The 57129-nt window shown below is 50.9% G+C and carries 54 protein-coding genes (2 of these 54 cut by a window edge); 29 read left to right on the top strand and 25 right to left on the bottom strand.

From position 1 onward, the window contains the following. A protein-coding gene (glcE, locus tag BM231_RS05990; protein ID WP_093517594.1) for a glycolate oxidase subunit GlcE crosses the window boundary here: on the bottom strand, positions 1–271 show its beginning. It extends 929 nt beyond the left edge of the window; 271 of the gene's 1200 nt are visible here — the first part of the coding sequence; its start codon is at positions 269–271; the stop codon falls past the left edge of the window. Positions 272–313: 42 nt separating this feature from the next. Then, a complete protein-coding gene (locus BM231_RS05995; protein WP_093517603.1) occupies positions 314–1810 on the bottom strand; it encodes an FAD-linked oxidase C-terminal domain-containing protein in 1497 nt (498 codons plus the stop codon). A 340-nt stretch (positions 1811–2150) separates the two neighbouring features. Here BM231_RS05995 and BM231_RS06000 point away from each other — a divergent pair, with 340 nt between their 5' ends. Continuing rightward, positions 2151–2549, top strand: a complete 399-nt coding sequence (locus tag BM231_RS06000) for a c-type cytochrome (protein WP_093517605.1) — start codon at positions 2151–2153, stop codon at positions 2547–2549. A 66-nt stretch (positions 2550–2615) separates the two neighbouring features. Here BM231_RS06000 and BM231_RS06005 read toward each other — a convergent pair whose 3' ends face one another. The 3 genes from BM231_RS06005 to BM231_RS06015 all read right to left on the bottom strand — a co-directional run bounded on the left by BM231_RS06005 (position 2616) and on the right by BM231_RS06015 (position 4885). After that, complete coding sequence (locus BM231_RS06005) at positions 2616–3059, bottom strand: GNAT family N-acetyltransferase (RefSeq protein WP_208860119.1); 444 nt, start codon at positions 3057–3059, stop codon at positions 2616–2618. 189 nt (positions 3060–3248) lie between these two features. Then, a complete protein-coding gene (nfsB, locus tag BM231_RS06010) occupies positions 3249–3905 on the bottom strand; it encodes an oxygen-insensitive NAD(P)H nitroreductase (RefSeq protein WP_093517609.1) in 657 nt (218 codons plus the stop codon). Positions 3906–4108: 203 nt separating this feature from the next. Continuing rightward, positions 4109–4885 (bottom strand): glycoside hydrolase family 16 protein, encoded by a 777-nt coding sequence (locus BM231_RS06015; protein ID WP_093517611.1) that lies wholly within the window; start codon positions 4883–4885, stop codon positions 4109–4111. A 215-nt stretch (positions 4886–5100) separates the two neighbouring features. On the opposite strand from BM231_RS06015, the gene BM231_RS06020 reads away from it, so the two are divergent. Continuing rightward, on the top strand, positions 5101–5916 hold the full coding sequence (locus tag BM231_RS06020) for a heterodisulfide reductase-related iron-sulfur binding cluster (RefSeq protein ID WP_093517613.1): 816 nt from the start codon (positions 5101–5103) through the stop codon (positions 5914–5916). Positions 5917–6195: 279 nt separating this feature from the next. After that, on the top strand, positions 6196–7266 hold the full coding sequence (fbaA, locus tag BM231_RS06025; protein WP_063287135.1) for a class II fructose-bisphosphate aldolase: 1071 nt from the start codon (positions 6196–6198) through the stop codon (positions 7264–7266). A 167-nt stretch (positions 7267–7433) separates the two neighbouring features. Here the strand turns inward: fbaA and BM231_RS06030 are convergent, their stop codons facing one another. The 3 genes from BM231_RS06030 to BM231_RS06040 form a co-directional block, all read right to left on the bottom strand. Continuing rightward, a complete protein-coding gene (locus BM231_RS06030) occupies positions 7434–8981 on the bottom strand; it encodes a hypothetical protein (RefSeq protein WP_093517615.1) in 1548 nt (515 codons plus the stop codon). A gap of 183 nt (positions 8982–9164) precedes the next feature. Beyond that, positions 9165–10145, bottom strand: coding sequence for a DUF2332 domain-containing protein (locus BM231_RS06035; protein ID WP_093517617.1), 981 nt, complete (start codon positions 10143–10145; stop codon positions 9165–9167). 135 nt (positions 10146–10280) lie between these two features. After that, a complete protein-coding gene (locus BM231_RS06040) occupies positions 10281–11210 on the bottom strand; it encodes a tyrosine-protein phosphatase (RefSeq protein WP_208860120.1) in 930 nt (309 codons plus the stop codon). Between the two features lie 101 nt (positions 11211–11311). Here BM231_RS06040 and BM231_RS06045 point away from each other — a divergent pair, with 101 nt between their 5' ends. Further along, the gene (locus BM231_RS06045) at positions 11312–12205 is read left to right on the top strand and encodes a LysR family transcriptional regulator (protein WP_093517621.1); all 894 of its coding nucleotides are present in this window, start codon (positions 11312–11314) and stop codon (positions 12203–12205) included. Positions 12206–12219: 14 nt separating this feature from the next. On the opposite strand, the gene BM231_RS06050 is transcribed toward BM231_RS06045, so the two are convergent. Continuing rightward, positions 12220–13125, bottom strand: coding sequence for a LysR family transcriptional regulator (locus tag BM231_RS06050; RefSeq protein WP_093517623.1), 906 nt, complete (start codon positions 13123–13125; stop codon positions 12220–12222). A 95-nt stretch (positions 13126–13220) separates the two neighbouring features. On the opposite strand from BM231_RS06050, the gene BM231_RS06055 reads away from it, so the two are divergent. From BM231_RS06055 to BM231_RS06085, 7 genes are all read left to right on the top strand, one after another. Then, positions 13221–13886, top strand: a complete 666-nt coding sequence (locus BM231_RS06055) for a DsbA family protein (protein WP_093517625.1) — start codon at positions 13221–13223, stop codon at positions 13884–13886. A 15-nt stretch (positions 13887–13901) separates the two neighbouring features. Then, positions 13902–14804 carry an MBL fold metallo-hydrolase gene (locus tag BM231_RS06060; RefSeq protein ID WP_093517627.1) on the top strand — a complete coding sequence of 301 codons (903 nt, stop codon included), beginning with the start codon at positions 13902–13904 and terminating at the stop codon, positions 14802–14804. 348 nt (positions 14805–15152) lie between these two features. Continuing rightward, on the top strand, positions 15153–15587 hold the full coding sequence (locus tag BM231_RS06065) for a MarR family winged helix-turn-helix transcriptional regulator (RefSeq protein WP_208860121.1): 435 nt from the start codon (positions 15153–15155) through the stop codon (positions 15585–15587). A 35-nt stretch (positions 15588–15622) separates the two neighbouring features. Next, positions 15623–16294, top strand: a complete 672-nt coding sequence (locus tag BM231_RS06070) for a glutathione S-transferase family protein (protein WP_093517629.1) — start codon at positions 15623–15625, stop codon at positions 16292–16294. Between the two features lie 14 nt (positions 16295–16308). Then, the gene (locus tag BM231_RS06075) at positions 16309–17220 is read left to right on the top strand and encodes a glutathione S-transferase family protein (RefSeq protein ID WP_093517631.1); all 912 of its coding nucleotides are present in this window, start codon (positions 16309–16311) and stop codon (positions 17218–17220) included. Positions 17221–17228: 8 nt separating this feature from the next. After that, positions 17229–18014 (top strand): glutathione S-transferase family protein, encoded by a 786-nt coding sequence (locus BM231_RS06080; RefSeq protein ID WP_093517633.1) that lies wholly within the window; start codon positions 17229–17231, stop codon positions 18012–18014. An 87-nt stretch (positions 18015–18101) separates the two neighbouring features. Beyond that, a complete protein-coding gene (locus BM231_RS06085) occupies positions 18102–18389 on the top strand; it encodes a DUF1330 domain-containing protein (RefSeq protein WP_063309814.1) in 288 nt (95 codons plus the stop codon). A 12-nt stretch (positions 18390–18401) separates the two neighbouring features. Here BM231_RS06085 and BM231_RS06090 read toward each other — a convergent pair whose 3' ends face one another. From BM231_RS06090 to BM231_RS06100, 3 genes are all read right to left on the bottom strand, one after another. After that, positions 18402–19100: a type 1 glutamine amidotransferase gene (locus tag BM231_RS06090; RefSeq protein ID WP_093517635.1), complete on the bottom strand. Its 699-nt coding sequence runs from the start codon at positions 19098–19100 to the stop codon at positions 18402–18404. Between the two features lie 110 nt (positions 19101–19210). Continuing rightward, positions 19211–20035 carry an amino acid ABC transporter permease gene (locus BM231_RS06095; protein WP_063302493.1) on the bottom strand — a complete coding sequence of 275 codons (825 nt, stop codon included), beginning with the start codon at positions 20033–20035 and terminating at the stop codon, positions 19211–19213. A gap of 114 nt (positions 20036–20149) precedes the next feature. After that, on the bottom strand, positions 20150–20947 hold the full coding sequence (locus BM231_RS06100) for a transporter substrate-binding domain-containing protein (RefSeq protein WP_193758271.1): 798 nt from the start codon (positions 20945–20947) through the stop codon (positions 20150–20152). A gap of 258 nt (positions 20948–21205) precedes the next feature. Between BM231_RS06100 and BM231_RS06105 the strand changes: the two genes are divergently transcribed. From BM231_RS06105 to BM231_RS06115, 3 genes are all read left to right on the top strand, one after another. After that, positions 21206–22390 (top strand): Na/Pi symporter, encoded by a 1185-nt coding sequence (locus tag BM231_RS06105; protein WP_244527145.1) that lies wholly within the window; start codon positions 21206–21208, stop codon positions 22388–22390. An 86-nt stretch (positions 22391–22476) separates the two neighbouring features. Further along, positions 22477–23100, top strand: coding sequence for a hypothetical protein (locus BM231_RS06110; protein WP_093517639.1), 624 nt, complete (start codon positions 22477–22479; stop codon positions 23098–23100). Positions 23101–23225: 125 nt separating this feature from the next. Further along, entirely contained in the window at positions 23226–24164 is a 939-nt protein-coding gene (locus BM231_RS06115; RefSeq protein WP_093517641.1) for a DMT family transporter, read from the top strand. Between the two features lie 50 nt (positions 24165–24214). On the opposite strand, the gene BM231_RS06120 is transcribed toward BM231_RS06115, so the two are convergent. Further along, positions 24215–25114, bottom strand: a complete 900-nt coding sequence (locus BM231_RS06120) for a LysR substrate-binding domain-containing protein (protein ID WP_057463767.1) — start codon at positions 25112–25114, stop codon at positions 24215–24217. 194 nt (positions 25115–25308) lie between these two features. Here BM231_RS06120 and BM231_RS06125 point away from each other — a divergent pair, with 194 nt between their 5' ends. Next, a complete protein-coding gene (locus BM231_RS06125) occupies positions 25309–25632 on the top strand; it encodes a DUF1127 domain-containing protein (protein ID WP_063309807.1) in 324 nt (107 codons plus the stop codon). A 136-nt stretch (positions 25633–25768) separates the two neighbouring features. On the opposite strand, the gene BM231_RS06130 is transcribed toward BM231_RS06125, so the two are convergent. From BM231_RS06130 to BM231_RS06145, 4 genes are all read right to left on the bottom strand, one after another. Next, positions 25769–26647 (bottom strand): LysR family transcriptional regulator, encoded by an 879-nt coding sequence (locus BM231_RS06130; RefSeq protein ID WP_093517643.1) that lies wholly within the window; start codon positions 26645–26647, stop codon positions 25769–25771. A gap of 429 nt (positions 26648–27076) precedes the next feature. Continuing rightward, positions 27077–27715: a hypothetical protein gene (locus BM231_RS06135; RefSeq protein ID WP_208860123.1), complete on the bottom strand. Its 639-nt coding sequence runs from the start codon at positions 27713–27715 to the stop codon at positions 27077–27079. Positions 27716–28041: 326 nt separating this feature from the next. Further along, entirely contained in the window at positions 28042–29877 is a 1836-nt protein-coding gene (locus BM231_RS06140) for an adenylate/guanylate cyclase domain-containing protein (protein WP_093517647.1), read from the bottom strand. A 23-nt stretch (positions 29878–29900) separates the two neighbouring features. After that, positions 29901–30629: a 16S rRNA (uracil(1498)-N(3))-methyltransferase gene (locus BM231_RS06145; RefSeq protein ID WP_093517883.1), complete on the bottom strand. Its 729-nt coding sequence runs from the start codon at positions 30627–30629 to the stop codon at positions 29901–29903. Between the two features lie 196 nt (positions 30630–30825). On the opposite strand from BM231_RS06145, the gene xseA reads away from it, so the two are divergent. Further along, positions 30826–32361, top strand: coding sequence for an exodeoxyribonuclease VII large subunit (gene xseA / locus BM231_RS06150; protein ID WP_093517649.1), 1536 nt, complete (start codon positions 30826–30828; stop codon positions 32359–32361). A 366-nt stretch (positions 32362–32727) separates the two neighbouring features. Here xseA and BM231_RS06155 read toward each other — a convergent pair whose 3' ends face one another. The 4 genes from BM231_RS06155 to BM231_RS06170 form a co-directional block, all read right to left on the bottom strand. After that, complete coding sequence (locus tag BM231_RS06155) at positions 32728–33615, bottom strand: GNAT family N-acetyltransferase (protein WP_093517651.1); 888 nt, start codon at positions 33613–33615, stop codon at positions 32728–32730. Between the two features lie 95 nt (positions 33616–33710). Continuing rightward, entirely contained in the window at positions 33711–35078 is a 1368-nt protein-coding gene (locus BM231_RS06160; protein ID WP_093517653.1) for a TRAP transporter large permease, read from the bottom strand. Next, on the bottom strand, positions 35075–35746 hold the full coding sequence (locus BM231_RS06165; RefSeq protein ID WP_093517655.1) for a TRAP transporter small permease subunit: 672 nt from the start codon (positions 35744–35746) through the stop codon (positions 35075–35077). The genes BM231_RS06160 and BM231_RS06165 overlap by 4 nt, the downstream gene beginning before the upstream one ends. A gap of 139 nt (positions 35747–35885) precedes the next feature. After that, positions 35886–36905, bottom strand: coding sequence for a C4-dicarboxylate TRAP transporter substrate-binding protein (locus BM231_RS06170; protein ID WP_093517657.1), 1020 nt, complete (start codon positions 36903–36905; stop codon positions 35886–35888). A 450-nt stretch (positions 36906–37355) separates the two neighbouring features. Between BM231_RS06170 and BM231_RS06175 the strand changes: the two genes are divergently transcribed. Next, positions 37356–38186, top strand: coding sequence for a universal stress protein (locus tag BM231_RS06175; protein ID WP_093517658.1), 831 nt, complete (start codon positions 37356–37358; stop codon positions 38184–38186). A 197-nt stretch (positions 38187–38383) separates the two neighbouring features. Then, positions 38384–41101 carry a bifunctional acetate--CoA ligase family protein/GNAT family N-acetyltransferase gene (locus tag BM231_RS06180; RefSeq protein WP_093517660.1) on the top strand — a complete coding sequence of 906 codons (2718 nt, stop codon included), beginning with the start codon at positions 38384–38386 and terminating at the stop codon, positions 41099–41101. Positions 41102–41125: 24 nt separating this feature from the next. On the opposite strand, the gene BM231_RS06185 is transcribed toward BM231_RS06180, so the two are convergent. After that, positions 41126–42799 (bottom strand): thiamine pyrophosphate-binding protein, encoded by a 1674-nt coding sequence (locus BM231_RS06185; RefSeq protein WP_093517661.1) that lies wholly within the window; start codon positions 42797–42799, stop codon positions 41126–41128. 299 nt (positions 42800–43098) lie between these two features. Here BM231_RS06185 and BM231_RS06190 point away from each other — a divergent pair, with 299 nt between their 5' ends. The 10 genes from BM231_RS06190 to BM231_RS06230 all read left to right on the top strand — a co-directional run bounded on the left by BM231_RS06190 (position 43099) and on the right by BM231_RS06230 (position 52806). Then, positions 43099–44667, top strand: a complete 1569-nt coding sequence (locus tag BM231_RS06190) for a bifunctional aminoglycoside phosphotransferase/ATP-binding protein (protein ID WP_208860124.1) — start codon at positions 43099–43101, stop codon at positions 44665–44667. Between the two features lie 142 nt (positions 44668–44809). After that, positions 44810–45130 (top strand): FeoA family protein, encoded by a 321-nt coding sequence (locus BM231_RS06195; protein WP_063295402.1) that lies wholly within the window; start codon positions 44810–44812, stop codon positions 45128–45130. Beyond that, complete coding sequence (gene feoB / locus BM231_RS06200) at positions 45127–47469, top strand: ferrous iron transport protein B (RefSeq protein WP_093517665.1); 2343 nt, start codon at positions 45127–45129, stop codon at positions 47467–47469. Before BM231_RS06195 ends, feoB begins: the two co-directional genes overlap by 4 nt. Before the next feature lies 1 nt (position 47470). Beyond that, positions 47471–47704 (top strand): FeoC-like transcriptional regulator, encoded by a 234-nt coding sequence (locus tag BM231_RS06205; RefSeq protein ID WP_093517667.1) that lies wholly within the window; start codon positions 47471–47473, stop codon positions 47702–47704. A 189-nt stretch (positions 47705–47893) separates the two neighbouring features. Further along, positions 47894–48274: a DUF805 domain-containing protein gene (locus tag BM231_RS06210; protein WP_093517669.1), complete on the top strand. Its 381-nt coding sequence runs from the start codon at positions 47894–47896 to the stop codon at positions 48272–48274. 94 nt (positions 48275–48368) lie between these two features. Then, positions 48369–48740, top strand: a complete 372-nt coding sequence (locus BM231_RS06215) for a DUF805 domain-containing protein (RefSeq protein ID WP_063295399.1) — start codon at positions 48369–48371, stop codon at positions 48738–48740. 251 nt (positions 48741–48991) lie between these two features. Next, positions 48992–50401, top strand: coding sequence for a cytochrome ubiquinol oxidase subunit I (locus BM231_RS06220; RefSeq protein WP_093517671.1), 1410 nt, complete (start codon positions 48992–48994; stop codon positions 50399–50401). Beyond that, on the top strand, positions 50391–51398 hold the full coding sequence (cydB, locus tag BM231_RS06225) for a cytochrome d ubiquinol oxidase subunit II (protein WP_093517673.1): 1008 nt from the start codon (positions 50391–50393) through the stop codon (positions 51396–51398). The genes BM231_RS06220 and cydB overlap by 11 nt, the downstream gene beginning before the upstream one ends. Next, positions 51398–51529, top strand: a complete 132-nt coding sequence (locus BM231_RS26805; RefSeq protein WP_099049684.1) for a DUF2474 family protein — start codon at positions 51398–51400, stop codon at positions 51527–51529. Before cydB ends, BM231_RS26805 begins: the two co-directional genes overlap by 1 nt. Positions 51530–51987: 458 nt before the next feature. Further along, entirely contained in the window at positions 51988–52806 is an 819-nt protein-coding gene (locus BM231_RS06230) for a phosphodiesterase (protein WP_093517685.1), read from the top strand. Here the strand turns inward: BM231_RS06230 and BM231_RS06235 are convergent. The 3 genes from BM231_RS06235 to BM231_RS06245 all read right to left on the bottom strand — a co-directional run bounded on the left by BM231_RS06235 (position 52803) and on the right by BM231_RS06245 (position 55839). Beyond that, positions 52803–53498 (bottom strand): cysteine hydrolase family protein, encoded by a 696-nt coding sequence (locus BM231_RS06235; RefSeq protein ID WP_093517687.1) that lies wholly within the window; start codon positions 53496–53498, stop codon positions 52803–52805. The two genes, BM231_RS06230 and BM231_RS06235, sit on opposite strands and share 4 nt — an antisense overlap. A gap of 150 nt (positions 53499–53648) precedes the next feature. Further along, entirely contained in the window at positions 53649–54455 is an 807-nt protein-coding gene (gene panB / locus BM231_RS06240; protein ID WP_093517689.1) for a 3-methyl-2-oxobutanoate hydroxymethyltransferase, read from the bottom strand. A 319-nt stretch (positions 54456–54774) separates the two neighbouring features. Then, positions 54775–55839, bottom strand: a complete 1065-nt coding sequence (locus BM231_RS06245) for an AraC family transcriptional regulator (protein WP_093517691.1) — start codon at positions 55837–55839, stop codon at positions 54775–54777. A gap of 147 nt (positions 55840–55986) precedes the next feature. Here BM231_RS06245 and BM231_RS06250 point away from each other — a divergent pair, with 147 nt between their 5' ends. After that, positions 55987–57129: the 5' portion of a flavin-containing monooxygenase gene (locus BM231_RS06250; protein WP_093517693.1), read on the top strand. The gene runs 240 nt beyond the window's last position; only the first 1143 of its 1383 coding nucleotides appear in the window; it begins with the start codon at positions 55987–55989; its stop codon lies off the right edge, out of view.

The following is a 57129-nucleotide window of genomic DNA, read 5'->3' on the forward strand; positions in this document are numbered from 1 at the left end:
CAAAAGGAAGTTCCTGATTATGCTCCTTCAAGAGGGTCTGAACGTCCGTCAGCGGTGTGCCCGCTTTGACTGTGAGCACCAGCTCTGCCGGTTCATAGTCGATCACGCCAGTAATGCCGTCAATGCGCAGCGTATGCGCGGACTGTACTGCCCTGCCCCAGTTGCGTTTGGAGCCGCTGCCGATTACTTCCAGCGGAGTTCGCTCGGCGGCGGCCCATTTGACGACCGCCTCCAGCTCATCAGCTGTTGTTGGGTGGAAACCCTCTCCCATGGTTTCGTCCTGTTCTCTTATCTTTAGTCATCCACTTACGCTTTAGAAGCGTGGAATATCCGGGAATGGCAACTGGCCTTGATGTACGTGCATGAAGCCAAGCTCCGCACAGCGATGAAGGACCGGGAACATCTTGCCCGGATTGAGAAGCTGCTTTTCATCAAACGCGCACTTCACACGTTGCTGCTGTTTCAGGTCATCCTCAGAGTACATTTCCGGCATGAGATCGCGTTTCTCAATACCGACGCCATGTTCTCCTGTGAGGACACCGCCCACTTTTACGCAGAGGCGCAGGATATCTGCGCCAAAGGCTTCTGCTGCTGCCAGCTCGCCGGGAATATTAGCGTCATAAAGAATGAGTGGATGCAAGTTTCCATCACCTGCGTGGAACACGTTAGCGACACGTAATCCGTGTTTCTCACTCAGCTCCTGCATCTCCTGCAGGACTTGTGGCAGAGCTGCGCGTGGAATGGTGCCGTCCATGCACAAATAATCCGGCGAAATACGGCCCACTGCCGGGAAAGCTGCCTTGCGCCCTGCCCAGAATGTATTGCGCTCCTCTTCTGATTGAGAGACGCGCAGGTAAGATGAGCCGTTCTTTTCTGCGATTGCACTGACACGCTTGAGCAAGTCATCAACTTCTGCTTCAGGGCCGTCCAGTTCCACGATCATGAGGGCATCGACATCCAGCGGATATCCGGCATGTACGAAGTCCTCGGCAGCATCAATGGCGAGCTTGTCCATTAGCTCCATGCCACCGGGGATGATGCCCGCTCCGATGATTTCAGCAACACATTTGCCGGCTGTTTCTGAGGTTGGGAAGCCAATCAGGGCAGCGCGTGCTGTTTCCGGTTTTTGTAGAACGCGGACAGTGACTTCAGTGACAACGGCAAGCAATCCTTCGGACCCTGTAAGCAGGGCCAGCAAGTCGTAGGCCTCAGAATCCAGATGTTTGCCGCCGAGGCGGATCACCTCTCCAGTGATGAGAACGATCTCCAGCCCCAACAGGTTGTTGGTGGTCAAACCGTATTTGAGGGAGTGCACTCCGCCTGAATTTTCTGCGATGTTGCCACCAATGGAACAGGCTATCTGGGAGGATGGATCTGGGGCATAATAGAAACCATCCTGCTGTACAGCCGTCGTAATCCCCAGGTTCGTCACACCCGGCTGGGTCACAACTGCCCGGTTTTCCAGATCTATTTCCAAAATCCGATTAAATTTCATCATGGACAGCAAAACGCCGTCTTCCAGCGGTAATGCGCCGCCAGACAGGGAGGTACCGGCGCCACGAGGCACCACCTTTACATCGTTGTCATAGCAGTACTTGAGCACTCGCGAGACCTGATCCACTGTCTCAGGCAGAACCACCACAAGCGGCAGTTGGCGATATGCGGTCAAGGCATCCGTCTCGTAGGGACGCATCTCGACTTCATCGCAGATAACACCTTCTCCACGCACGATTTTTTGCAAATCAGCGACGATTTTGGAGCGTTTTTTTAGTGTTTCTTGTGATGGTTTTGGCATCGCGATTGCTGCCATCAGGCCTCCCTCCTGAGTTGTGATTTGAAACTATATTTCCAAGCCGCCAACCCAACCGTTCTTACTGAATACAATGGCTGAGACTCTCACAATTTATGCAAAGATAAAAGCCGCATTAAGTCTATTGTCGCCCACGAAACAACGGCTTCAGTTTTTGGTGAGTTTGACTCAAAGCAAGTTATTTTCAGTCGTTTATGCTTATGATCAATTCCGTCCGCGACAATATGCCGTAACAATATATACGAAGGTAACGTCGAATCTATGGGAACTGCCCCATGAGTTAGACTATGTTGTTCTCTATTCGCGGTTATCTCTTAGGATATAGTGGGAAGGATAAAATATGAAGCAGTTTGGCGTCGTTGCAGCGCTTGCATTGCTGTTGAGTTCCGGTGCGGCATTCGCTGAAGGCGATGTTGCTAAGGGCGCAAAAGTTTTCAAAAAATGTAAGGCTTGTCATGCTGTTGGTGAAAAAGCCAAGAACAAGGTAGGACCTAAACTCAACGGCATCATCGATGCTGGTTGGGGTGAAGTTGAAGGCTACAAGTATTCCAAACCTCTTCTGGCAGGTAAAGAAGAAGGTAAAGCTTGGGACGCAGCTACCCTGGACGCATACCTTACAAAACCGAAGAAAGTTATCCCGAAAGGTAAGATGGCTTTCGCTGGTCTTAAGAAAGAAAAGCAGCGTCAGGACGTTATCGCGTACCTCGCTCAGTTCAATAAAGACGGCTCCAAGAAATAATTGGATTCCAGAGATTCTAAAGATCGGGGGTCGCAGTTCTGCGGCCCTTTTTTATTTGGCCTACCCTCATCCTTCTGCCTTACGCACCATCTTGTTTGCGAGGATTGGGATGCCGTTATAGTCGGTCATGAACTCGTTGGTAATGACAAAACCAAATTGCTCATAGAGCCGCTTTGCGGGGTAGTTGGATTTGGCGACATAGAGAGTTGCTTCGCCCTCAGCCCTATCCAGCATGTGTTGCATGAGCGTTCTGCCAATGCCCTTGCCTCTGCCTTTCGGGTGGACGAACAATGATCTCAGATCAGCTCCATCCTGAGCTGCATAAGCCAACATTTTCTCTTCTTCATAAACTGAGATTTGTGACGTGATGAGACTCGTATACCGCTTAGGGTCCTGTTCAAGCGGGAGTAACTCAAACTGCTTATCTTCATAGGCAAACTCATCAAGTTTGGACTTTGCGTAAATATCTAGCACAGCTGGAAGGTCCGCTTCCTGATACGGTCTGATCATCATTCAACTCTTTCTAAGTATATATGTTTTTCGGTTCCCTTATAATTTGATGGCAGGCAATTGAGGTGACTTTGTGCGCCTGCTTTTGATTGTAGTGTAGTACAGTCCAATTGCAGAATAAAACTCGGTCATTTCATGCAAAAAGGGATGCATGAAGCACCCCTTTTTTGGCGTTAAGTACAAAGCTGATTAAGCCAGTTCTGTGAAGATTTCACCTTCTGGGAGGCGGGATTTTGGGAGGGCGGCGTTGAAGTCGCTTTCGTGACGATGGCCGAGGGCAATCAAAGCAACGGCGCGGTAGCCTTTTTCGGTGAGGCCGAACTCTTCGTCCAGTGCTTGTGCATCTACGCCTTCAATCGGCACTGCATCAATGCCCAGCGCACCTGCACCCAGAAGGATGGTTCCCATGTTGAGGTAGACCTGTTTTTCCATCCAATGGTCAGCGTCTTTCAACTGGTCACGATGAATGCCAACAAAGGTGGCACGGCCTGCTTTAACTGTCTCTTTTACAGCTGGGTCAGCGAAGCGTTTGTCTTGTTCTTCCGCTTCCAGTAGACGGTCCAGATATTCATCAGAGATGTCTGTTCTTACGCAGAAAACGATGACGTGGGAGGAGTTGAGCACCTTGCCGTTGTTGAAGGAGAACATGCCCTGTGTTCCCTTTGAAACGCGCTCGCGCCCTGCCGGTGTATCTGCGATGATAAAGTGCCATGGCTGTGAGTTGACGCTGGATGGGCTAAAGCGAAGCAGAGATTTAATATGGTCAAACTGCTCTGCAGAGATCTGCTTTGCAGGATCAAATTCCTTGGTGGAATAGCGGCTTAGCGCGACGTTTTTCAAGTTCATGCTCATTTTCCGGTTTCTTGTTCTAAGTGATGTTCTGACCGGAAGATAACCATTAGTTTCTTCTTAGCAAGTACGCACAAAAAATGCACATAGGCACAAAATGTATACTATTGGCTCTGTATCCGACACCTCATAGATCATTACCGCTGTCCGAGCTTTACCTGCCTCCTATCAAGATCAAAATCTTGGATACTATCTGCACGTTATCTTGATTGTGCAAAGCATCGAACGAAGTCAATTTCCATCCAAGAATCTTGTTCTGGTGTCTTTGGGCCACTGTGAGGAAACTCATAGAAATTCAACATAAGCTGCATTGGATAATTCGGAGATTGAGAGGTCGTTGTAGCCAGTTCACCATCGATGAAAAACTCGATCTTACCTGGAGACCAATCCATCGAATAGACGTGCCAATCAGCGACATCGATGGGCAAAACGCTATCGTCGAATTCATCTTTGAGGAGCGGGTCATTAATGCGTTTTATTCCGCGTCCGACTTGAGCTTCTTTTGCTGCCGCACTCTTGCCAAAAATCTCAAAGACCGTAATTTCTCCAGAATGTGCAGGCTGATCTTCAAAGCCGATCAGCCACAACGCGGCCAGGTTCCATGGTTTCAATTTTGTACGAACGCGTATATCGAGCCTACAATAATGCGGTAAAAACAATCGCATTTCAGGAACTTCAGATTTTACTATGAGCCCATCCCGAAACCGATGCTGCCCATAGGGGCTGTTGAGATCGCCAGCAAAATGCCCGGTCTGGAGACCTGATACTTTGTTTTCTCCATCAAACTCAGGCGACCAACATTGCTGGTTTTCAGAGATGAACAAACGCAGTCTTTCATCCGTTATCTCATAATTCGCCGCAGATAATTCCAAGGAACTCCAATGAGGGAGGTAGTTGGGCAACCATTTACTTCTATCAAGAACGGGAACATCAAAGTTGTCTTCAAAGATGAGCTTGAAGTTTGGTTGGAGATTCATGCAGATGCCTTCACATAATGAATAAATGAAATTGCTGTCGCGAATTTGCGGCCTCAGGTTTTGCTCAAAGTATCACACTGCCGACAGTTAGTTTAAGGTGGTGTCCTCAAACCTAAGCAATCTCTTTAAGCATTGAAGTCCCCTTCGAATTGTGGCAGGCAGGTTTGAGCGAATTCATTTATGCATTGCTCAGAATCTGCAGGACTTTTCTTTTCATGGCCCGACAAAGACGCCCCAAATATAAGAAGGATGCTCGGGTCGGTTTGTTTGTTTCCTGCACTACCAATCTCTTTCGCCCTTCCCTGATAAAAGCTGCAGTTCATCTGCTGGATAGAGCTGGTTATGAGATTGAAGCACCGAGCATTCAGAGTTGTTGCGGGCTTGTGTCGCTGCGCTCCAATGAACTGGAGGATGCGCGGGATTTGGCGAAGGAGGTGATTTCGCAGTTTGGCCACTACGACTATGTGGCTGTGCTTTCGCCGTTTTGTGCCAAGGTATTTGAGCGGGCCTATGCGCCTCTCCTCTCGGAGCAGTCTGAGGAACTGGCGAAGATCACGACCAAGTTTACGCGCAAATGCTTTGAGGTGTCTGATTTGCTGCTGGCTGCACCTGAGTTTGGGCAGAGCTTGCAGGGTTTTGCAGGTAAGGTTGCGTTTCTGGATGTGTCAGATGCACCAAATCTGTTTGGCAGTCAGGTGGCTTCCCGCACTTTGCTGGGTCAGATGGAGCAAGTCAGCGTTGTTGACCTGCCGCAGATTTGCGCTTCTCAAGTGAAAGGCGCTCCAGAGGGGACGATCTCTCCCGAACTGGGGGCCGGTGATCTGAGTGGTTTGCTGCACGCTGTGCGCTCATGCGGGGCTGGCACGCTCGTCTCGACAGACCTGACGCTTCTGATGGAGCTTTCTACCCATCTGCGCCGCTATGGGTCTGCCATTGAGCTCAGACCTGTTCTAGAGGTTCTGGCAGGCGATATCCAGTCTATGCCGATTGGCTTGAGTGCCCGTGTGATGGCTGGTCAGTCCGTCCTCTGATTCCCCTGGGTCGACGCCGAAACTTGCGCAGGGATTGTGGTTCCTGGTGCTGCTTGTGAAAAACACAAATTCTGCATGACGGGAATTACTGCTTAAGGCCAGTGATTTGTCTCTTAAATCCATTAAATTCCTCAGAATGCCCTTACAAATGTTGTAGTTCTGCGTATTGCTGAGTAGTGTGCGCGGCAACTGGCCAAGGCCATGGTCCGGCTTTGTTGCCAGTTCACAGTGTGAGGCACTTTGTCTCCCCTATCTGCTGTTACACAGGAGCCTATAAAAATGGGAAAGCTCAAGCCGGGCGTCATCTTTGGTGAAGACTACAAAACCCTGATTGAAGCATGCCGCGAAGGTAAGTTCGCCTTGCCTGCGGTTAACGTTGTTGGAACGGACTCCATCAACGCAGTTCTTGAAGCAGCAGCTGCAAACAATACAGATATTATCGTTCAGCTCTCCAATGGTGGTGCGCAGTTCTATGCCGGTAAAGGCATCAAGGACAGCTTCCAGGCAAAAGTACTTGGCGCAGTTGCTGCAGCTCAGCACGTGCACCTTCTGGCAGAGCATTACGGTGTTGGCGTTGTGCTCCACACCGACCATGCGGACAAGAGCCTGATCCCTTGGCTGGAAGAGCTCATCAAACATGGTGAAGCATTCTACAAGGCAAACGGCAAGCCACTGTTCTCCTCTCACATGCTGGATCTTTCTGCAGAGGACATCGAGTTCAACCTGTCTGAAAGCGAACGCCTGCTGAAGATGATGGCTCCGCTGGAAATGAGCCTTGAGATTGAGCTGGGTGTAACTGGTGGTGAAGAAGACGGTATTGGTTCTGATGATGACATCGGAGCTGACAATCCAAAGCTTTACACCCAGCCTGAAGACGTTCTGCAGGCTTATGATCGTCTGAACCCGCTTGGCCACTTCTCCGTTGCAGCATCCTTCGGTAACGTGCACGGCGTTTACAAGCCGGGCAACGTGAAGCTGCGCCCTGAGATTCTGCGTGAAAGCCAGAAACTGGTCAGCGAAACTCACAGCCTTGGTGCAAACCCGCTGGCGCTTGTGTTCCACGGAGGGTCCGGTTCTGAGAAATCCAAGATCACAGAGAGCCTGAACTACGGCGTGTTCAAGATGAACATCGACACCGACACACAGTTCGCCTTCTCTGAAAAGGTTGGTGCGTACGTGGAAGCAAACGCAAATGCTTTCAAATACCAGATCGACCCAGAAACTGGTGCCCCAACGAAGAAGGCTTACGACCCACGCAAATGGCTGCGTGAAGGTGAGCTGGGCATTGTTGAGCGCCTGAAAGAAGCTTGCGAAGACCTGAACTGCGTTGGCAAGAGCCTCTGCCAGTAAGCTGACTAGATTTTATAAGATTGAAGAGCCCGGTGCAGACGTGCCGGGCTTTTTTGTTATGTTTGTTCAGTTACGCAGGGACGCCGTTCATTAAGTTTCGTGGAAGGTTACACCGCACTGTAGGAGTTGGCAGAGCCAACACTAACAGTTGGCCTGTTCTAAGATGATTAAGCCATCGTGCTCTCACCATCTAAAAACAGGATCGGTACACCGAGGTTTTTGGCTACTTTTTCGGCGTGTTCCATGAAAATCTGGTATTTTTCTTCCTTGGTCAGGGCCTTTTTGCCTTCAAACTCCTGAAACGCGATGGTGTCGGGAGAGGGTTCAGCGTCTATGAGAAAGATTCCATTGATCTTGATGGGCTCGGTTGCGTCTACGCCTTGCTTATGCTGAATACCATCTTTGGATGAAACGATTACCTCGTTATGCGCATAGTAGGTGTTGTCCACCAAGTCATCGACGTTCTGCTGGCGTTTATCGTACTGGTATCTGTCCAGCTCATTCTTCAAGTAACCGTTGCGAACATGGTCTGGCACATCGAGAAGCTTTTCGTTTTGCTCTTGTGTGACATTGACCATTCTGTCTTTTTTGTCTTTGCGGCCAATGTTAAGCTCGCTCATGAGATCATCGGGACTGGAGACCAGCACGTTTTGTGGCGGGACATCCAAGATGACGCCAAAGGCTCCGTAGACAAAGCACTTTTCATCAGTCACAACGGATGTACAAATGGCATCTTTATTTTCCAGATATTCGGTTCCCTGAGCAGAAAAACAGCCCTTTTGATTGATAAAATCATCCATTGAACCTGTTCGAACGATGAACTTGAAAGGTGCTTTGCAGCCGCCTCTTTTTTGGAGGTCGAGCCTTTCGGAAGGATCGGAGAAATTCTCTCTGTTCCAAGTCTTAAGAAAAGCCTTCGTCTTCTCATCCGGCTCAGCTTTGACCAGCTCAACTTTATGTTCCTGAGTCTTTTTTCGCATAAATGCAGCAGCAAGTTTGTCGAGCTTGGACACACGCGGGCTTTCGCTAGCTCCGACACCAGTAACTTCGGGCAGAGCGTGCAGCCAATCAACTTCCTTTTGATAGGCCTGAAGTGTCTTATTGAGCTTCTTCAAGACTTTGTTCGCAGCATCTACCTGAAGGTTCTCACAAAGGGTCTCAACTTCACTGATCAGACCGTTGGCTTCCTGGTCAAGACTGAGGAATTTCTTGTGCTTTTTGCTCGGGATTTTCTTAGCAATGGCAAGGCTGTCAACAACAGGTAACTCAAGTGCCAGTTGCGCGAGGTCTTCCTTCACCCAAGGGATCTGCGCTTCCAAACCTTTATGATTGGACTGAGCAACAGCAATGAGCTGCTCCATAGAGGAAACGTTCTCTTGAATTTTGGAAAGCCTCGCCTCCGCGTTTTGGGGCTTTCGGCCTTTCAGCTCTTTTCGTGCAGCTGCAATACCCGAGCGTGCAGACTGCCCTGCTTTTTTGAAAGGTGAGAAAACAGCGCTTTGGTTCTTGATCAACTCCGTGTTTGCGTTCAGAGCATCTGCCGCTTTCTCCATGGACGCGAGTTTTTCCAGTAGACTTGTAGGAGCGTTCACAACGTCGGCTTGGTGATGTTGTCCGACCTGCTCGCCCCCCTCTTCAGCAAAGGTCAGGTTCAAGTGACGAGCCATGTCGTTGGCCCATTTATGCTCTTGTTTGCTCAGTGTTTGCGGGGGCATCCATCAACTCCAAAGCATGAGTATTTGCCTCCCACCAACTATTTAATGAGGCGAACACCGGTATTTTTCACGCTTTCAGTAAAGTACTACGTCCTCTCAAATGAATGCTTTCCGGAATTTACGTATTTTCTCTCAAACTGGAGCTAAATGCTGTGATGGTGTGCGGAGACTTTTAGCAAGCCTCTACTCGATCCACTCAACTGACTGTCCGTGTGGGCCGGTCCAGGCGCGGGGGGTGCCGTTTTCGCAGAGGAGGAAGCGGCCTGATGGGCGTGGGCTGGAGACTTTATCGGTGAGTTGAGGAAGGACACCGGGGGCCTCGTTAGAGATCCAGTGAACGTTGGAGTTGTGCATCAGATCGACGAAAGCTTCGCGCTTGCTCATGTCTCGGGTGTAGACGAGAACAGCGCTATGGAAGACCACGGGTGTGGTGCCTGTTGGGACTTGTTCCAGCAAGGCTGGCAGGTCTTCGAGAAGGTTTCCTTTAACGAGTTGGACTTTCTGCTGCTTTGCCACTGTGATTGCTTTTTGCAGGCGGTGTAGGCGATCCTCCTGCCCTGGCCAGACGAGCGTTTGGAGCCAGGCTGCGGTGTCTTCATCCTGAAGGTTCAACGGGTTCAGTTCCAGCCCTGCACGCCAGACAACTTCTGGCAGCTTGGTTGGCAAAGGGACATTGCCAGTCGCCTGACAGTGCAACACTGGTGTATCGGATGCGTTCGTCTTAGGCGCTAGTGTGTGTGCCCCGTTGTTGTAATTGTAGGCGTAGTGGTCCGGCAGCAAGCAGAGACCAGCGGAAGCACCAACTTCGATTAATGAAAGCGGTTGTGGGAGGCGGGCGAGCAATGGGAGGAGCGTTGCGCAGCGTCCGGCTTCGTTGGTCTGCGTGCTGCGGTTCATCATCTCATGTTTGATTGCTGTTCCATGAAGCTTCAGCGTCTCATCCAGTTCGGCCACTTCAGGAACACGTCCTGTGACCCATCTGATCGCCGCAAAAAGGAGGTTAGGTTGCTGTTTGGCCTTTGGCAACGCCATCAGGAAATCATGGAAGATTGGCGAGCTGGATACATGAGTCGCCCATTCTTCATAAATAGGTGAGTTGTCCTTGGCTTCGTGGGACGCAAATCCCAGATATCCGCGTTCTATTGCTGAAGATAATACAGTCATGAAATTCCCCTAAAACATAAGGGAAGTCTAGGCTGGATATGCCTTCCGGCGCAAATGGGCCTCTGGTGGAACTTGCTCGAGGAACCTCGTGCTACCAACGTTGGGGGAAGGCAGCACGAGGGGTGCTGGGAGGCCTTAACTTGGGTCTACCAGCAGGTTCTTTTTGATGCGGGCGAGTTCCTCATCAGAGATGTGCAGCGCAGCGCGGCGATAGTTTTCAAAGCTGCCGTAATCTTCTTTCATCGCTGCCAGTGCAGCAGTGATCTGCTCTTTGTGAGCGCCGAAGGCTGGGCGCAGGGAATGCGGGCCGTTTGCGACAAGTTCGCTCAGTTCATCAAAGGTGTAGAGGTTGGTGGTGAGGTAGTCGCGCATGACGTCTTCCTCGGAGAACCCGAGAGATAACATCAGCACTGCTGCCACATAACCGGTCCTGTCTTTGCCGCCAGCACAGTGGAACATGAGCGGGTAGTTTTGCTCTTCCAGGAGCACATGCATGAAACGTGAGATCTGCGGCGTGAACTTGCGGGCAAAGTCCTTATAGCGGTCAATGCGGGTGTGGTAGATGTCTACATCGTGGTCTTTGAGAAGCTGGTCAATCTCCTCAAACTTACCACTGAACCAGAGCGGACGGATTTGAGAGGCTACGTCCAGCGGCATGATTTTGGCGATGTCTGCCGGATCTGAACCGATTGGTAGGTTGATGTTAAAATCAACGGAGGAGATATGTTTATTGGGGTGCTTGTCCAACTCATCCGGAGCACGCAGGTCGATGATGGTTTCGATGCCCAATGCGCTCAACTTTTCCTGATCAGCTTCAGTCAAGTTGTCCAACTGGTCAGAGCGGAAGATCAGCTGAGGCTTCAAAACCGGGCCATCTATTGAGGTAGTCAGAGACCGGAAGTTCTCCAGTTTCTCGATTGGTTTAATAATCTCGATGGCATCGCAGTCGGATGGAATATCGATTGGCAGTTTGGTCTCACATGGCGCTGATTGTGCCATGGCAAGGCCTGCAGTCATGAGTGAGCCAATCATTGTTGCGGTTGCCAGCCCGATTATTCTTCGCATGGTCATTCCTCTCTGTTCGCAAATTTTGGTGACATAAAGATCATTTTGACCTATGTAGTAAAGTTGAACTCCATCATAATTTCAGATCATGTTGAGGTTAGATGCCCAGTATTGACCAGTTGGAAGCATTTGTGACTGCCGCGGAGTTAGGATCATTTTCTGCTGCGGCACGGCGGTTGGGTAAGGCACAATCTGCTGTAAGTGCTGCTATTTCCAATCTGGAGATCGACCTCGGATCAAGCCTATTTGATCGCAGCAGCTACCGTGCAGAGCTGACAGTCTCCGGCGTTTCGTTGTTGGACTATGCAAGATCCATTTTACAGAGCAGGCAAGATTTGCTTGTAAAGGCGGGCGCCCTTTGTGAGGGAGCGGAAGGCAGCCTCAAAATCGTGTTTGAATATGGAACTTATGTATCTGAAATTAACGATGTTTTTCATGATTTCGACAAGCAGTTTCCGAAGGTGGAACTGCACGTCCAGACCACCTCTTTTGGCGATGTGTTTTCCAGGCTTGCAGAAGAAAGCGCTCAACTGGGGATTATCATCGAACGACACCCTTACAAGGAAGGCTACCACTTCCGCGGACTTGGATTTGAGCGTCGGATTTCAGTTTGCCACAAGGACCATCCTCTGGCTGAGCTGGATGAAGTCCGACTGGTGGACTTACGCGGATACCGACAGATTATTTCTGAGACAGAGATTGATCGGAACTCACCTGAGTTTTCACGCCAGAAAGGACCGCATCTGCTGATTACGGACAATCCGCGTGTGGCGCACAATATGGTGCATGGCGGCGTGGGTTGGGCAGAGTTGCCAGCGCAGATGGTGGATGATGAGGTGAAGGCTGGTGAGTTGAAAGAGCTTTCCTATGACTTTCAGCAGAACGCTATTCTCAACAAGGTCTCTCTTGTTTGGGGCAAGCAGCAGGCGCAAGCGCCTGCCTGTAAGTGGTTGATCAACCGGATGTGCCAATTGCATCAGAAAACGTGGGTTTAACGTCAGCGCTCGTCTTAAAATACATCGCGAACCTCTTTGTGCGCCTTTATCAACTCTTCTACAAACACCTTGGTCTTGGCTGGACGAAAGCGGCTGTTTGGGAAGAGCGCGTAAATGCCGCCTTCCTTATGGTGCCAGCCGGGCAACACGCGTTGCAAGCGGCCTGATGCCAGATCTTCGCGGATCTGAAAGGATGGGAGGAGACACAGGCCACCGTGGCCGAGGGCACATGCATGCGAAGTCAGTGTGTTCCAGACTGTAATTGGCGGGTTTTGGAGCACAAACTGCACCTCCTCCCCTTCAGCTGATTGCCACAATATTCCCGCAGGCAGCTTGCAGTGGTAGATCCAGTCTTTATCTTGCAGATCCATTGGTGTTGTGATTGGTCCCATTGCTTCGACATATTGCGGCGATGCCACAGTATATTGCTGAAAACTGCCAATTTTTCTTGCAATAGCAGAGCTGTCTTCTAACCAACCAACACGGATGGAGACATCTATTTTCTCCTTAAGCTGATCCAGTTTTTCGTCCGTAAAGACCGCATTGACCCTGATTTTTGGATATTTCACCCTCAATCGCATGAGCGCCCTGGCGACGACGCACTGGCCGTAATCTTCTGGCGCTGTGACCGTGAGCAAGCCGCTGGGAATCTCCTGCTCCTGCTGGAGTTCCTGTACCGCACGTTCCGCCTGAGCAAGAATTTCTGCAGCGTTTTCATAGAACCGCTGCCCTGCTTCTGTCATTTGAACAGAGCGTGTGGTGCGCACCAGTAGGCCTGCACCGAGCTCTTCTTCCAACTTTGCGACTTGGTGACTGACGATGGCTTTTCCCAGACCGAGCTTTTTCGCCGCTGCAGTGAAGGAGCCACTTTCGACGACTTCAACAAAGTGGCGGAGGCGGTTGAGATTGTAGAGGCTCATTTGATTGTCTCTATTTTTCATACAGTATGTCAAAATTATCTGCATTCTACAGATAGTCAAGTTGCCCTAGGTTCCCCTGCAACAAGGAGAAACCTATGACGCACTCATTCCTCTACATCTATGACCCGCTATGTGGGTGGTGCTACGGCGCAGCTCCCAGACTAGCGGATCTGGCCAAGGACTATGAGGTTGAGATGTTGCCAGCGGGCCTGTTTAGCGGTGCTGGTGCTCGGCCTCTGGATCGTTCTTTTGCGTCTTATGCCTGGGCTTCTGACCAAAAGATCGCAAAGCTGACAGGGCAGACTTTCAGCAGTGCTTATCAAAGTCAGGTCCTGAATGGTGACGGGCAAGCACTAGATTCAACATTTGCGACACTCGCTATGACCGCATGCTCGATCGTAGAACCAGCACGAGGGCCAGAGGCGCTGAAACTCATCCAAAACGCGCGGTATGTGGCTGGTGAAGACATCACTGATCTTTCATTGCTGGTAGGCTTGCTCTCCGGTTCAGACTTTGCAGATGCAGCTGCCCTGCTTCAAGGCCATATGACGTCTGTTGAAGCAGAGGCCGCACGGCGTGTTGCTCATGGCCAGATGGTTTTGAACCAGATGGGTGGGCGTGGTGTACCGGCACTTGTTGCAGACGCACACGGTGAACGCATGCTGCTGCCCTCTGATTTGCTTTTCGGCTCTCATGAACAGCTAACGGGGGCTTTGAACAGTTTCTCTCACAGCATTCAGCAGGACTTTCCTGCTCTTTAACCCCAAGGAAAACAAATGATTAAATCTCTTGCTCTTGCTGCAAGCCTTGCAGCAACCGCTACTCTTGCGCCTGTTGCAACCTATGCTCAGGATACAACCGCCCTAACTTTTGAGGTCTACAACCCGGGTGATGAGGGTCTGTTCCCTGTTACATCCACATTGATTGAAGGCCCAAGCGAAGCTGTTCTGGTAGATGCGCAGTTTCAACGCGGTGATGCTCAAAACCTGATTTCAATCGTCAAGGAGAGCGGTAAAACACTGACAGCCATTTATATCAGCCATGGTGATCCTGATTACTACTTCGGGTTGGATGTGCTGCGCGCAGCATTTCCTGATGCCAAGATTATTGCCACGCAGCCTACTGTCGAGAAGATCAAAGCCACAATTGAAGGCAAGTTTGCTTTTTGGGGGCCAATCCTGAAAGAAGATGCACCTCAGGATTTGGTCATTCCAGAAGCGATTGGCGGTAACGAGCTCAAAGTGGATGGAACACCAATTGAGATCTTTGGTCTTGAGGAACATGATCCATCTCACACCAGTCTTTGGGTTCCTTCAGAACGCACTGTTTTGGGTGGGGTACTTGTCTTTGACAACTCTCATATCTGGCAGGCTGATAACCCAACATCAGAGAAACGCGAAGACTGGCAGAAGAGCCTTGATGATCTTCTTGCTCTGAATCCGAAACGTGTGATCCCAGGTCATTTTATGGGCAAGACCAACAGCCAGACGGTGGGTTCTATTGCGTTCACAAAAGCCTATATCGCTGCGGTTGAGAAGAATGCAGCTCTTGCGAAAAACTCTGAAGAACTGGTGGCGCTGATGAAAGCAGAGTTTCCTGCACTGGAAGAACGCAGAACCAGTGACCTTGCTCTTGGAGCCAAGGTGGTGATGGGCGAGATGAAATGGCCTGCTGAATAACCTAAAACCTCAAGCTCCTGCAGTCTGATGTGAGGGCTTTTTTTGCTCGCTTTCCCTCCTCTATCCTGCGTCAAACCGTCATAATTTAATTTCCATGGATTTATATTCCTTGACACTTATTATGGGTAGAGCTACTCCTTTTTATGAGATCAGTGGAACAGCAAAGCCCTTGCCCCCAACACCAAGAGGCCAGATGGCGGTATCCGTCAGTTCCATTGATCTCTTATGAAATCAAGACAGCATAGGGGAAGGCCAAAGCCGACAGCAGTGGGTCATTCGCAGTCTCAGCAACTTGCAACATCATGAAGTTCTGTGCGAAATAGCATCTCAACAGACAAGGAGACGCGGTTGGCCAACAAGGACATTATCATCAAATCAGATTTGGAGATCGAGCATAAAGCCATGGCTTTGCTAATGTGCGCTGCTCAAGAGCATAAAGCGGAAATGGAACGCCTGATCAGTGGGCAGAACCTTTCTTTGTTACAGCTTACCATTTTGCATGGGCTCGACAAGTCACAAACAGGCACACTTACCGTGGGCCAGCTCAAATCGATTATGATTGATGACAGTCCTAACGTATCGCGTACTTTGAACAAGCTGGTCGCTCAAGGGTACATTGCCAAGGAGCGCAGCGAAGAGGATCAAAGAACCGTCTTTATCAGCATTACAGATGATGGGCGCATGGCCCATAGGGCTGCTGATGAGGAGCTTTTGAAGATGGGCCCCTCCTCTTTGACAAAGGACGATTACGAGAAGCTCTACGAGTTGCTGCTCAAGCTTTAAGGTCTGCCCCTTTTGCAAGACGCAAAGGGTTTGGCATGATTACCGTTCATAATCTGGAAAATTCACAGAGCATTCGCATTTTATGGCTGCTTGAGGAACTTGGTGTTCCTTATGAAATCAAGCAGTATAAGCGAGATGCAGCGACTGACCTCGCCCCTTCCGACTATAAACGCCTCCACCAGATTGGCACGTCACCAACAATCTCGGATGGTGACCTGGTTTTGCCCGAGACCAATGCGATCGTTGACTACATACTGGATAAGCATCCCAATGCCACGTTGCGCCCTGAGCCGGGTTCTGAGGAACGTGCACGGTACCTGTTCTGGTTCCATGCAACACAGGGCAGCTTTATGCCGCTGCTGCTGGACAGCCTGATTTTCAAGCGGATGATTTCCAAAGTTCCCTTCTTCTTGCGGCCAGTCATGTCTGCTGTGGTTGGGAAGGTACGTGCAGCTTATCTGGAGCCTCGCATCACCAGAATGCTTTCATTCATCGAAGAGGAATTGGGGCGTTCAACATGGCTTGCAGGCGACAGCCTGAGTGCTGCAGATATCGTGATGGGGTATTGTCTGGAGGTTGCCGAGGTTCGCATCGGTTTTGGTGGGCAGTATCCAAATATCACCGCGTATCTGGGCCGGATGCGTTCGCGCCCTGCTTATAAAACTGCTCTTGCCAAGAACGGTGCCTTCCGCCCGTTTGCCTCCTGATTTGCGGTGCTGTCATGATTTTCCATCACAAAGACGTTTCGCCGTATTCAGAAAAGATCCGACTTATGCTCGGCTACACCGGAATCAGTTGGTCCTCCGTACAAGCTCCTCTTACGCCGCCACGCCCTTCCATTGATCCATTGGTAGGTGGATACCGGCGTATTCCAGTTGCGCAGAAAGGAGCTGATGTTTTTTGCGATACCATCCTGATTGCAGAGGAGATTGCACAGTCTTCAGAAAACCCTCAATTATCTCCTTATGAGCAGAATGAGGCAATCAGCGCATTTCTAAAGGAGCTTGAGACAAGCGTCTTCTTTGGGTGCATTGCGTCTGTTCCAGTCTTTGGATTGATCAAAGCATTGCTCCAACAGGTGCCTTTGAGTGCAATTCCGGGCTACCTTCAAGATAAGAAAAAGCTGCTGACTGATACGCATCTCGTTCAGCCATCACGCGAAGAAGCAAAGGCCATTTGGCGGAGGTTTCTGGATCAGCTTGAAAGCCAGCTGACCTCTGATTTTCTGCATGGTTACACACCCGGCATCGCAGACTTCAGCGCGGTTCATATGGTCTGGTTTCGTGAAAAAATGGATCATCGGCAGGTGTTTGCAGGGCGCCGTCTGTTGAAAAACTGGTTTCACCGAATGGTATCCATCGGGCATGGATATCGTACGGAAATTTCGGCAAACAACGCACTCCAAGTTGCCTCGCACGCTGATCCACGAGAGATCCCAGTCGAGATGAAACGTAGTCCGTTGATTGGGGCATCAGTTGTTGTTGGGCCAACAGATTACGCAACACAAGGCACGCATGGTGAGCTGGTTGGTGAGGATGAACAGCGTTGGGTTCTTGCTCGTAATACCGATGTTGCAGGGCGTGTTCATGTCCATTTTCCCAAACGCCGTTTTGCTTTAACCCGAGTTCTCTGAGGTCTGCCATGGAAGCTGTTCGTCCCCAAAACCTGCACGGTCTGCACTTGTTCTACAACCCCTATTCCAATTGTGCTCAGCGGGTGATGCTGTTGCTGGCAGAGAAAGGCATTGAAGTTGAGATGCACTTTGTCGACCTTATGCGAAGCGAGCAACTAACAGCAAAGTATCATGCCATCAATCCGAATGCTTCGGTTCCCGCACTGGTGCATGACGGTGTGGCAATAAACGAGTCCATCACGATCTTGCACTATCTGGAGCAGCTTTACCCTGATCCATCCCTCACACCGGCAGACTCAACACTCAAAATGCAAATAGAAGCTCTGCTAGAAAGTGCGGACGCATCGCACATGAGTATGGTCGTGAACTATGTTTATTCCTGCGGATATGGGCGTTTACCGACACCGCGCGATGCCCAATTTTACAAGGATCACGTGCCTCATCGCGCCAAATTTCATGCAGAACGGCTGGCTGGTCGGACTGCCAACAATCCTGAGGGTGCGAAACGGATTGTTCATGAGCAATTTTCTGAACTTGAGAACCTTCTTAAGACCCAAGACTGGCTTGTTGGCAACCAATACTCACTGGCAGATATCGCCTGGTTCCCCAATACGATTATTCTTCGCCAGTTGGGCTACTCGTTCAAATCTCTACCAAATGTGAATGACTGGATCACGCGGATTGAAGCTCGTGAGGCCTTTAAGAACGGCATTCAAGCTCGTTTCCTGAAGATACCCAATTGGGTGCTTCGACTAAGTGCAAAGGTGCTTCGGCAACTTGGAGGGCGACGGTAGCCCAAATGAGAAATCCTGCGAATAGCTTACTTGTATGAAAGCAAGCATCAGCACGAACTCACGAAATACTCGAAAGGATTTTTCTGAATGTCAGTTTTGAACTTCTCTTACGCCATTATCAAAGACATGGATCAGTTTCAGCAGTATGTGCAAGCGGCTGCGGCATTGATGGAAGAGGCCGGAGTAGAGGTCATTGCGCGCGGCAAATTCTCGCAAACGAAACAGGGTGATGAGCTGATGCCACACATTGCAGCCGTGTTCCGTTACAAAGACCTTCAAAGCCTCGAAGATTTTTATACCTCCGAGGCTTACAAGAAAATCATCCCTCTCCGCGATGCAGCCTGCGAGATGACCATTCAGATATACGATGAGTAGAAGACTGTAGACCTACAGCAAGGCGATCCAGCGGCGGGAGATCTCCAGTCCCAACGCGTCAGCTCTTGGGCCAAACTTTGGTCCCTGCTCTTCCAGAATTTCGTTCCAGTGCGGAACCAGTTCATTGATTGGGCCATGGAAGCAGCCGTTCCAATGGTTCACCTGATCGACGGAGCACTCGAAATGGAACTGGATGGCGTATGTTGCACGGCCCATCTTGAAGGCCTGATTGGGCGTCATTTCACTGGATGCCAGATGTATGGCATCTTTGGGCAGAGTGTAAGTATCAGTGTGCAGGATGAAGATGTGGTCGTCTTCTTCAAAAGCAGAGATGACCGGATCTTGTTTGCCTTGCTCTGAGACTTGTAGCGGTAGCCAGCCGGCTTCAACCGGATTTCCCAAAATGTTCTCACCGCCGAATGCGCGTGCGATCAGTTGGCTACCGAGGCAGATGCCCATCACCGGTTTGTCGGCTTCGTGAAATGCAAGGATCGTGTCGCACACATCTTTCAGGAATGGGAACTCTTCATCCGCTCTGGCATGTTGCAAGCCGCCCAGAACAACCAGTCCGTTGAACTTTGAGATGTCGGTGGGAAGCGGATCATTTTGTGCCATGACACGCAGATCAATCGGCATTTTCGCGTGATCCAGCGCCTGTCCCAGCAGGCCAAGCGTTACGTTTTCGCAGTTTTCAATAACGAGAACGGTCATTCCAACTTCCTGTCATAAGCAGCTGTGCTTTCTTTGTTGGGCATGCTGCATTTATCATTGTTTTGTAGAAATCCGACCTAAAGCCTCTGTGAGCTTCTTAAGGACGAGTTCTAAGCTTCGTTTTCAAAGGCTCGTTTCATGCGCTGTTCCAGACCGCGAACGACCAGAGACAGCGAGACTGTCATGATGAGGTAGAGATACGCAACCACATTGTAGGTTTCAAAGAACTGAAATGTGGAGGCAGAATAGATTTTGCCGAGCTGGGTGATGTCTTGCACACCAAGCACAGAGACCAGCGCACTTTCCTTGATAAGCGCGATGAAGTCATTGCCCAATGGCGGTAGGATGTTCTTGAGTGCTTGCGGCCAGATGATAAAGCGGAACGTATGCCATCTGGAGAGGCCAAGTGCCCGGCCTGCCTCCAACTGCCCGTCATCGACGCTCTCAATACCTGCGCGAAAAATCTCTGCAATGAAGGCAGAATAACCGATGGATAGTGCAATGATCGCACGCCACAGCATGGAGAGATCACGCACCCGCAGCTTGTCGACGATCTCCCATTCAATCAACGGCCCCATGATCCAGTTGTAAGCTGCAACCATTTGTGGAGCGCCAACAAAAGCAATGTAAAAGAGTAGCACCAACATGGGTACGCCGCGCATGATCTCGGTGTAGAACGAGCACAACTCGCGGATGGCACGGTGTTTGGAACCACGCCCTAATGCAATGACAAGCCCTACGATGCTCGCGATGATGAACGAGACAAAGGTGACGAACAAGGTGATGCCGACACCTCTGAGAAGGGTCTCAAAGATCTGGCGATAATCACCATTTGCGGCGATGAGCCAGAGAAAGAAAACTGCGAGAACAAATGATGCGAGCAACCACCATGGAAGCTTGTTCAACCGGGATCTTGTGGCAGAACGCATGCCCATCGCGTTTCCTTTAAATCACGTTTTTGGATTTCTTGATGAGGTCCAGAAATCTTTTGTAATGCCTTTAATAGAAATGGCGGGCGCCGTGCACCCGCCAAATCAACTAAGCTCTTGTTAGTTCTTGGACTTATAGTCAAAGAACCATTTTTGGTTCAAGGCATCTATGGTGCCGTCTTCGCGCATGGCGCTGAGTGCTGCATTAATTGGCTCGCGCAGGTCAGAACCTGGGGTCAGAATGAAGCCAAAGTCTTCCGAACCAATTGGACCGCCAACGACTTTAAAGCTATCTGGGGATGCGCCCATGTAGCCTGCTGCTGCTGTTGCATCCATCAGCACCATGTCAACATCATCAGCACGCAGTGCCTGAACAGAAGCGCCAAAGGTTTCGAACAGTTGGATGCGCTTGTTGTTTTCATCACCATCCAACACAGCGTAAACAGCGGTATAAAAGTTTGTGGTGCCCGGCTGTGCGCCAACCAACAAGCCTGGGTCGTCAGCAAAAGCTTTTGAGTTGTCGAAGCGGTCTTCGTTCGCACGCACCAACATGAACATTTCGGAAGTCATGTAAGGATCGGTGAAATCGATCTGCTTTTCACGCTCTTCGTTGATGGTAATGCCATCCATGCCAACGTCAAACTGACCCTGACGGACTGCTTCGATCATGCTGTCCCATGAGGCCAAGCGCCAATCCACCTTCATGTTGAGGCGTTTTGCGATTTCGTTGAATGCGTCATATTCCCAACCGATGCCCTCACCGGTCTTGGGATCTGCGAAGTTCAAAGGTGTGTATGCATTTTCGGTCACTGCAACAACGGTGCGGCCCTTCAGATCTGGCAGATCCGTAGCGGAAGCTGCTGCTCCGAAACCGACAGAAAGAGCAAGAGTTGCTAATGCTAGTTTAAATTTCTTCATCATCGGGTATGTCCCCTCCAAGGAAAATTTGGTCACCACGTAGAAAAATCTGGCAGAATCACACCCGGCAGATGTTGACAGTTAGCCGATCAGTGAGCAATAGGATGCAGGTGATTGACCTGTAAAATACCTTAGTTAGCTTGAGTATTTACCCTGCAAATGCAGAGGCGGTCAACGAAAGCCTTGGTGATTTCCTAGGTTGTGCTACTGGTGTTAGAAGATACGGCTAAATGTCGTGGTGAACTTTTATAGACGGATATGTCGGTGCAAAAAGATCCCCTGAACAACGACGAGCCCTATCTTGAGGATGAGCACCACATGCCACTGGGCATAAGTTTGCTCAACTGGATCTCTGTCGGATTCCTGATCTATTTTCTTCTTTGTGCTGTTGGCCTTATTGAAGCTGGCTTTGTTGCCATTGGTCATCAGACAGCCGAACAGATCTTTTCCTACGCCACCAATCCAATTGCAGGCGTGCTTGTTGGTATTCTGACCACATCTTTAGTGCAGAGCTCTTCTGTCACCACGTCTATTGTGGTTGGCTTGGTTGCGGCAGGGATGCCGATCTCCATTGCCATTCCTATTGTGATTGGTGCCAACTTCGGCACGACACTCACCAATACATTTGTGAGCCTTGGGTATGCGCGAGATCGTGCAGATTTCCGGCGCGCCTTTAGTGCGGCGACGGTTCACGACGCATTCAACCTGATTTGCCTGCTGATCTTTCTACCGCTGGAGCTGGCCTTTGGCTTTTTGCAGAAAATTGCGATGGCTGTTGGTGATTTTTTTACGGCGCTTGATCCGGCCGACAATCTGATTACCGCAAACTTCAAATTCGTCAATTACTTAACCGAACCCCTCATTGGAGAAATCCGTGAGCTGGCGTACGGTCTGGCACAACCGTGGAATGGTCTTGTGATTGCAGCGATGGGCTTTGTGATGATTGTAGTCAGCATCACGTTTGTAAGCCAGTTACTCAAGCTTCTGCTGGCTGGCCATGCTCGTCGTCTGGCCGAGAAGATGACATCTGTTGCACCGTCCTCCGGCATTTTCACCGGACTGGTCGCTACTCTGCTGCTACAGTCTTCTTCAGCAACAACCAGCTTGATTGTTCCGCTGGCGGGTTCCGGCGTTCTGACAACCAAGCAGGTTTACCCATTCACACTTGGCGCGAACATCGGCACTTGTTTAACGGCAATTCTGGCTGCATTTGCTGTGACTGGTCAGCGGGAACTGGCATTTGAGATTGCAATCGTGCATCTGGTTTATAACGTGCTGGGTGTTGTGCTGATCTACAGTGTGCCCTTCATGCGCTATCTGCCAGTGCGCCTTGCTGAGTTTGTTGGCGAACTGGGTGCACGCCGGTTTGTCGTGGCTGCGAGCTACGTGGTTGGCATCTTCTTTTTGATCCCGGCTCTTGGCATCTTCCTGCTGAGCAGATAATCTGGCTTAGGACTTCTTTCCTTACTGGTGCCCTGTGCTTTGTTGTGTGTTTGGGCAGCTCTTTCTTTACCTGATCGTGGGTTCTTATGCCTTTGCAAAACCGTGTTGCTCCCAATGGTGAGCTGTGTGCTGTCCCTGCCCGTGGCATGTTCATGGGTAATCGCGGTGGCCGTATTCATGATCCAGAGACGCAGAAACTCACTGGCCGAACGCATGCTTCTCGCAGGTGGTTATGCTGCTCCACGACCTATAAAGACTGGCACCGCGATGTCTGGGGCAAGTTTTATACGGAACTCTTCTTCTTTGACGAGGTGACTGCGCTGGCCGCAGGCCATCGGCCTTGTTTCTTTTGCCGCAAGGAGGATGCACGTCGTTTTGCTGAGCATTGGAAGAACTGTGAAGGATTGGAAGTAGCTCCAAGTTCCGATGAAATGGATTTGGTTTTGCATTCGCAACGTTGCGGGCACAAGAAATCACCGGCTTGTCTTCCGCAGATCAATCCGCATGAGGACTGGCCGGATGGGACGGTGGTTCATTGCGGCGACAGGTTTTATGCTCTGAGGAACCACAAATGGTGGAGCTGGAGTTTTGAAGGATATACGGCGGCTGAGCGGGAGTTGCCCGAGGATGTGACTCTGATTACGCCACCGCAGATCATTGCGATCCTGAATGATGGCTATAGCCCGAAATGGGGCATATTTAATCTATAATACTGACCTATAGCGCCGTAAACCATTCGCTTTTCAAATGAATTGATAACGTTTATTCATTTGTTTCATCATGCGATTTCATGCAGGACGTTGCTTGAAACACTTTGTATTGGCAGGAATATTTCATGACGAGTGCTAGCGATATTGATGCAGGCATTGCAATTTCTCAAAAGCCTCAAGCACTTAGTATGTTCGATCTCGCACTGTACGGCACAACCGTATTTGCGTGGGGCTTTAGCTGGTATGCCTTGAAGTTGCAGGCGGTCATTACCCCTGAGATTGCACTGTTCTGGCGGTTTCTGTTTGCGACAATCTTGATGTGGGGCTGGGCAATCTTTGGCGGACATAAGATGGCCTTTCCGTTGCGCGCTCACCTGAGCTTTGGTGGGCTTGGTCTGCTGTTATTTTCAACCAACTTCCTACTGTTTTATCACGGCTCGCGTGAGCTGCCTTCAGGTTTACTGTCGGTGGTATTTTCCTTAGCATCCGTTTTCAACATCGTGCTTGGCTTCATTCTGTTCAAACAGAAAGTGAGCCGCGCGCTTGTGGTTGGTGCCGTGCTTGGCTTCTCCGGCATCTGTCTGATGTTTTATCAAGAGATTGCAGGCAGTACCTGGAACATTGCAGCGTTGGGCGGGCTTGGTCTGTGTGCTCTAGGGACTTTGAGCTTCTGTTTTGGCAACATCGTCTCTGCACGTGCGACAGCCAAAAAGATCTCGGTGATCTCAGCCAGTGCATGGGGCATGGTGTACGGCACTGTTCTTCTTGGTCTGAATGGCCTGTTACAAGGTGCCAGCTTTGTGGTTCCGTTTACGCCGGAATTTATCTGGAGCTTCCTTTACATGGTGGTCATCGGTTCCATCGTCGCCTTTGGTGCTTATCTGACATTGCTGGGGCGGATCGGCTCAGCACGCGCTGGCTATGCGACAGTGATGTTCCCGATCGTAGCGCTTGGCGTTTCCACGGTGATGGAAGGTTACACCTGGACTGCAACATCCATTCTTGGTTTGATGTTTGCTTTGGGTGGTAACTGGATCGTGCTCAGCCGCTCTGCCAAAAAATAAGCCCGGTGATTTGAACCACCGGACTTGAAGCATTTCAATAGAGAAGTCGCTTACTCAGCGGCTTCTGTTTCCATTCCGTTATATTCCATCGTGACATTGCCAATGGACGCTACGATGTGATGGCAAAGCGCATCATGAACCGGCTCAATTGCCATTTGAGATCTGATGATGGTGATGTCACAAGGTGGCAAAGGCGGCAGGCCTTCTTTTTCTCCAAGAATCCGCTGCCCCTGACGCAACGCACTGGCTGGCAGGATTGCGATCGCTAGTCCGGCATTTACGGCACCAGCAAGAGCTGCCGCACTGGCACTGGTGTACACCACCTGATGCTGAACGTTCAGATGATCAAGCGCGGCAACACCTGCCTGTCTCCATGAACAAGTTGTTGGGCCAACCGCAAGACGTAATGGACGCTGGTCATGAACGATATGCTCACGAGAGCCTATCCATTGAAGAGGCTCACGGCGCACAATCTGTCCCGGTACGCTGGTGCAGTCACCACTGGTGACGATTCCCACGTCCAGATCACCCTTTTGGATTCGCCGGCCAATTTCATTTGAGCTGGAGCATTCCACATCCAAATTGATGCAAGGGTTCAGCCGATTAAATGCTGCAAGTACTTGTGGCAACAGTCGTTCTGCGTAGTCATCTGGCAGCCCGAGTCGGATGCGTCCGGCAATCTCAGGCTCATGAAACGCAGAGAGCGTTTCGTCGTTTAAAGCAACCATGCGCCGCGCATATTCGACAAGACGTCTTCCGTGCTCCGTTATCCTAGAGTTACGTCCGTCTTTAACAAATATTGGCTGTCCGATACGTTCCTCAAGCTTCTTCATTTGCATGGAAACAGCGGACTGAGTTTTATGTACGGCATCGCCAGCCTTGGTAAAACTTCCCAATTCTGCGACGGCCAGAAATGTTCTCAATTGATCGACATCGATCGAATAAGGCATGGGCTCCCTCCCATTTGACGATGATCAATCAATCACGATCTTGAATGGATTTCAATCGAAAACATTCTCTTGTTTGTCTACAACTTTTCGGTGATATTTGACGCATCGAACGACACCGTTCCCTCTTTTTTAAACCCCCTATACCAGTTCCAATGGATAGCCAGAGCAGCTTATCCAAACGGGAGAGTGATACCATGACGCTTGCATTCCCTACCCCTTCTGAATATCGCAACCCAAATCGCGCTAATGCAGGCACCTTTGAACCGCTGACGCTGGCTCACACACTGCATGTGCTGACTGCTTTGCCTCTTAAGCTCTGGAAGCACTACCAGGACCGACGCGCCATGGTTGAGCTTGCACGCCTAGAAGACCGTATGCTGGACGACATCGGCATTACTCGCGATGACGTATTCAGCGCGCTTTCTGCTGGTGATGGTAAAGACCCAAGCTGGCATCTGCGTATTCGTGCCAGTGAACGCCGCTGCGCAGAAATGGAAAAACGCCGCCAACGCGCATAATTTTTGTGGGAGCCTCAATTGGCGGCTCTACCCCTAATTGAACCGCCAAAAATTCATCACCCACATATGAAAAGGGCCTGCATTACGCAGGCCCTTCTTCTTTTCCGGTATACGGAACTTATTCTCATCATGCCACTCAGGCAGAGGCTGCGGTTTTCTCAAAGGATTTCGCCAGATAATCACTCAAAGCATTTGCTGCTTTGAAGTGGCTTTCCTTACCGCGAACCAGCTTGACCACGTAGTTTGGCAGCTTTGGCAGGCCTTCCAGTTCCAACAGCCCGGCACCCGATGCAACAAGGGATGAACGTGGCTGAATTGTAATTGCCATGCCACTTGCTGCTGTCATTTCAACAAGGCCAGGATTACTTGAACTATATTGGATACGGAATGCACGTTCGTCATCCTCAAGCGCTTCAACAGCAGCCTTTCGGATGCGACATTGTTCCAGACCAACAGCCAATGGCAGTTCTCTTTCACTGGCAAGTTTGAAATTGCTGCCTGCTGCCCAAACGAGCCGCTCGCTGGAGAGAACACTCCCCTCACCAGCTTCAGCTTCATCTGCAAGGCTGCCGATGATAGCAAGATCCAGTTTGCCTTCTCCCAAAGCTTTACGAAGATCTGCCGCTGGTGCGCAGACGATGGATGCTTCAGCTTTTGGATTGTTCTTAGAGAACTCGAAAATGATCTTTGCGGTTCTAGTTTCGTCAATGCCTTCCGCAAGACCAAGACGAACCTTACCGGTCACTTCGCGCTCTGAGAACATAGCTAATGTCTCGTCATTTAAACGAAGCATCTGACGGGCATGGCGCAGCAGTAGCTCACCATCTTCTGTCAGTTTTGAGTGCCGCCCTTCTCTCCGGAAGACCGTGCGCTCAAGCTTGTCTTCCATGCGGCGCATTTGCATGGAAATCGCTGATTGCGTTTTATCAAGTTCTTCTGCTGCTCTTGTGAAGCTCCCAGTATCCGCAATCATTACCAGAGTTCGCAGAGAATCTAAGTCTAATAGTGCTGTCATGTCCCCAATCCATAACAATTTGATATGAATATACAGCATACTGGTGGAAAGAAAACCGAGAGTTGGAATATAATACTTTATTATCGCAGTCTTTTCCCTCTCTTAGGGAGTTTTGACCAATTCATCACAATAATTAATATAATCAAACTTGCTCTTATATTCGACGAGACTCTCAAAAGAATCCAATAGTTGAAATAAAAACCGAAAAATAACAATCGGCTTGGAGTTACGATATAAAAAACATCTAGTAATTCTCTCTGAGATAGAGAGTTATGCTAGATTAATTCATGTAGGTTTGTGTTCCTTTGGACGATCAGGCTAGTTCTGAACTCTCGGTCTGAACGGAAACGGAGGAAATTGCAGTAAACAACTTCCTCAATTCGTGATCTTCATCACAAAAAGTTATCCTCAGGTATATGTGATAAATTGTTACCTATGTGAGCGAGTTGGCCAAAAAACGTTGCAATATTTCTGCCAAGCTTCGCCCTGGGCTTGTTGCATTGCTGCCAAACCTCCAGACAAGGATGATACAGGCGAATCCTTCAAAGTAGATTGGTGGGCCCGAGGACCTGATCCATTTTCCGGAGACGGTGACTTCTTGGCTCGCGTGTTTTGCACTTTAGATTCTTCTGGTGCCTCATTGTGGTCATCTGAAGCTGAGCTTGTGCCCTGCAGAGCATTTGTCCAAAATTCGAGCATCGGATTTTCTAAGGGCATCATCTGCGACCAGAAAGCTTCTCGTGCATCCAAGATTGGGTTACGCGCTGCATCTGTGTCCTGATGGAACTCCGGACATCCCTTCGCGAAGCCTTGCAAGTAGGCTTCCATCATGGTGCGCTGCGGTCCTGCCAAATAATTTTTCACCATGTTGCCATAGGATAGCATCAGCAAAATGGGCATTAACTCCATCCAGCTTTCGACATTCATGGCATCTTTGCGACTGAGGTGACGCTGCATGGCTGCGCTGATGTTTTTGTCACCGCTGAACATGCTCATGACTTGAGAGAGCATAGCCTGCTGTGGCAACCCGGTCATCCCTTGCCATTTGGACGGATCAGCCCAGTTCATGTATGGAAACTCAGAAACACCTGCAGATTTGGTCTCCGACTTTCCAGAGGGCGCTCCCTCCTTCTGCATAAAGGGCATAAAACCGTGACTGGTCTCACAGTAGTCCTTATAGGCCTTTGCATAGTTTTGGCTGAGCATTTCCATAAGGGAAAACATATTGTTATTGGAATGTCGTAACATGAGGTTTTCCCCTCGTAAGCTTCTCGCGGCTATTTAAACACTCAACAGACGTAACGTCAGTTCCCTAATTTTGGATGTAGTATTCTGCAAATATTATGTCTAAGAGACGAAATTTGATTGAATTGGGTTCAATAGTGACATCTGCACTAAACAATTCGGTAGACATCAACCGCCTCCTCGCGCCCACGAAGCTGATAATCACCCAAGTGTTTGGTGTGTGACTTGTCACTCAGATGATCCACGGTCGCGTTGGTGGCCAGGGCAATCACTCTCGCCTCTGGATCAACCTTCTTACCAAGTTCCTGAAGTCGTGCGGCCACATTCACAGCGTCTCCGACCACAGTATAGTTCATCCGCTCAATAGCGCCGATGTTGCCAACAACGACAGTTCCTGTGTGAACACCGATACGTAAACGCGGCTTTTCAATCGCGCCCTCTTCGTTTTCGAGCTCTTTCTCCAACCTCTGCGCAATGAGATGTACCGCATCAATAGCCGCTTGCGCATGGTTTTCCATAGTCTCCGGGGCACCCCAGAATGCCATGCATCCATCTCCAATGTACTTATCGATGGTTCCATGGGTGTGACTTATGCAATCTGCTAGCTCCTGAAAGTGGGTGTTAAGTAAGGTCGTGGTCTCTTCTGCAGTCAGCTTAGAAGCAACACCGGTGAACCCTGCGATATCAGAGAACAGGATTGTCATTTCACGAAGCTCGGTGCTGTTGAGGCCTTCAAATTCTCGTTCTAACAACACTCTGACAAGATCTTTTGGTACATATCTTGAGAAAGCGCTGAGGGCTACACCTGCTGAGTTAAAGGCCTGGTTTGCCTGATCTACCTCTTTAAGTCGCGACCTAGGTAATGCATTCAACCCTTCCATATTCAGTTTTCTGATGGCATTTGCTTGCGTTCCAAGAGCAACAAACGGTCCTGCGAGTCTTCGGCCGATCAAAAACATCAAGAGAACGCCGACTGCCAGAAAAGCAGTAGCAGCGACAAAGATTTTGTGCAGGTTATCGAATGGAACACTGAACTCGGACGCCAATACATAGCTTCCGATGATGATAGGGAAACGATTTCCATTTCTCAGATCGTCATAAAGATACAGATATGTACCATGCGTTGTTGTGTCGATGTGTGCTTCATAAGTGGTATTAAGAGACTTGCGCTTGGGATTGTGGCCCCAAATGCTGGTGAGCGGTGTATCTTTCAGGTCTGAGATCAATGGGATCGGCTTGGCTTTGCTCGGCTTGAAGCTCAAGAAGGCTGGTTCTGAACTCGCGAGCACTTGATCTCGTCCATAAAGGATAAAAGGAATTTGAGAGGCCCGCCACTTGATGCGAGCCATCAATTGCCCAAGCAGAGCGGTCGGGTAATCCAACGTGAGTCTGGAGATTGTATTATCGACCGGGTTCCTGATGTAGACGGCGAACTGCATGAAAGTTTCACCGAGGCTCGCATCATAATAAGGCGGTGCCCAACGATGATTGCCAACCTCCATATCCTGCTCATTTGGCGGCGTGACCATCACCTGCTGAACGGGTTGGTTTGCATGATCCAGCTGCACTGAAATCCGACGCCCCGTCGGGAAGGTATAAGAAATCCGCTTAATGTTGGTCTGACGAGATAGGATTGAAATCAACTGTTCCCGCAAAGCCATAGGAGCACTGTAGACGAGCGGATCAGACAGGACTTCAGCCGCCAGCAACCCCATTCGTTCTTCATTGCGGAAGAAGTCTTCAACAACCTCAAGACCACGTTCAACAATGAGAGCCCCGGTTTCACGCATGATAGCGGTTGTCTGACGGTTGGTGGCGTCGGACACATAGAGGAGCATAGAACCGCCGATTAAGGCCAGCAGCATAGCTGCGCCAATGCTGAAGACGACGGAGATGGACAAGCGCCATCTTTTGCGGCCTTTTTTTGCTGAGCTCTGATGCGGGTGCTGCTTTTCAGCGTCAGCAGTCTTGTTATTCAGGTCCATTCAGGCCTCCATTTGGAGGTATCTTAGAACCAATCTCCCAATTTTGCCTGAACAACGGCCAAAGCCGCGACGGCAGCGGTGTCTGCTCTTAAAATCCGTGGGCCAAGCGGGATAGCATGTACGAATGGTTTGCTATGCAAAAGCGCACGCTCTTCCTCGGAGAAACCACCTTCCGGGCCGATGAGTATCGCCAAAGGTCCTTTGGGAACATTTTTCAGTGCATCCAACGGATTGTGCGTCCCATGGCCTTCGTCACAGAAGATAATCTGGCGATCACCTTCTTCTTGCTCCCACATAGAAAGAAGTTTCTTTAGTTGCTGCGGCTCCATTACGGAGGGGATAGAAAGCACGCCGCACTGTTCACAGGCTTCAAGCACATTGGATTCCATGCGCTCCAGCTTCACCTTTGGGTTTTGGGTGAACTGGGTGAGCACCGGACGTAAGCGCCCTGCTCCCATCTCCACGGCCTTTTGAACCATGTAATCCAGGCGCGCCAATTTCAACGGTGCAAACAGATAATCCAAATCTGGCATTGGTGTCTGCTCACGCAACTGCTCAGTCACAATCAGCTGACAGGATTTGCGCCCCGTTGGCAGGATCTGAGCACGCCATTCTCCATGCTTACCGTTGAAGACGAGCACGTCGCCGCCCTCCTTCATGCGAAGGACATTCAAAAGGTAGTTAGCCTGTGCGCGGTCTGCCTCCAATTGAAGGCCAGCGCGGAGATCTTGATCGACAAATAAGCGTTGCATACGAAACTCATAGCGGGACATGGGGGCACCATATGCCAAGCACACGGCAGATACCACTTTGCGCTTATAGATTTGCTGGTGAGAACTCAATGTCTCAACAGGTGGAAGCGCTTCTCACGGTTCCCCTTTGCAATTGTCGCAGGCTACACTAAGAGAGAATGGTTTACTTTTTGCCGCATATGAAAGAAGTCTGACATTGTCTGAACGCTCCAACATTGCTGAATATACCGTCTCCGAGATTTCCGGCGATATCAAACGCGAGCTTGAGGACAAGTTTGGCTATATCCGTGTACGGGGCGAGTTGGGCCGTGTGAGCAAACCTGCTTCAGGGCATATCTATCTGGATGTAAAAGACGATAAGTCCGTGCTTTCGGGCATTATCTGGCGCGGCAATGCTTCACGGCTCAAGGTTCAGCCAGAACAGGGTCTTGAAGTCATTGCGACGGGTAAGATCACCACTTTCCCCGGGCAGTCCAAATACCAAATGGTGATCGATAGCCTTGAGCCAGCAGGCGCTGGTGCATTGATGGCTCTGTTGGAAGAGCGCAAGCGCAAGCTGGCAGCGGAAGGTTTGTTTGCTGAAGAGCGCAAGGTTGCTTTGCCGCGCATGCCGCGCGTGATTGGCGTTGTTACGTCCCCAACTGGCGCAGTTATTCGCGATATCCTGCACCGCATCAGCGACCGCTTTCCTCTGCATGTTTTGGTTTGGCCAGTTCGCGTACAGGGTGAGAGCTGCGGCTCTGAAGTTGCAGCTGGTATTCGCGGTTTTAATGCGCTTGAGGCCAACGGAGCTATCCCACGCCCTGATGTTCTGATCGTTGCGCGTGGTGGTGGCTCGATTGAAGACCTTTGGGGCTTTAATGATGAAGCTGTGGTTCGTGCTGCAGCAGACTCCCAAATCCCGCTGATTTCAGCTGTTGGCCATGAGACAGACTGGACATTGATTGATCTGGCTGCCGATGTACGTGCGCCAACGCCAACTGGTGCTGCTGAGTTTGCAGTTCCGGTAAAGGCTGAGATGACCGCTCAGGTGGATGATCTGTCCCGCCGCCTCTCAACAGGCCTGTTGCGCTTGGTCCAAACGCGCCGAACGGAGCTGCGGGCAGCAAGTGCAGCACTGCCTGCTCCACGAGATCTTCTTGCTCTTCCACGCCAGCGGTTTGATATGGTGGCAGGCCGTCTTGAGCAGGGACTGAAGACGAATACGCAAATCCACCGGAATTCTCTGACAGCAGTTTCCTCCGGCTTACGTCCTATCACACTTGAACGGCAGGTTGCGCAAGGGCGCGAGCGGCTTCAGGTTTTGAAAGGTCGTGCCATTGCAGCCTTTTCCAACCAGGTACAACGGCAACGCCTGCGCCTTTCCAACTCTGCCGGGCTTTTGGCCTCACTAAGCTATGAGCGAGTGATTGAGCGTGGTTACGCTGTGGTGCGTGATCAGGCTGGTGTTCCACTGGCCGGCGCACAGGATGTTCAGGCAGGGCAATCCCTGAAACTGGAGATGAAGGGTGGCACTGTTGGAGCTGTGGCTGATGGGGGTGGGGTAACGCCAACACCTCCGCGACCAGTGAAGCCGATGCCAGAAACCGTCGTTGAGGCTACTGCGGAGCCAACTTCTCCTCCAAAGAACTTAGAGGAGCATGTGGCTCAGACGAAAGCAAAGCAGGCTAAGCCCGCTCCGAGAAAGAAGAAAAGTGTGGTTGATCCAGACGCACAAGGCAGCTTGTTTTAGAAGTGATTACGGAGGAATACCCTCTATTTCCTCATTATTGCGTGATTAAGAGATCAGGACTATATTGAGGAAGAGAAAGGGAGCAAATGCCCCCTTTCCCGGTGGATTATTTGAAAGTAGCACGGAACCAGAGTACCAGTCTGTTCCGTGCTTTTTCAATTTTGAACTTCAATTCAAGCTTCATCCATCTACCACCTCCTTCACCAGGCATTGCTACGATCGGAGTGCCTAATCTCTCCGATTGCGCGGACTGGCTCACGCTGCTGCTTTGCAAAGGAGATGGGTCTCAGGATGCTATCGAACCTCGGCAGAAATCACTATCCGAGAGAGTTGGGGTATGTGTCCTTGGAGAGAGATGAAAGCAAGTCAGGCGGAGGCTGTCGATAATTCGACTGGCTCCTTAAGCAAGGCAAGATGGAAGCTTCCGCTTTGCTTGAAACCAATAGCCTCATAGGCTTTCGCTGCCGCTGGATTATCAGTGAACAAGACGGACTTCTGCACACCTTGTTTCTTCACAAGTTCCAGTGTGAGTGCGACGACAACTCTGGCATATCCGTTGTTGCGATGTTCAGGTGGTGTCCAGACAGGGCCGACTTGCACGATTTCTGCAAGGGTTGCGTTGAACCCGCTCAACGCGACAGGTTGCTCTCTATCCAGCAAGACCCATGCATTACCGCTTTCTTGCATTTGCGTTACGCGGTTTGTGATGTGTTTGTCATGCTCTGCGCTGGCTTCACCATCAAAGGCTTCCAACTCGTACGCTTTTAGCCAATCGAACAGTAATGACGTATCAGCTTCTGAGGTTGGGATCAGAGTGAACTGATCGCTGGTGGCTGTCTCAGAGAGCTGCAGGTCCTCCAAGGCTAGCTGATAGAGGCCTTCGCTGCGGTTGGTATTGTAGGTACCTGCTGATAAGCTCAGTTTGTTCAAAACAAAACTGACTTGTTCACTATCGCCAAGCATTCCGGCAATCGGGCGATTAACAACTTCACAAAAGTGCGTGGTGAGTGCTTCCAGAGCGTTCAAATCAGGCGCCTGAGCCATCAAGTTGCCGTTCCAGAACTGCGCCAAAATACCTTTTAACTCGTCGGCTGCGTCGTAAGCGCCCCAATACTCTCCCGAATAGAGCTCGCCCGTGTACTCCAGGCCCGTCTTTTCGATATTATTGAGCAGAAACATTGAGCTGTAGACACGCTTCATCAGAAACTGCCAAACCGCTTCTTGATGTTGATTGGATAATTTTTTGATTTTCATGGCAATGCTCTTTGTTGGAAACCATTAAGTATGACGCAGTAAAAAACCCCGGTTCACCGACCAGGGTTTTCCATTATCTCAACTGATCATCCGCTTTACATCAAGGATGGCAGGAAGGTGATGATTGCCGGGAAGGCCACCAAGACAGCTACGGTCAACACATCCGCAACAAAGAACGGTGTCGCGCCGCGGAAAACTTCCTGAACCGGGATGTCTGGACGCACACCGGAGACCACGAAGCAGTTCAAGCCAATGGGCGGTGTAATCAGGCAGAGTTCTGCCATTTTCACCACGATGATACCGAACCAGATTGCGCAGGCTGCACCGGACATGCCAAGCGTGCTTTCTGCTGCACTGACATCGAGGCCACCATTGAGTGCCATGATTGCCGGGAAGACCACCGGAAGGGTCAGCACGAGCATGCCGATTGCATCCATGAACATGCCAAGCACAGCATATCCAAGCAGAATGCAAACAATGATCATCATTGGCGGATAATCCAGTGCGACGATGAACTCTCGGAACGCATCTGGCAGGCCTGCAAAACCGAGGAAGCGGACATAGACGAGCACGCCCCAGATGAGGGTGAAGATCATTACTGTCAGCTTCGCCGTCTCGTGAAGAGCCAGGAAAAGCTGCTTAGCGCGCATACCTTTGTAAAACGCAGCCAGCAGCACAACGAATGCGCCACACGCGCCAGCTTCTGTTGGGGTTGCAAAGCCGAAGTAGAGGCTGCTGAAGATGATCAGGATCACGCCAATGATTGGGAATGTCCCAGGCACAGATTCAAAGCGCTCTTTCCAGCTGTAGCCACCGATTGCAGGTGCTCCGCCCTGCCATGCAGCGATGACGTAAATAATGGCTGCATAGATGAGAACGGAAACAACACCGGGCAAGAAACCTGCCATGAGGAGTTTGCCGACGCTCTCTTCCACCAAAATAGCATAGATCACGAGGATCGCACTTGGCGGGATAAGCGAGGCCAGTGTTCCACCAGCCGCAACCACTGCTGCGGAGAGGCGTTTGGAGTAGCCTGCCTCCAACATTTCAGGGATCGCAACACGGGCGAACACCGCGGAAGTTGCTGTTGATGCGCCTGATACAGCCGCAAAACCTGCTGTGGCGAAGACAGTTCCGATTGCCAAGCCACCCGGAAGCCAGCCCAGCCAGCGTTTTGAGGCTTCAAACAGTTGCTTTGTCAGGCCTGCATAATAGGCCAGAAAGCCAATCAGGATGAAGGTTGGCAGAACGGACAGTGCATAGGTCACGGATTTGGAATGTGGGATCGTGCCAGCCATTTTTGCGGCGGTCATAACACCACGTTCAAACCCGAGGCGCATGGAGAAAATTGCGACCATACCCATAATGCCGACAAACGCTGCTGCAAAAGCAACTCGAACACCAATGATGACGAGGAGCAGGAGCATCCCAGTCATGATGAGACCGATATCAAACGGGGTCATGATGCACCTCCATGGGCAGGAGTTCTCATTTCAGGCCCCTCTTCTCCGTTTTCGGCGGAATGGAATGTCTCCTCAATCTCAGCTTTAGCATGCTGAGCAGCATCCATTACGTGCGGTAAATCCAGAACTGAAGCTGACGGATTGATAATAAGGCGGCTGTAGCCAAACAGTTGAAGAACAAGGCGAAGCCACAACAAGGACAATGCAAGCGGAACAACAAACTTGGAGGGCCAGGTTGGGATGGAAATATCCATGGTGCTGTCCCCGAAGGTCCATGCCCTGTCAAAGTGCAGGAAGGAGCCATAAATCAACACGGATACAACAAGCAGAATTGCCAGCACGCCAAGAAACTCTGCAATCCACTGAGTACGGCCTTTGAAGACGCCGATCACCAACTCCATACGGATGTGGCCGCCAACACGCTGACAATAAGCTATCCCCATGAACGCGAATACGGCCATGGCTTGCTCTGTAATATCAATAAAACCGGGTACGGGCTGGTTGAACAAGTTGCGTCCGGCGACCTGAATAACAGCCAGCAACATCAAGACGAGGATAGATGTTGCTGCAATGAGGTTGAACAGGTTTTCGATTCTTCCCAGCACACCATTAAAGCGGAGATAGGCCATATCCGACTTGGGATATGCGGGGCCGTTTGATTTGGACATGTTATCAGCCCGATTTTAAGAGAAATGTTGTGCCCTGCTCTGAGCGAGTACTTTTGAGCAGGCTCTTAAACAAAACTCCGATGAGCAGCCATCGGAATAAAAAAGGCGCACCAAGCAGAGTGCGCCTTTTGATAGGTAATTACTTACCAGCAATTGTGTTCTGTACGAGCGTGAGCAGTTCTGCAGCAGGGAGACCCTTTGCAGACATGTCTTCAACCCACTTGTCCCAGATTGGTTTACCAGCAACAGCCTTGAAGGCTTCAAGCTCTTCTTCTGTAAAAGAGATTTGCTTTACACCGTTTGCTTCCAGAGCTGGATAGAACTTGTCGTAGACCTTTGCATAGGTGTCCAGGTAATGCTGAACTGCAGGGGCTACACTTTCATCCAGAGCTTTCTGGAACTCAGGAGCCAACATGTCGTAGGCGTCTGTGCTAACCACAACTGGACAGCTCACGGTGCCTGGGTTCAAGTTGTTAGTCCACCAGCTGCCGGCTTCAACTGTTTTGAATGACAGGTGCGCATGAGGCGCAAAAGCAACGGCCTGCACAGTACCAGAATCAATTGCCTGATACGCTTCAGAAGCTGTCACGGTTGTTGGAACAGCGCCGATGGTCTTCATCGCATTACCAACGCCGCCAAGAGCACGCACGCGCATGCCTTCAAAGTCAGCCAGCTTAGCAGGTGCGTCGCCTTTACCCAGCAGGTTGTACTGCGGCATTGGGGATGGCATCAACAGCTTTGCATTCCAACGACCCAGGTCTTTTTGAACTGCAGGGTGATTGTAGAGCGCGAAATCTACCTTCACCTGAGTTTCCAGATCCGGCACGCCGAGGAATGGCAGATCGGTGGTGGTCAATGTCGGGTTTTTATCTGCATGGTAAGATGCACAGAACTGCGCCATCTCGAACGCACCGATGGAGATGCCATCAAGGTTTTCGCGAGATTTGGAGAGTGCTCCACCGTAATGCAGCTTGATTTCGAATTTGCCGTTTGTGCGTGCAGCCACTTCTTCAGCCAGCTTTTCAACGTGCTCGGTAAATGCACGGCGTTTGCCCCACAACGAGACATTCCAGGTCACATCTGCAGCCAGAGCTTCGCCCACAAACGCGGAGCCCATAGTTGCTGCGAGCACAGCGGTCGCAACCTTAAGATTTTTCATTTATCAACTCCCGAAAATAAATTGGCCGTCTTTGCAATAGGTGCAAATCCAGCCCCTCCCTGAATTCCGTCGAATATAGAAATATCACAATTTTCTCAGTAATAAACCTTAGTAATTCGAAGATTTAATGACTATTCACATGCCCCTAGGTTCGTTCGTCCAAAATATCTTAGCAGGGTGCAAGTGTATAAAAACTCTGCTTTTATTCAGCTAATAAGTTCTTCTTTGTCTAAAGTATAAAGACTTTAAGTATACCTATTTGGAGCGAAACTGGGCTACCTTACACTCCTTTACTTATAATAATAGTGAAACTGCATTATTTTTCAAAACCTTATCCCAATGATTAAGGTTGACAAGGATCAAAGCAGCTATTGCAATGCTGACCTAATATTTCAGGCGAGGGACAACCTCCCGTACCGCTAAGAAATAGAGGGCAAGGAGACAAGGCTTATGGCAATCAAGGACATTCTCACCATTACAGACCTGAACGGCGATCAAACAGCATCTAAGGTTGCTGTTGAATTTGCCCGTCAGGCAGGTGCACATGCAACTGGGCTTGCACTGGCATTCGAGCCAATCGTTCCCGGCTTTTTAGCAGCACCAATGCCAACCGATTATTTGCAGGTTGCTAAAAATCAGGCCATCGATGCTGCGAAGACTTCTACTGAGAAGTTCAAAGGCTACGCAGAACTTGCTGGTATCTCCACTGAAACTCGTGTGGAAGAGATCGTCACCGGTGGCAGCCTCGAATCCATCATGGGCCATTGCCGCTTGAGCGACATGGTTGTGATTGGTCAGGACAATCCTGAAGCACCTGAGCCAATGCGCGAAATGCTGATCGAAGGGCTTTTGTTCGAGTCTGGCGTGCCGACACTGATCGTTCCATTCATCTCCAAGGGTAACTTCCAGCCGAAGAAAGTTGTTCTGGCATGGGATGGTAGCGCAACAGCCGCACGTGCAGTGCATGCAGCGCTTCCAATCTTAGAGATGGCAGAGCATGTTACAATCGTGATCGTGAACAAAGGTCTGCCTCTTGAAGGTGAGCCAGGTTCCGACATTGCAACGTACCTTGCCCGTCATGATCTGGAGATCAATGTTGATGTGATCAACAACCCACCAATCGGTGTTGGTGATGCGCTTCTCAACTACGTCTCAGAAAATGGAACAGACCTGCTTGTTATGGGTGGTTACGGCCACAGCCGCATGCGCGAATATCTCGTAGGTGGAGCGACCCGCGACATTCTGCATTCCATGACTATTCCAGTTCTGATGGCTCACTAATCTAGTCGGGGGACGTCCCATTTTGTCTCCCGATCCTTGCCCATTTTGAAAGGAAGAGAGGTGTCGCTTTGCTGTCGCACCTCTCTTCTATTTTGAAGATCAAACGCTCTTGAACTCCATTATGAGGGGCATTGGTCTGAATTGAATACCTGAGTAACAGCACCTAAAACTCAACTGAGTTTGACGGGAAATGCGCTATGACGATCTGCAATCTAGAGGGTTTGACCTCTCCACGCTCCATTGCCATTGTTGGCCCGAACAGCAAGCAGGAGGTGGTCCTGCAACGTCTCATCGACAGCCTTGTCGGTTGCGGCTTTTCTGGCCCCAAGGCTTTTGTTGGTTTGCCCAACACTTCGGCTGATGGATTTAGGAGTGTCGCTTCAATTCCAGAGGTGGAGGGCAAAGCAGATCTTGCCATTTTGCTGGGAGACCACACCACAGCAGCTGATGATATCAAGCTTCTTGGAGAACAAGGCACACGCGCAGTGGTTATTCCCGCGAGCGGGTTTGACAGCTGGCGAGATGAGCATCTTGATGCGCTTTTGAAAGCTGCACATCCGTACAATATTCGAATTCTCGGTCCGGGTAGCCTCGGGATCGCCTCTCCGCATTCCAAGCTCTCTACCCTCCTGACAAGTGAGCAAGCTTTGAAGGGGGAGCTGGCGCTTATTTCCCGCTCCGGCACCATCTTCAACACTACATTGTCCTGGGCCAAAGCCAACTCCATCGGGTTCTCCGGTGTTGTTTCTCTTGGTCGTCGTTTGGATGTAGATGTTTCTGACTTACTGGATTGGTACGCGCAGGATTATCGGACCAAAGCGATCCTTGTGCACCTTGAGACCATTGCAAACCCACGCAAGTTTATGTCAGCAGCCCGTGCTGCTGCCCGCTCCAAACCAGTGATCGTAATTCGCAGTGGTGCGAGCCGTGACCAACACATTTCAGGCACCGCTCACTCCAGCCGTTTGGCAACGCGCGATTCTGTTTATGATGCCGCTTTGCAGCGTGCTGGTGTGCTTCGTGTTTATGACCTTGATGAGATGTTTGAAGCCGCGGAAACTGTCACCCGTGTTGCTCCATCAGCAGGGCGCCGTCTTTCTATCATCGCGAATGGTCGCAGTCTGGCAACACTGGCTGCTGACCGTCTTGCGAAGGTTGGCGGCAAGTTGGCACCGATCAGCAAAGAGACCAAAGAGAAGCTCTGCTCTTTGACCCGAACTGATGCGCGGGCGGACAACCCAATGGTTTTGTCTGAATCTGCAAGTCCTGAGGAGTTCAAAGAGGGTATCAGTGCTCTTTTGAGAGATCCGAATTCTGACGGAGTTCTCGCCATTGCTGCACCAACAGCTTTTGAAGACTTTTCTAAGGTTGCCGAAGCAATCGCTAAAGCCGGTAAGGAAGACCGCAAACGGCTTGGCAAGCATCAGGCCTTTGTGACCACGCTGGCCGGTGGTGCCAATATCCCACGACAAGTTCTGGATGAAGCGCGTGTGCCTTGTTATCCAAGCCCGTCTGGTGCAATTCGCTCCTTCATGCATCTGGTTCGATACAAGGAAGCGAAGGACCATCTTTCCGCTGTCCCAGACAGCCTGCCCAGCGATTACAAGCCCAACCTGCGACTGGCGAAAGAAACGATCCGCGTTGCGCTGGAGAACGGGCAGAAGTGGCTTACACCTTTACAAACGCGGGAACTACTGCGGGCTTATTCGGTCAACCAGGTAGAGTTGCATCTGGTCAAAACTGTTGAGGAAGCTGCGAAGGTTGCTGAGGTCCTGTTCGACAAACACGATCAGCTTGTTCTTAAAGTCAGCAGCCCTGATCTAACTTTCAAATCTGATGTTGGCGGCGTGCATCTTGGCGTTGACAGCGTTGCTGGCGTGAAAGCAACTTTTGAGAAGATCCTTGGCAATGTGAAGCACTCCTACCCGCATGCTGACATTACCGGTGTTGAAATCCAACCAATGGTGACGCGCAGGTTTGGACTAGAGACTTATGCTGGCCTTGCGGATGATCCGGTGTTTGGGCCCGTGGTCGTGTTTGGCAAAGGCGGCACATCCGTTGAGGTGGTTGGCGACCGGGCAATTGATCTGGTGCCGATTGACCTTAACCTCGCCAAGGCGATGATTTCTCGCACCAGCACCGCCAAGCTGTTGAAGGGTTTCCGTAACCGACCATCTGCCAATGTTGCAGAGGTGGAGCACCTTTTGGTGAAGCTCTCTCAGATTGCCGTTGATTTCCCGGAAGTGCGGGAGCTGGACCTGAACCCGGTGGTGGTCGATGAGAATGGCATTGTTGTCCTTGACGCGCGTGTCGCGATCAGTGCTCCGGAAAAACGTCCGGGACGACAAGGCGCATCTCGCCTGTCTATCGTGCCCTACCCTGTTGAATGGGAGCACACACACAAGCTGAAGGACGGTAAGACGATCCTGATCCGGCCAATCCGTCCTGAAGACCAAGGCAAACTGAAGAACTTCTTTGAGAAGGTTTCAGTTGAAGACTTGCGCCTGCGTTTCTTTGCTCCAGTCAAAGAATTCTCGCACACGTTTCTAGCTCGTCTCGTGCAGTTGGACTATGCGCGGGCTATGGCATTTTCGGCTATTGATCCTGAAACGGGCGATATTCTGGGAGTGGTCCGGCTTCATGCAAACCCAGACCATACCGAGGGCGAGTATGCGGTGATGGTTCAGTCCAACCTCAAAGGCATGGGCCTTGGCTGGGTTTTGATGAAGTTGATTATTCGTTATGCGAAAGTGGATGGTATCCAGACCGTCAAAGGCGAGGTTTTACGCGAGAACACCACCATGCTGGACATGTGCCGCAGTCTCGGCTTCCGCGTAAAGCGCTCTCCTGATGATGATGCGCTTGCGGATGTTGTTCTGGACGTCACTACGCTTGATCGGGAGACGATGAGTTAGATCACCGCCTCCGATATTTTCAGATTAACTGGTCGCCATAGAGGCTTCGCGGATCTGCGACAGCGAACGGATTGGCGTGATCGCTTCTGGGTCCAGATGCAGATGCAACAGAGCTGGCTTGCCGCTTGCTTTTGCTGCTTCAAAGGCGGGACCGAACTCATCAGCCGTTTTCACTGTGCTTGAGTGGAAGCCATAGGCTTTTGCAACATCAGCGAAGTTTGGATTGTGCAGCGTGGTTGCACTGATGCGACCTGGATACTCGCGTTCCTGATGCATGCGGATTGTGCCGTAGATGCCGTTGTCGACAACGACCACAATGATGTTCGCACCATCTTGAGCAGCGGTGCCCAGCTCCTGAATGGTCATCTGCAGACATCCGTCACCCGCAAAACAAACCACATCACGCTCTGGGAATTTCAGCTTTGCTGCAACAGCAGCTGGCAGGCCGTAGCCCATTGAGCCGGAGGTTGGAGCCAGCTGCGTGTTATATTTGCGGAAGCGATGGAAGCGGTGCACCCATGTTGCGTAATTGCCTGCACCATTGGTGAAGATGGTGGTGTCGTCGAGGTTGTTCTCTATCCACTCCATCACTTCAGCCATTTGCAGATCACCCGTCACAGTTGGGCGAGCACCTGACCATGCCAGATAATCAGCATGCGCTTCTTCAACCTGGGCTTTCCAGCCAGTTTTCTGCTTTATGTCTAACTCTGCCAGAGCTTCGCAGAAACCAGCAGGGCTGGCGTTGATGCCCAGCGTTGGCAGGTACATGCGCCCAAGTTCCTCTGCACCCGGATGGATGTGAACGACCTTTTGTGCCGGTACTGGAATGTTCAGCATGGAATAAGACTGGCTTGGCATCTCGGAGAGGATATCGCCGAGCAGGACAATGAGATCTGAGTTCTCTATGCGAGCTTTGAGCTTCGGGTTGATGCCGATGCCCACATCACCAGCGTAGCAGGTATGGCCGTTGTCAAAGAGCATTTGGCGGCGGAACGATACGCCAACCGGCAAATCAGTCTTTTCAGCAAAAGCCTTAAAGGTGTCACAGGTCTCTTCTGACCAGCGGGAACCGCCGAGAATGAAGAATGGACGCTCGGCCCCTTCCAGCAGTTGTTTAAACTCTTCCATCTGATGATTGGACGGATAAGTCTCAATTGGGCGCATAGCCGGAACACGTTGTGCCTCTGCCAGCTCTATCAGCATATCTTCTGGCAAGGCCAAAACGACGGGACCGGGACGGCCTGATGTTGCGACATGGTAAGCGCGCGAGATCATTTCCGGGATGCGATCAGCTTGATCAATCTCAGCAACCCATTTGGCGATGCTGCCAAACATCTGACGGTAGTTGACTTCCTGAAAGGCATCCCGCTCGCGCATATCACGGGCGATCTGGCCAACAAATAGGATCATCGGCGTGGAATCCTGCTGCGCAATGTGAACGCCAGCAGACGCGTTGGTTGCGCCTGGGCCGCGTGTCACCATACAGATGCCCGGCTTACCGGTCATTTTACCCCAAGCTTCTGCCATCATGGCCGCGCCGCCTTCCTGACGGCACAGGGTTATGGGAACGGAGGCATCATACAGCGCATCCAGAACAGCAAGATAGCTCTCACCCGGCACACAGAAGACACGCTCGGCGCCCTGATCTTCCAGCGCATCCACGATTAACTGACCACCGGTCCGCATTGTCTGGCTCATCCCTCACTCCAGTCCTAATTCAATTGAAGGGAAGATACGCGGTTTATGCTCTCGTGAAAATCTGCAGTATTTCTCTTTATTATTCCTAGATGGAATGAACTGGGCAAAACACAGTGTAAATGATGAAGCCTGCATGACAGATTGAGTAGTTTGTTGAGTTACCCCTGTTTTTCACTTTCACAATAAATCTATGGCCCTAGAATACCTCTTAAGCCCGATTGATAGATTGGCAATTGCAGCCTGAAGGTGCACAACACCTCCAGAGAGTTTGCTTTCGCGTAGTTTTGATGGATGGACCCATGACCGCTGACAGTTTTGACGTGGATACTCTGACCCAAAGCGACATCATCAGCTTTTTCACCTCTCCCGAAGCGCACCGAGGGCAAGAGGTCAAACGCATCGACACCCATGCGAATATTGCCTTTCTGGTTGGGAATGACGCCTACAAGATGAAGCGGGATGTGAAGTTTCCGTTCCTTGACTATTCCACGCTGGAGAAGCGGAAGACAGCTTGTGAAGCCGAGATCAAACTCAACAGTCAGTACGCCCCTCAGATCTACCGCAGTACCCTGCCCATCACATTGGAGCGGGATGGTTCTTTAGAGCTGGCCGGTCATGGCGCTGTCGTTGAGTGGGTGGTCCATATGAACCGCTTTAACGAACATCTCGGGCTGGACAGAGTTGCTGAGGAAAAGGGTATCAGCAGAGAGCTGGCGGTAGACTTAGCGAAACTGATGGTAGATGCCCATAGCCGAACAACACTGCGGGAAGCCCAGCCGTGGATTGATGATCTGCTCAATTACACCGACCAAAACCTTGTTGCATTCCAAGAGTTCCCGCAGTTTTTTCCCGGTGATCAAGTGTTAGCGCTGGACGAAGCTGCCCGCAAAGAGCACCAACATATCGAAGGCATGATCCGGGACCGCGGCGAGTTGGGGCTTGTGCGTCTCAATCATGGTGATGCCCACCTGGCCAATATCGTTATGCATGACGGGAAGCCGCTTCTTTTTGATGCGGTTGAGTTTGATGATGCGATCGCGACGGGAGATGTTCTTTATGATCTCGCCTTTTTACTACTAGACTTATGTGAGCGAAAAGAGCCCGAAGCAGCGAATATCGTGTTGAACACCTATCTCCAACTGGCGCGACAGCCGAAGCATCTGGAAGACCTCCGCGTATTAAGGTTCTACCTGATGATGCGAGCTGCGATCCGCGCCAAGATCGGGGCAGCGGCGTCATTGCACCAAGAGGGTGAAACACGGCGGAAGACCGAGTATCAGGCACAAGAGTATTTCAAGATTTGCCAAAGAGCGCTTGAACCAACACCACCTGTTCTTTGTGTGGTTGGTGGCCTTTCCGGCACTGGTAAAACCACGCTTGCTCAAGGGCTGGCCCCCTTACTTGGGCGCATGCCGGGAGCTGTGCATCTGCGTACGGATGTTTTGCGTAAGGAGATGCTGGAGATCGGTGAGGTGGAGACTGCTGGTAAAGAGACATACACACCAGAGTTTTCTAATAAGGTCTATGCTGAGTTGCTGCATCGGGCTGAAGTGGTGTTGGCAGCCGGGCACTCCGTCATTATCGATGGAGTTTATAGCAAACCGACAGAGAGAGACTCAGTTGAGCAACTTGCCGCGAAGACGGGTGCTGAATTTCAGGGGATCTGGCTGGAAGCTGATGTGGAGACGCTTATCAACCGTGTTGATGCGCGACACGGCGACGCATCAGATGCAGACTCTGAGGTGGTGCGGATGCAGCAAAGTTACGACCTGGGCGAGATCCACTGGGTTAGGCTGGATAGCGCTAAATCCAAAGAAGCTGTTTTAGAACAAGCGCGTAGAGTGACAGGACTGTCTCAATTACAGTAATATTCCATTTTTTATAATAATTCCAAAGTGATAGCAGCACTCTATTATGCGGGAATCTTCCCTTTTTGTTTGATTGCCGTCATTGCAAGTCATTCGCAATTGCAGTTTTATGTCTTCAAGAAATAAGATTTTGGAGACGTTGATGTCTTTGCTAGCCAGAGAAACATTCGAGCAAGCACCCCATAAAGAAGTCTTCGCGCCTTACCGCGAAACATTCGTTCCACCAGTACAGGCCAAGCCGCTGACAGAAGCGCGTGCAGGTGTTGAATTGAAAGTTGTTCGCCTTGGGCGAAACCGGGCAGATGCCCTGAAGTTGCGATCTCTTGGCCTGACGAGTGACCGTCCACTTTCTATTTTTGAAGGTAGCGGCAAGCGGGCACGTATCCTTTCCATCGGCTCTCAGCGGGTCGCAGTTGGCGTTGATCTGGCTGACACCATTTTGGTGGAAGAGGTTAGCCAATGAGCTGCCACGACACTGGCTCTTGTCGCTGTGAAGACAAACCCCAAGTTCATTTGCTAGGAACAGCCAACTCCGGCAAATCCAGTCTGTTTAACAAGCTGACTGGTCGCAGTCAGGTTATCGGCAATTGGCCGGGTGTTACTGTTGATCGCAAAACTGGCATTTGCCAGACTCAGACCTCTACGCTCGCCCTGCTGGACCTGCCCGGCGTTGCAACACTTTCCTCTCCTGAAGATGACCGCATTGACGAGCGTATAACCCGTCAGGCGCTTTTGTCTGATCGCCCGGCTGCACTGGCCGTTGTGCTTGATCCGATTGCGCTTGAGCGGTCACTCGCTATTTTGCTACAGGCCCTCGCATTTGATGTGCCAATCGTTGCAGTGATGACCAAAGCAGATCTTTGGCCTGCCGGTGTTTTGCAGTCAGCTGCTGATCGTCTTTCAGCTGCGCTCGCTATGCCGGTGATCGCAACTTCCGTGCACGACGAGCATTCCTTGGCTGGTTTGCGTGATGAGTTGTCGACGGCGGTTCGCTCACCAGATGTCCTTTCCCGTTTGCTGACAGATCCGTTTGATCTGATTGAGCCAGTGAAGGAACTGGCTGATGAGATTGCACAGCTTGCGCCTGAGCTTTCCTTCCAATCCATGCCATTGGCGCATCGATTGATGGAAGGTGACAAGCTGGCACGCGAGATGGTGCCTGCTGCTGTGCTGGAGAAGGCGCAAGCCGTTTCCAAAAGATGTGAGCTTCGCCTGCAAGATCCAACTGAGCTGGTGATGGCAACGAGCTACTTCAACCGTGCTTATTCCCTCGCGCAATTGATGGAACTGCCTGAGCCACAGGATGTGCGCAGCTTCTCAGATAAGATTGACCGCTTTGTGCTTTCCAAGTGGGCTGGCCCGTTTGTGTTCCTTGGCGCGATGTATGCGATGTTCTTCATCGCGATTAATGTTTCCTCCTACTTCATCGATCTGTTTGATGGATTGGGAGACGCCTTGTTTATTCAGGCGCCGTTGAGCCTGCTTTATGCAGTTGGGCTTGAAGGTGGTGCACTGGAAATGCTGATCACAGCGCTTGGCGGAGGTTTACAAACTGTCGGTACGTTCGCCCCTATCGTCGGTTTGCTTTTCCTCTGTCAGATTTTCCTTGAACAGAGCGGTTATATGGCCCGTGCAGCGGTGGTTGCCGATGGCCTGATGCGCCGGATCGGATTGCCTGGTCGTGCTTTCCTGCCGCTCATTCTGGGCTTTGGTTGCACTGTACCAGCTGTTGTCGCGACCCGTACGTTGGAGACTGAGCGCGAGCGGGTGGTGACATCCATGATGGCGCCGTTCATGTCCTGCGGTGCACGTCTGCCGGTTTATGCGCTGTTTGCTGCCGCGTTCTTCCCAGTCAACGGCCAGAACATTGTGTTCGCGCTTTATCTGCTGGGCGTTGGTGTTGCTATCTTTACAGGCTGGGCGCTGTCTAAATCCTTTTACAAAGGACAATCCACCAGTCTTGCTATCGAGCTGCCGACCTATCAGATGCCGCAGTTTGCGCAGGTGATGAAGCTGGTTTGGACTCGCCTGAAGATCTTCCTGTTTGGTGCCGGAAAGATCATTGTCACTGTGGTGGCGGTTCTGACTATCCTGAACTCTGTGGACTTCAAAGGAAACGTTGGCAACGAAGCCAATGGCAACTCTGTCCTGGCAGTGGTCTCCAAGCAAGTGACACCAATCTTCGCTCCTATGGGCCTGAGTGAAGATGACTGGCCAGCCACAGTCGGTCTGGTCACTGGCATCTTTGCGAAGGAAGCTGTGGTTGGCACCTTGCAGACACTCTACGTCACCACTGACGAAGAAGGTGGAGCTCCTGCACCACTGGAAACCGCACAAGAGGCCATCAATACCTTCACGACCAGCATTGTGGATTTAACTTCGCAGATGCTTGATCCGCTTGGCATCGACATTGGTGATACCTCCAGCTTTAACGTGGCTGCAGAAGAGCAAGAGGTTGAGGTTGGCTTGTTCACCGCGCTTGCAGCGCACTTTGACGGCAAGGTTGGTGCATTCGCCTACATGGTTGCTGTGCTGCTTTACATTCCCTGCACTGCGGCTCTAGCCACCATCTGGCGTGAGGTTGGTCGCAACTGGGCTCTGTTTGCTGCAGGTTGGACCACCTTGCTGGCTTACTCCGGTGCTTCTCTGGCTTACCAGATTGGTACCTTCGCCCGTCACCCAACATCTTCCGCGCTCTGGATCATTGGACTCCTGGCCGCGATTGCTAGTGTGCTGGTCTTCATGCGCCAGAAAGCAGAGAGCACCATTGCTCATCAGACAGCATTGGAGGCAGCAGAATAAGATGTTGCAACAGATCGAAGGTGTTTTGGCAAAGCGCGGCGGCGCCACCGTTGGTGAGATCGCTCAGGATATGAACATCCCAAGTGACTTTGCCATGGCGATGGTCTCCCAACTCAAAGCATTGGGGCGCATTGAGGAAGTGGGATGCTCCTCAAGCTCCACCTCCAGCAGCTGTGCAAGCTCCTGTGGGGGATGCAGCTTTGCGCCGACGGTTCAGTATCAGCTCAAACAATAAGCTCTGCTTAAGCAAATAAACACAAACAGGAGAGTAAAGACCGGTTCTTTGCTCTCCTGTTTTGCATTTGGGCTTTCAATTGAACCACAGTCACAGGCCCCTTGCATCTCAGTAATTGCAGTTGAAACACTTTGCTTGGCATTCTGACCTTCGGACCATCATAGATTTGGCAATTTACGTGAGGATGCGATGACCTTTAACCAAGCTGTCAGAACCTGTTTCAAGAAGTATGCTCACTTCTATGGTCGCGCATCCCGCTCTGAGTTCTGGTGGTGGGTCCTCTTCAGCGTCATTATGAGCATGCTCGCAGCTGGTGTTGACGGTTTGATCCTTGAAAGTCTTTTTCAGCAAATTCCTGAGAGCAATCAGCACACTACGCAGCCAATAGGTTTGATCGTCTCAGCTATATTGCTCCTGCCGGGATTAGCCGTGGGCGTTCGGCGCCTTCATGATGTGAACTATTCCGGGTTTTGGTTGTTTCTCTGGCTCTTGCCAATCATAGGCTGGGTGTTCTTACTCTATCTTCACGTCCTGCCATCCCGAGAAGTTGTGATTGCCCGTTATCAGTGATCCCGCAACATCTCAGTGATTGCCGCCAGTTTGTGTTCCTTGGCATTCTGGCATTCAGGCTGCGCGCGCAGCAGAGCAACAATATGAGGACGCGATGACCTTTGAACGAGCCATCAGAACTTGTTTCAAGAAGTATGTGCAGTTCACGGGCCGCGCACCACGATCTGAATACTGGTGGTGGGCACTGTTCGTTTTCATCGTGATGGTTGCGTCTCACCTAATCGATAATTTTGTGATCGCCCCTACTCTGGGATTGCCTGCAGGCAGTGTGCAGGATGGGGCCCCGTTGAGCTCCATTTTGAGCATTGCGCTCTTCCTGCCCAATCTGGCTGTGGCCGTGCGGCGGCTGCATGACATCAATCGATCTGGCTTTTGGTTGCTGATCGCTTTCATACCGATTCTAGGTGGTTTGCTGCTGCTTTACTGGTTTGTGCAGCCCTCATTCCATGGCAAAACGAAATATTAGAATTAGAATTAATACAAACTGGATAGTGCCGTGTCGGATCGGGCATAAGCAGAAATTATGCGACACTTTGCATAGCGCATAGCTCCCAATGCAACTCACTTTTTCAAGGAAACGGTTACTACAGCAAAGACAAGTGCCCTATCTTTTGGGGTGCACTGGTCATGGATCGCGGAAAAAACATAATTATTAATAGTGTTCCGCTAGGTAAATCCATGATTTAAAATCAGCACATCCCATCGACAGGTGGTCACATGGACAGTTTAGCAGTTGATCTGGCTCGATTCCAATTTGCTTTTACAATCGCGTTCCATATCATTTTCCCTGCCTTTACTATAGGTTTGGCGAGTTTTCTTGCCGTGCTTGAAGGCTTATGGCTATGGACAGGTCGCGATGTATACTTGCGTGTCTTCAAGTTCTGGATCGTAATCTTTGCACTATCTTTTGCCATGGGTGTCGTTTCCGGCATCGTCATGGCGTATCAATTTGGCACCAACTGGTCTGCCTTTGCAGACAAAACCGGATCGGTCATTGGGCCGCTCATGGGGTATGAGGTGCTCACTGCGTTCTTCCTGGAAGCAGGTTTCCTCGGCATCATGTTGTTTGGTATGAACCGCGTAGGCAAGAAGCTTCACTTCTTCGCCACTGTGGTTGTTGCCATTGGCACCGCCCTTTCCGCTTTCTGGATTCTTTCCGTAAACAGCTGGATGCAGACGCCAGCAGGCTACGCCATGAATGACGTTGGCCAGTTCGTGCCTGCGGATTGGTGGGCGATTATCTTCAACCCCTCCTTCCCTTACCGACTCGTACACATGGTGCTGGCAGCTTACCTGACCACAGCCTTTGTGGTTGGTGCCGTGGGTGCCTATCATTTGCTGAAGAACCGCTTTAATGCGGCAGCACAGGTGATGTTCTCCATGGCAATGTGGATGATGATTGTTGTCACCCCAATCCAGATGCTTGCGGGGGACTATCACGGCCTCAACACTCTGGAGCATCAGCCTGCCAAGGTTGCTGCTATGGAGGGGCATTTTGATTCTCAAGGCCCTGCCCCGCTTATCCTCTTTGGGTGGCCGGATACGGAAGCTGGAGAAACAAAGTACAAGATTGAGATCCCTTATCTTTCCAGCATCATTTTGACCCACAGCCTTGATGGTGTTGTTCCCGGACTGAATGAATTCCCACGGGAAGATTGGCCACCGGCAGCTATCGTATTTGTGTCTTTCCGCATCATGGTTGGTATTGGTGTCTTGATGTTGCTGGTTGGTGTATGGGGGCTTTGGTCTCGCATGCGTGGGCGGCTTTATGAGAGTGAATGGCTTCAGCGAGCTTCCATCGTTATGGGGCCAGCTGGTTTCATAGCCGTCATAGCTGGTTGGACAACAACGGAAGTTGGCCGCCAACCTTACACTGTGTACGGGCTGCTCAGGACGTCGGAATCCGTATCCCCCGTTGAAGCACCAGCTGTCTGGGCATCTCTGGTCATCTTTGTAGCGGTGTACTGTATCGTCTTTGGCGTTGGTATCTTCTACATCTTCCGGTCCATGGCTAAATCTCCGGATGCAAGCCAGGGTGTTGAGGAAGGTGTACCTGTCAGAACCGCTGGCATCACTCCTGCACAGGCCCTGCAACCACATGAGGGAGATCGTTCCCATGATTCTTGATTATCCGCTCATTTGGGGTTTTCTCATTGCAGTCGCGATCTTCGCCTATGTGATTTTGGACGGCTTCGATCTTGGTATCGGGATCTTGTACCCGACCACCAAAGACGCTGATGAACGCACATTGATGATGAACAGTGTTGCACCTGTCTGGGACGGGAACGAAACCTGGCTTGTCCTTGGTGGCGGTGGTTTGTTTGCCGTGTTTCCGCTGGCCTATTCGGTCATCATGCCTGCGGTCTACGCCCCGATTATCGGCATGTTGATCGGGCTGATCTTCAGAGGCGTTGCCTTTGAGTTCCGCTTTAAATCATCTGTTGAGCGCAGGCCATTCTGGGATATTTCCTTCTTCGCAGGGTCCATCGTTGCAGCGTTCTGTCAGGGATTGGTGCTTGGCACGCTTGTGCAAGGCATTGATGTGGTTGACCGCACTTATGCCGGCGGTTGGTGGGATTGGCTGACGCCATTTTCTGTCATGACAGGTTTTGCTGTGATCTCCGGTTATGCCCTGCTGGGGGCCACATGGCTGGTGATGAAGCTGGAAGGTGTGCCGCAAGCGCATTTCCGCCGCGTCTCAAAATATGCCGCTCTTGTTTTGATTGGCTTCCTTCTGCTCGTCAGTATGTGGATGCCGTTCATCAATGAGAACATTATGGAGAAGTGGTTCAGCTTCCCGTATCTGCTATACACCTTCCCGGTTCCGCTTCTTGTTGCGGTCACCACGCTGGTGCTGTGGCGGGCTTTGATGAGCGATGCGGATTACACACCGTTCCTCGCATCACTGGTGATCTTCCTGCTGACCTATGTGGGACTTGGGATCAACATCTTCCCGTATGTGGTGCCAAATGTTTACACCCTCTGGGAAGCTGCCGCGCCGGACAGCAGTCTGAAGTTCCTGCTTGTGGGAGCGGTCATCCTCATCCCGATGATCCTCGCTTATACGGCCTACGCGTACTACGTGTTCCGTGGCAAGATCAAATCAACGGAAGGGTATCATTGATGAGCCTCGATAAAGCCGGAGAAGTTGACCAACCTTTATGGAAGCGATTGCTTTGGTTTGCTGCCCTTTGGGTGGCAGGCGTTGCCTCCATCGCAGTGGTCTCTTACGCCTTGAGAAGTCTGATCATTTAACAGACCTAGATAAAAATAAGGGCGTGCTATCCCCATAGCACGCCCTTCTCCCAATGAACCGCTCGCGGTTCCTCCTCCGCTACGGCTCGAAACTGTTCTGAGCCGAATATCTCCAGAAAATTCGCCTCTCATATTTCAGGGGTGTACTGTGATATGTTTTAAGAATCCTTTCAATGCGTCAAAACCCGCAGTTTGGCGATTTTATTGCCTAAAACTGGCGAAAATGAGTAAATCAAGCAGACGCTAATATGTGAGAGTTTTGTGGCCATGCTGCGCTCTTCGCCTGATCACGTCTTATGATTGTTCAGACTAACGCCTTGCAACCATGCTCGTGTCATGAAAAGTTCACTTGTTGTTTGAGGTAATTAAGATTAGTCAGCAGCGCAATTTCCGCTGATGCAGGCTTATTCGTCTCTTTGAGTTCTTCTGACTTGCAGCCTATTTTTGGGGTACCACACATGATCTTCGCGCAGCTTACCGACATTCACATCAAGGCTGGCGGAAAGTTCGCCTATAACTGTGTTGATACACTCTCTCATTTGCGTCAGGCCGTTGCGCATCTGAACGCGTTCCATCCGCGACTGGATTTTGTGGTGATCAGCGGTGATTTGGTGGATTTGGGCAATGCGAATGAGTATGAGCTGTTCCGGCAAGAGATTGATCAGCTGGAAATGCCGTTTTATGTGATCCCCGGCAACCACGACCATCGGGATGCAATGCGCGATGCGTTTGCAGATCATGACTACCTAACATCCGAGGGTGCGCTTCAGTTTTCCATCGAGAAGGAAGGTCTGCGCATTATCGGATTGGATACGACCATTCCGGGCAAGCATGACGGCCATTTTGATGCTGAGAAGCAAGCATGGTTGCGCGATGAGCTGCAAGCCCACAAAGATCAGCCGACTTTGGTATTCATGCATCACCCGCCTTTCAAGACTGGTATTCAGCACATGGATAACATCATGCTGATGCGCGCTGATAAGGATTTCTGGCCTCTTGTTACAGGGCAATCGCAAATCCGACAGATCGCTTGTGGCCATGTGCACCGGGCGATCGAGGTCTTCAAGAACGACATTCCGGTGAGCATCTGCCCTGCCTCTGGTCATCAGGTGACGCTTGATCTGGATCCACACGGGGAACCTGGCTTTGTTATGGACCCACCAGCGGTGCGTATCTTCCGCTGGAGTGAGGGAGAACTGATCAACCATCTAAGCTTTATCGGCGACTTTGGTGGTCAACACCCATTCTTTGATAAGGATGGCAAACTGATTGATTAAGCTGGGTCTTTCTCTGTTATAAGATCAGCTTCATTCTCAACAATATCCCATGAGACGGCGGCGCCCATTTCCTGCAGTGCCTCCTTCTGCAGTTTCCATGCGTTCTGATTTTGGGCGAGAATGGCGGGGTCGCAGAGTTCGACGCGGTATCCTCTGTTAAGCGCACCGATTGTTGTGTTCTTGACGCAGGCATTGCCATCCAGACCTGTCACAATCAGGTGGTCAACTTCGTGATTTTTTAGGAACTCGGAGAGCGTTTGCTCACCAAAAGCATCGCTCTTTGATTTTACGAGATCCAGATCCGGCTCAGTAGTAAGGCGTGGATCCATCTGAAGGCCATCAGAGCCTTTTGCCCCCAAGCCTCCTCCAAGGAGCCGGACCAACAAGTTGGTGTACCATCCCTTATATACATGACGAATGGAGATGACGGACCAGCCTTTATCCCGTGCCAACTCACCCAACGCATTTATGTAGTTGATGCGGGCCTGCAGGTAGTCTGGCTCCCATTTCCGAGAGCTTGTTTCCTTGGTGAAGTCACTTTGAACATCAATCACCAACAACGCAGTGCCTCGGCGGCCTTCAAACATGATTGACGGGCCGTTGGTTGGTGTTTGAATGTTGAAGACACCCCAAAAGGTATAGGCAGCAAGGGCTGCCACGCAAAGTAAAGCTCCTAAAACCAGAATAAGCATCGTTCGCTCCCCCAAGCCAAGTCATGCCAGTCCCCACACCATATCATGCTGTTGAGGGGGGCTGACATTTCCAAATTTTAGGGAGCTGAACCGCCAAGATCATCCAGCAGTTTTACTGGTGTCTATGGATCCCGACGGTTCCTATCTCGTCTAATAGGTTTCATTCTCAGCCGGGAATTGCTCGCGGCGAACATCGTTTGCAAATGACTTCACGCCCTGCTCGATCTGAGACTTCAACTCAGCGTATTTGCGCACGAACTTTGGGGTCTTGTCGAACATGCCGAGCATATCATCGGTGACGAGAATCTGGCCGTCACAATCAACGGAAGCACCGATACCAATGGTCGGGATTGGCACGCTGTCAGAGATTTCGCGGGCGACTTCGTCTTTGGTGCCTTCAACCACAACGCAGAATGCGCCAGCATCGGCCACCTGACGTGCGCATTCCAGCTGCTCTTTGCGGCTTTCTTCGCTTTTGCCAGCAACCTTGTAGCCGCCTTCCACATGCAGGTACTGCGGACGCAGACCGATGTGAGCCACCACGGGAATACCGCGATCTACGAGAAAGCGGATGGTTTCAGGTGCAGCGGAGTTATACTCCAGCTTGACTGCCTGACAGCCGGTTTCCTGCATCACGCGCAATGCGTTGCGATATGCGGCTTGTGGGCTTTCTTCAAAGGAGCCGAAAGGCATATCAACGACAACAAGCGCATTTTGAGAGCCACGCATAACGGCTTTGCCGTGCATGATCATCATATCCAGCGTGACAGCTGTCGTGTCTGGCAAGCCGTGGAGCACCATACCGACGCTATCTCCCACCAGCAGCAGATCGCAGTGCTCATCCAGCATCTGTGCGATTGGCGCAGTGTAGGCAGTAAGGCAGACCAGCTTGTGATGACCTTTTGCCTTCATGATGTCTTTAATGGTTTTCCGCCGCGTTGCAGATGTATGAGACATTGTTTTAGGTGCCCGTTTCGTTCATCCAAAGCAGCTGGCCCTTTGTCTGGAGCAATCCAACTGCCTTCATTCTTTGTTATCCCGCGCACTCATTGCCAGCCTGTTCATCCCCAAATCGGAGTACGCTTATTATTATTGGGTTTCGATTTGTGCCTGTGCTTTCAGACTTATGTCTTTGCGCGACCTCACCGAAAGCCACTCTTTGTCTTTCGGAATTGCGCAGTGCAACATGTGCTTCCTGCGCCTTTATAAGGAATTTTCGGAGAATATAAAATAACGTTGAGATACCCAATGGGACTTTTGGTGCGGTATGTACCATTCACAGTTGAATTGCGGACTTTCTAAACTGGCTTGGTGTCTCACCTGTCCATTGCTTAAATGCCCTTCGAAACACCCTCGGATCCGAGTAGCCAAGCTCTGCTGCAATCTGCTCAGATGAGAGGCGCGACCATAAGAGCAGTTCCATGGCTTGCGACTGGCGGATCTGCGAGAGTATATCGCGGAAGGAGATCTGAAAAGCGGCTAGTTTGCGCCGAAAACTGCGTTCACTCATGGAGAACCCGCCTGCGATTTCTTCGATGGATGGGTTGTTTTTCAGGCCACGCCGGACTTCTTCCTCCACGGTTTTAAGGAAGCCCAAACGGTTGCTTTCTTCCTGCACCATACCTGCCAGAAGTGTTTCAACTTCCTGCACAACAAACCTGTCTGCGGTTGCCAGCGGACGTTGCAGGTGCTCAGCATCAAAAAATATTGCATTTCGTGAGGCATCGAAGCTGACAGACGATCCGAGCGCCTCCTGATAGAGGCTTTTCTTCTCTGGTTGTGCCTGCATCATCTCAATACGCTGGATGGCTTGCTTGCTTCCTGTTGTGAAGCGGACAACACCCACCATGGCGGCAAACAGTTCCTGCACGAAGAATGTGAGCAGGACCGGCTCATGGAACCGGCTGCGCGCAATCATTGTGAGCGCATTGTCGGCTGCTGGCACTAAATCAATCTCCAGCATGCTCCCGGTCAAGCGGTGGTACTTGATGCCGAACTCGAGCGCTGCTCTTCCCGTTGCACTTGCCATAACACCAAGGCTGACAAGCCCCAGAGAGGTGATGGACTGACGGTGGCCGACAGCAAGACCGAGGCTTTCATCTCCCGTCAACGCCAGTGCTTTGAGGATGATGAGGCGGCTTTGCTGATAAGTCAGGCGGGCCTCGTGAGACAGAAACACCGAAGGGTCAGTGTTCTGGCCAAGGAATGTATGAGGCAGCACCTTTTCTGCGACGATGCCGCGCTGCTCCAGCTCCTGTAACAGATAGCGCAACAGGTGTGGTGGAACCTTTGAATGCTGTGCCATTTCTGGCGGTGCCAACTGGTTGATTTCAGAATGCATGCCCTCTCCTAATGCAGCCATGCTAACGGAAACACGGGAGTGACCGCAAGATATGACCGAAATTGTCCGCCCTACGTCCGTATATGTCCTTCTAAACATCTCTCCTATTGCCGTAGGGTAAGATTTTCACAGTTCGGGGAGGGAACGGTGGAGATTATTGATAGGGGTGACGCGGTCTGCATTGCTGGTGCAGGCCCTGCAGGGCTTGTGATGGCCCGCGCATTACAACACAACGGCATTGAATGGGATCAGTTTGACCCAAACCCGGATGTTGGTGGTCTCTGGGACATCAAACACGAAGGTACGGCCATTTATGAGAGTGCGCATTTTATCAGCTCTCGCAGCTTGTCTGGTTTTGCGGATTTCCCGATGCCGGAGCATTTTGCCGACTATCCCAAGCACACCGAGATCCTGAAGTACCTGCATGACTTCGCAGAGGCTTATGGGTTGCAAGAGAAGATTACCTTTTCTACCAAGATAGAAAAGCTGACCAAGACCGAGAATGACCGCTGGCAGGTTCATCTGTCTAACGGGGAGTGCCGCGAATATAAGGCCGTGGTCTGCGCGACGGGCTCGCAATGGCAGGCCAACATGCCGGAGTTGCAAGGTTCGTTTGATGGCGAGATCCGCCACAGCCAGACTTACAAGAACATTCGCGAGTTTGACGGTAAGCGAATTCTGGTGATTGGAGCGGGCAACTCTGGCTGCGATATTGCCTGTGATGCAGGCGTTTTGGGGGAGAAAGCCTTCCTTTCCATGCGGCGCGGTTATTACATCGTACCCAAGCATGTTTTTGGTATGCCAGCAGATGTATTTGCTGATGGTGGTCCTAACTTACCCGTCTGGATGATCCGGCCGTTCTTCACGCTGTTGCTGCGTATGTTTAACGGCACTTTGCAACGGTTCGGCATTCCCAAGCCGGATCATAAGCTGTTTGAGACGCATCCTCTGCTCAACACTCAACTGGTGCATTCGCTGCAGCATGGGGATGTGACGGTGAAGCCGGATGTGGAGCGACTGGATGGATCAGACGTGGTGTTTAAAGATGGCAGCCGGGAAGAGATTGACCTGATCCTGTGCGCGACCGGTTTCAACCAGCATCTGGACTTTGCTGGTGAATATTTCAGCTATGAGGGCGGACGGCCCAAGATGTTCATTCAGGCAGCTTCTCGCGAGCACAAGAACCTGTTTGGCATCAGCTATATTGAGACCAACTCCGGTGCCTACAAGCGGTTTGACTACATGGCCGGACTGGTCGCCAACTATCTGAAAGACCAGCAAGATAATCCA

Source organism: Pseudovibrio ascidiaceicola, from assembly GCF_900114245.1.
GTDB classification, from domain to species: Bacteria; Pseudomonadota; Alphaproteobacteria; order Rhizobiales; family Stappiaceae; genus Pseudovibrio; species Pseudovibrio ascidiaceicola.

Coding starts and splice junctions, on each gene's coding strand:
- BM231_RS06210 (WP_093517669.1), top strand. CDS start 47,894: ATGACCTTTAACCAAGCTGTCAGAACCTGTTTCAAGAAGTATGCTCAC.
- BM231_RS06005 (WP_208860119.1), bottom strand. CDS start 3,059: ATGATCAGACCGTATCAGGAAGCGGACCTTCCAGCTGTGCTAGATATT.
- BM231_RS06040 (WP_208860120.1), bottom strand. CDS start 11,210: ATGCGAAGAATAATCGGGCTGGCAACCGCAACAATGATTGGCTCACTC.
- BM231_RS06055 (WP_093517625.1), top strand. CDS start 13,221: ATGACGCACTCATTCCTCTACATCTATGACCCGCTATGTGGGTGGTGC.
- BM231_RS06215 (WP_063295399.1), top strand. CDS start 48,369: ATGACCTTTGAACGAGCCATCAGAACTTGTTTCAAGAAGTATGTGCAG.
- BM231_RS06115 (WP_093517641.1), top strand. CDS start 23,226: ATGACGAGTGCTAGCGATATTGATGCAGGCATTGCAATTTCTCAAAAG.
- BM231_RS06245 (WP_093517691.1), bottom strand. CDS start 55,839: ATGCATTCTGAAATCAACCAGTTGGCACCGCCAGAAATGGCACAGCAT.
- BM231_RS06030 (WP_093517615.1), bottom strand. CDS start 8,981: ATGCCCCCGCAAACACTGAGCAAACAAGAGCATAAATGGGCCAACGAC.
- BM231_RS06205 (WP_093517667.1), top strand. CDS start 47,471: ATGTTGCAACAGATCGAAGGTGTTTTGGCAAAGCGCGGCGGCGCCACC.
- nfsB (WP_093517609.1), bottom strand. CDS start 3,905: ATGAACTTGAAAAACGTCGCGCTAAGCCGCTATTCCACCAAGGAATTT.
- BM231_RS05995 (WP_093517603.1), bottom strand. CDS start 1,810: ATGGCAGCAATCGCGATGCCAAAACCATCACAAGAAACACTAAAAAAA.
- BM231_RS06095 (WP_063302493.1), bottom strand. CDS start 20,035: ATGGGCATGCGTTCTGCCACAAGATCCCGGTTGAACAAGCTTCCATGG.
- BM231_RS06090 (WP_093517635.1), bottom strand. CDS start 19,100: ATGACCGTTCTCGTTATTGAAAACTGCGAAAACGTAACGCTTGGCCTG.
- BM231_RS06195 (WP_063295402.1), top strand. CDS start 44,810: ATGTCTTTGCTAGCCAGAGAAACATTCGAGCAAGCACCCCATAAAGAA.
- BM231_RS06110 (WP_093517639.1), top strand. CDS start 22,477: ATGCCTTTGCAAAACCGTGTTGCTCCCAATGGTGAGCTGTGTGCTGTC.
- BM231_RS06015 (WP_093517611.1), bottom strand. CDS start 4,885: ATGAATCTCCAACCAAACTTCAAGCTCATCTTTGAAGACAACTTTGAT.
- BM231_RS06050 (WP_093517623.1), bottom strand. CDS start 13,125: ATGAGCCTCTACAATCTCAACCGCCTCCGCCACTTTGTTGAAGTCGTC.
- feoB (WP_093517665.1), top strand. CDS start 45,127: ATGAGCTGCCACGACACTGGCTCTTGTCGCTGTGAAGACAAACCCCAA.
- panB (WP_093517689.1), bottom strand. CDS start 54,455: ATGTCTCATACATCTGCAACGCGGCGGAAAACCATTAAAGACATCATG.
- cydB (WP_093517673.1), top strand. CDS start 50,391: ATGATTCTTGATTATCCGCTCATTTGGGGTTTTCTCATTGCAGTCGCG.
- BM231_RS06130 (WP_093517643.1), bottom strand. CDS start 26,647: ATGACAGCACTATTAGACTTAGATTCTCTGCGAACTCTGGTAATGATT.
- BM231_RS06185 (WP_093517661.1), bottom strand. CDS start 42,799: ATGAGCCAGACAATGCGGACCGGTGGTCAGTTAATCGTGGATGCGCTG.
- BM231_RS06220 (WP_093517671.1), top strand. CDS start 48,992: ATGGACAGTTTAGCAGTTGATCTGGCTCGATTCCAATTTGCTTTTACA.
- BM231_RS06035 (WP_093517617.1), bottom strand. CDS start 10,145: ATGACTGTATTATCTTCAGCAATAGAACGCGGATATCTGGGATTTGCG.
- BM231_RS06160 (WP_093517653.1), bottom strand. CDS start 35,078: ATGACCCCGTTTGATATCGGTCTCATCATGACTGGGATGCTCCTGCTC.
- BM231_RS06085 (WP_063309814.1), top strand. CDS start 18,102: ATGTCAGTTTTGAACTTCTCTTACGCCATTATCAAAGACATGGATCAG.
- BM231_RS06135 (WP_208860123.1), bottom strand. CDS start 27,715: ATGAACTGGGCTGATCCGTCCAAATGGCAAGGGATGACCGGGTTGCCA.
- BM231_RS06140 (WP_093517647.1), bottom strand. CDS start 29,877: ATGGACCTGAATAACAAGACTGCTGACGCTGAAAAGCAGCACCCGCAT.
- BM231_RS06075 (WP_093517631.1), top strand. CDS start 16,309: ATGATTTTCCATCACAAAGACGTTTCGCCGTATTCAGAAAAGATCCGA.
- BM231_RS06100 (WP_193758271.1), bottom strand. CDS start 20,947: ATGAAGAAATTTAAACTAGCATTAGCAACTCTTGCTCTTTCTGTCGGT.
- BM231_RS06155 (WP_093517651.1), bottom strand. CDS start 33,615: ATGAAAATCAAAAAATTATCCAATCAACATCAAGAAGCGGTTTGGCAG.
- BM231_RS06145 (WP_093517883.1), bottom strand. CDS start 30,629: ATGCAACGCTTATTTGTCGATCAAGATCTCCGCGCTGGCCTTCAATTG.
- fbaA (WP_063287135.1), top strand. CDS start 6,196: ATGGGAAAGCTCAAGCCGGGCGTCATCTTTGGTGAAGACTACAAAACC.
- BM231_RS06060 (WP_093517627.1), top strand. CDS start 13,902: ATGATTAAATCTCTTGCTCTTGCTGCAAGCCTTGCAGCAACCGCTACT.
- BM231_RS06070 (WP_093517629.1), top strand. CDS start 15,623: ATGATTACCGTTCATAATCTGGAAAATTCACAGAGCATTCGCATTTTA.
- BM231_RS26805 (WP_099049684.1), top strand. CDS start 51,398: ATGAGCCTCGATAAAGCCGGAGAAGTTGACCAACCTTTATGGAAGCGA.
- BM231_RS06230 (WP_093517685.1), top strand. CDS start 51,988: ATGATCTTCGCGCAGCTTACCGACATTCACATCAAGGCTGGCGGAAAG.
- BM231_RS06125 (WP_063309807.1), top strand. CDS start 25,309: ATGACGCTTGCATTCCCTACCCCTTCTGAATATCGCAACCCAAATCGC.
- BM231_RS06165 (WP_093517655.1), bottom strand. CDS start 35,746: ATGTCCAAATCAAACGGCCCCGCATATCCCAAGTCGGATATGGCCTAT.
- BM231_RS06190 (WP_208860124.1), top strand. CDS start 43,099: ATGACCGCTGACAGTTTTGACGTGGATACTCTGACCCAAAGCGACATC.
- BM231_RS06045 (WP_093517621.1), top strand. CDS start 11,312: ATGCCCAGTATTGACCAGTTGGAAGCATTTGTGACTGCCGCGGAGTTA.
- BM231_RS06170 (WP_093517657.1), bottom strand. CDS start 36,905: ATGAAAAATCTTAAGGTTGCGACCGCTGTGCTCGCAGCAACTATGGGC.
- BM231_RS06120 (WP_057463767.1), bottom strand. CDS start 25,114: ATGCCTTATTCGATCGATGTCGATCAATTGAGAACATTTCTGGCCGTC.
- BM231_RS06080 (WP_093517633.1), top strand. CDS start 17,229: ATGGAAGCTGTTCGTCCCCAAAACCTGCACGGTCTGCACTTGTTCTAC.
- BM231_RS06175 (WP_093517658.1), top strand. CDS start 37,356: ATGGCAATCAAGGACATTCTCACCATTACAGACCTGAACGGCGATCAA.
- BM231_RS06020 (WP_093517613.1), top strand. CDS start 5,101: ATGGCCCGACAAAGACGCCCCAAATATAAGAAGGATGCTCGGGTCGGT.
- BM231_RS06105 (WP_244527145.1), top strand. CDS start 21,206: ATGTCGGTGCAAAAAGATCCCCTGAACAACGACGAGCCCTATCTTGAG.
- BM231_RS06235 (WP_093517687.1), bottom strand. CDS start 53,498: ATGCTTATTCTGGTTTTAGGAGCTTTACTTTGCGTGGCAGCCCTTGCT.
- BM231_RS06000 (WP_093517605.1), top strand. CDS start 2,151: ATGAAGCAGTTTGGCGTCGTTGCAGCGCTTGCATTGCTGTTGAGTTCC.
- BM231_RS06180 (WP_093517660.1), top strand. CDS start 38,384: ATGACGATCTGCAATCTAGAGGGTTTGACCTCTCCACGCTCCATTGCC.